Below are 57,671 nucleotides of genomic sequence, written 5' to 3' on the forward strand. Positions count from 1 at the left end.
AAAAGATTAACCGAAAACAATTTAATTTTTGCAACAAGCATCAGTTTTTCTAAAACTACCAAAAAAGATTTATATGATAATTCTTTTCATGCTTACAAAACAAAGTTTGAATCAGCAGGCAATTTTCTGTCTATCATAGCTAGAGCTTCCAAACAATTAGACAATCAAGGCGGTGCAAACACCTTTTTTGAAGTAGAATATTCCCAATACTTAAAAGGCGAATTTGAATACATAAAGCATTGGTCTTTTACCGGAAAAAAAGTAATTGCAATTAGAGGCTTTGCAGGATTGGCCGTACCTTATGGAAATTCAAAAAGTATTCCGTTTTCTCGTAGTTACTTTTCTGGAGGTTCCAACGACATTAGAGCATGGCAACCGTATAGCTTAGGTCCCGGCAGAAGTGGCAGTCTGAATGACTTTAATGAAGCCAATTTGAAAATTACCGTGAGTGCCGAATTACGATTTAACATTCTAGGAAAATTTAATGGTGCCCTTTTTGCAGATGCTGGTAATATTTGGAATGTTTTAGACAATGTAACCGATGAAGCTTATACTTTCAACGGATTTCAATCTATAGAAACCATCGCATTAGCCACTGGGACTGGCATTCGATACGACCAAGGACTATTTGTAGTTCGATTTGATATTGGTTTTAAAACCTACAATCCAGCCAAATTAGAGAACGAAAAATGGATGAAAGAGATAAATTTATCCAAATCAGTAGTAAATATTGGGATAAATTATCCTTTCTAATTTTAGAAATTATTACTTTTGTAAACTTAATTAAAAAAAACTACACGATGTCACATAACATTAAACCTGGAGTTGCCACTGGAGATGAAGTTCAAGCTATTTTTGCTTATGCAAAAGAAAAAGGATTTGCAATTCCTGCAGTAAACGTAACTGGTTCAAGTACTATTAATGGTGTTTTAGAAACAGCAGCAAAATTAAACGCCCCAGTTATCATTCAGTTTTCTAATGGTGGTGCCCAATTTAATGCTGGAAAAGGACTTTCGAATGCTGGCGAAAAAGCAGCTATTGCTGGTGGAATTGCTGGTGCAAAACATATTCACACTTTGGCAGAAGCGTATGGCGCAACCGTAATTCTTCATACCGACCACTGTGCAAAAAAACTTTTACCTTGGATTGATGGTTTACTAGATGCTTCTGAAAAACATTTTGCAGAAACTGGGAAACCATTATTTTCTTCTCATATGATTGATTTATCCGAAGAGCCAATTGAAGAAAACATCGAAATTTGCAAAACCTATTTGGCTCGAATGAGTAAAATGGGTATGACATTAGAAATCGAACTAGGAATTACTGGTGGTGAAGAAGATGGAGTTGACAATTCAGACGTTGATAGTTCCAAATTATACACACAACCATCGGAAGTTTCTTATGCTTATGAAGAACTTTTAAAAGTTAGCCCAAGATTTACAATTGCAGCTTCTTTTGGAAACGTTCATGGTGTTTACAAACCAGGAAACGTAAAATTAACTCCGAAAATCTTGAAAAATTCGCAAGATTATGTTCAAAATAAATTCAACACAGGTCCAAATCCAGTAGATTTTGTTTTCCACGGAGGTTCAGGTTCTACATTAGAGGAAATAAGAGAAGCCATTTCTTATGGTGTAATCAAAATGAATATTGATACTGACTTACAATTTGCTTTCACCGAAGGAATTCGCGATTATATGGTGAATCATATTGAATACTTAAGAACTCAAATTGGAAATCCGGATGGAGCTGATGTTCCTAATAAAAAATACTACGATCCAAGAAAATGGGTACGTGAAGGTGAAGTTACTTTCAACACAAGATTAGAACAAGCTTTTGCTGACTTGAATAATGTAAACACTTTATAGGTTTATAGTTTATGGTTTGTTGTTTATTGTTAACTTCAAACCATGAACCATTAACAATAAACAATAAACAAAACTATGGCTTGGTTTAAAAGAACAGAAAAAGGAATTACTACTGCAACCGAAGATAAGAAAGATGTACCTAAAGGACTTTGGTACAAATCTCCTACAGGAAAAATTATTGATGCGGATGAGTTGGAACGCAACCTTTGGGTAAGTCCTGAGGATGGTTTTCATGTTAGAATAGGCAGTAAAGAATATTTTGAAATTTTGTTCGACAACAACGAATTCAAAGAATTGGATGCTAAAATGACGTCTAAAGATCCACTTGGATTTGTAGATACAAAAAAATATTCTGACCGGTTGAAAGACGTTATGGACAAAACCAAATTGAAAGATGCGGTTCGAACTGGCGTTGGAAAATCAAAAGGAAACGACTTAGTAGTTTGTTGTATGGACTTTGCCTTTATTGGAGGTTCTATGGGTGCTGTAGTAGGAGAAAAAATTGCACGTGGTATTGATTATTCTATAAAAAATAAGGTGCCGTTTGTAATGATTTCAAAATCGGGTGGTGCTCGTATGATGGAAGCGGCGTATTCGCTTATGCAATTAGCAAAAACTTCTGTAAAATTAGCGCAACTTGCCGAAGCCAAAATTCCTTACATCTCTTTATGTACCGATCCAACAACTGGTGGGACAACTGCTTCTTATGCAATGTTGGGTGATATTAATATTGCAGAACCTGGTGCTTTAATTGCTTTTGCAGGACCTCGCGTGGTTCGGGATACTACAGGTAAAGATTTACCAGAAGGATTCCAAACTTCGGAATTTTTATTGGAACATGGATTTTTAGATTTTATTGCTCAAAGAAAAGAGTTAAAAGATAAAATCAATCTATATATTGATTTGATTTTGAATCAAAATATTAGATAGTTTTTTTTTTACCACAAAAGACACAAAAAAACACAAAGTAATTGCTTTGTGTTTTTTTATATCTTTAATTAAAATTTTAGAAGATGAAAAAAATCCTAATTGTATTGATTATCGGAATTTTTATAGGGTGTAACAAAAAGAAGTCAAATGACAATGCATATTTAAAGAAGCCATTTATTATTTCTGAATTTTGGAAACCAATCCTTAAATATAGAAAAGCAAATAGAGACACTAATTCTGTATACCCGTCTCCCCCTCCTCTTCCTATAGCAGGCTTTTCTTATGGAAATAATATTTTCATTATTGACAAAAAGACAAATATATACTACTACCAACAAGAAAAAATAAATGGTTTTATTTGTGGCACTGGTAGAATAAATGACACAATTCCAGAATTTATAAATTTAAAACCCGAAAACATAATTGAAATACCTAAGGGTTGTATTGATGACTTTATAAAATTAAATATTCGAAAAGGAGAACGAAATAGAATAAATATTGCTTCTCAATTGGACACACTAACTTTTGATAGTTATTATATAATGATGAAAGCGATAAATAATACATGTAATGAAAATGATCGAGATGTCTATATTGTTCGACGTACGACCCAAGAAGAGGATACCGTATTGAAATTTGTTGGCAATGACAAATATTATTTTCCTAAAGAAATAAATTGGGATAAAAAACGAATAAAATTTAAACCTTAATATTTTATACCTCGTACCTCGAACTTCCAACCTCGTACCTCTCTATTACATTCCGCTTCTAATAGCCTCCACAGGATCTAATTTGGATGCGGAAATTGCAGGCAAGATTCCTGCGATTAAACCAATTAATATGGCTAAGCCAGAGCCAAGCATAATATTGCTAAAACTTAGTACAAACTCAAAATCGAGTAATTTAGTTAAGCCCATAGCGATTAACCATACAAAAAGAATTCCGATTACACCACCAATCAAACACAAGATTACGGCTTCAAACAAGAATTGAAACAAGATGAATCTATTTTTGGCGCCGAGAGATTTTTGTATTCCTATTAAGTTGGTGCGTTCTTTTACCGAAACAAACATAATATTAGCTACACCAAAACCTCCTACAAGAAGTGAAAATCCAGCAATAATCCAACCACCAATATTCATGTTGGCAATAATTCCGTCTAATAAATCGGTGAAACCCGAAAGAACATTGATAAAGAAATTATCAATTTCTCCCGTTTTAACTCCCCGTAAAGCACGTAACTTTTGAGATATTTCGGCTTTAAAAGCGTCCATGTCAATTCCTTTTTCTGGTTTGATAACAATAACAGGAGTCATCGAATCATTATTATCCCCAAACATTCTTCTCATGAAATTAACGGGAATAAAAACAGAGGTGTCGTTGCTATCTCCAAACATTCCGGCGCCTTGTTTTTTTAACACACCGATTACAACAAATCGCTGACCATACAAGCGGACTTGTTTACCAATTGGATCTACATTTTCAAAAAGACTGTTTGCTAATTCATCCCCTATGACCAAAACTGCGGCACCCGAATTGGATTCGGCTTCGTTGTAGAAACGACCTTCGGCAAATTCCAAACCTTGTATATCAATAAATTCGTGCGAAACTGGAACCACATTTACACTACTCACCGATTTGGTATCGTATTTCATGATTTCACTTTTCACAAAAAGTTGGTATGCCATTTCTTGCGCTTCGGGCAAAGCATTTTTTAAATATTCGTATTCGGTATATTTTACTTGAGGAAATTGGTCTCTTTTCCATCTTGGAATTGAGGAGGGGCCAAAGGAACCTTTGAACAAATAAATAGTGTTTTTATCTAAACTGCTTAAATCTTTTTTGATTTTTCTATCTAAAGAATCTACTGCAGCAAGTACCGCAATAATTGAAAATATACCAATTGTCACTCCAAGCAATGAAAGCAAAGTACGCAACTTATTGTTTCGCAAGGCATTCATAGCAAAACCGAAACTTTCTTTTAGTAAACGAAGGTAAACAAGCATAGTGGATTTTTTTCTAGGTCAAATTTAAGATATTAGTAAATAGAATGTTGGATTTGTTACAAAAAATAGTGTGTAAAATTAAATTTTCCGAATTTATGAAAGTGGTATTGAAATGAAAAACTATACAAAAGACAAAAACCGTGTAGCCCCGACAGAAGTGAAAATCCTGACATTGCGATAAGGATATGGTGGCATTGGAATGGAGGAGAACCTCGCAATGGCAGATTGCAACGAATGGCGGGAATGACGTATACAAAAATGCCTAAAGTTTCGCTTCAAATTATTTCGAAAATAATTTAAAATTGCGATTGCTTAGTACCTCGCAATGAACTACTTTTGCGTGCTTAACAACACAACACGATGAGCACTACAAAAACGATTCAATCTGCTCTTATTTCGGTTTTTGACAAAACTGGTTTAGAGCCAATTGTGAGACAACTTCACAAACAAAATGCAACTATTTATTCTACCGGAGGAACCGAAGATTTTATTAAAAACCTAGGAATTCCTGTGGTTCCTGTAGAGGACGTTACCTCCTACCCTTCTATTTTGGGCGGTCGTGTTAAAACGTTACATCCAAAAGTTTTTGGTGGTATTTTGAACCGTCAAGATAACCCTACGGATGTGGAACAAATGAAGGAATTTAATATTCCGCAAATTGATTTGGTGATTGTAGATTTGTATCCGTTTGAAAAAACGGTGGCTTCGGGAGCAAGTGAAGCCGATGCAATTGAAAAAATTGACATTGGTGGTATTTCGTTAATTCGTGCTGCGGCTAAGAATTTTAAAGACACCGTAATCGTGCCATCGGTTGAAGAATATGAATTATTTTTAGGAATGATTACCGAAGGAAACGGCGCTACGACTTTGGAACAACGAAAATATTTGGCAACAAGAGCATTTCATGTTTCGTCTAATTACGATACTGCAATTTTTAATTATTTCAATACCGAAGATACGTATTACAAAGAAAGTATGTCGCACGGGCAGGTTCTTCGTTATGGGGAAAATCCACACCAAAAAGGATTTTTCTTTGGCGATTTTGATGCGATGTTTACCAAATTACACGGAAAAGAATTGTCGTATAACAATTTATTAGATGTGGATGCTGCGGTGAATTTGACAGCAGAATTTAAAGATAGCGAGCCTACTTTTGCTATTTTGAAACACAATAATGCATGCGGATTGGCAACTAGAAAAACCATGAAAGAGGCATATGTTGCGGCTTTAGCTTGCGACCCAACTTCGGCTTTTGGAGGGGTGTTAATGGCCAACGGAAAAATTGATGCTGCTACAGCAACCGAAATTAATTCACTGTTTTGTGAAGTAGTTATTGCACCTAGTTATGATGCCGAGGCGTTAAATATTCTACAAGAAAAAAAGAACCGAATCATTTTGACTATAAATGATGTACCTTTACCTCAACGTCAAGTGAGAACTTGCCTAAATGGAGTTTTGGTTCAAGATAAAAACAACATTACAGATGCTGCAAAGGATTTGAAAACGGTTACGCTTACTGCGCCAACTAGTCAAGAAGTAGAGGATTTATTGTTTGCATCCAAAATTTGTAAAAACACCAAATCAAATACTATTGTTTTTGCAAAAAACAATACCTTGATTGCTTCTGGAACGGGACAAACTTCTAGAGTAGATGCTTTGAAACAAGCCATTGAAAAAGCAGAAACTTTTGGGTTTGATTTGCACGGAGCAGTTATGGCAAGCGATGCTTTCTTTCCGTTTCCAGATTGTGTAGAGATTGCGCATAATGCAGGAATTACCGCTGTTATTCAGCCAGGTGGCTCTATTAAAGATGAATTGAGCATTAATTATTGCAATGAAAATAAAGTGGCAATGGTATTTACAGGAACACGTCATTTTAAACATTAATTTTATTATTTTTGTAAGCTGATAAAAAATATAACGAACTAAACACCATTTATATAATATGGGATTTTTTGATTTCATGACCGAGGATATAGCAATTGACCTTGGTACCGCTAACACACTAATCATTCACAACGACAAAGTTGTAATTGATAGCCCCTCTATTGTTGCAAGAGATAGAGTATCTGGGAAAATCATTGCTGTTGGTAAAGAAGCCAACATGATGCAAGGTAAAACCCATGAAAACATTAAAACCATACGACCATTAAAAGATGGTGTTATTGCCGATTTCGATGCTTCGGAAAAGATGATTAGCATGTTTATTAAAAGTATTCCTGCCTTAAAGAAACGAATGTTTACTCCTGCTTTGCGTATGGTAGTTTGTATTCCTTCTGGAATTACTGAAGTGGAAATGCGTGCAGTAAAAGAATCTTGTGAGCGTGTAAACGGTAAAGAAGTTTACTTAATTCATGAGCCAATGGCTGCTGCTATTGGAATTGGAATTGATATTATGCAACCTAAAGGAAACATGATTGTAGATATTGGTGGTGGTACTACCGAAATTGCAGTTATCGCTCTTGGCGGAATTGTATGTGATAAATCGGTTAAAATTGCTGGGGATGTTTTTACCAACGATATTATTTATTATATGCGTACCCAACACAATTTATTTGTTGGAGAAACTACTGCTGAAAAAATTAAAATTCAAGTAGGTGCTGCTACCGATACTTTAGATTCTCCTCCAGACGATATGTCGGTTCAAGGTAGAGATTTACTTACCGGTAAACCAAAACAAGTAGAAGTTTCTTTTAGAGAAATTGCAAAAGCACTAGACAAATCTATCCAACGTATTGAAGATGCAGTGATGGAAACCTTATCACAAACTCCTCCAGAATTAGCTGCTGATATTTACAACACGGGTATTTATTTAGCCGGTGGTGGATCTATGTTACGCGGATTAGACAAGCGTATTTCATTAAAAACAGACCTACCGGTTTATATTGCTGAAGATCCGTTGAAAGCAGTTGTAAGAGGGACAGGAATGGCATTGAAAAACATACCAAAATTTAGAAGCATCCTTATAAAATAAATTCCAAATTTAGAAAATCCAAATTCCAAAACTAGAACGATACTGTTTGTTTGGGATTTGGAATTTGAGATTTTAAATTTTTAAAAACTATGCAGCAAATATTTAATTTTGTATTTAAAAACAGCTATCGTATGCTGTTTTTGCTGCTTATGGTAATAGCCTTATTACTAACTGTTCAATCCCATTCGTATCATAGAAGTAAAATTATTAGTTCTGCAAATTTTTTCACTGGAGGAGCCTACAAAATGACTAGTAATATTGAAGGATATTTCAATTTAAAAATCCAAAACGAAGAATTAGCTAAAGAAAATGCACGTTTAAAAAGCTTGCTTTTCAACATCAAAGACAGCACTAAAATCCCAAATTTAGATTCGATAAAAGGGGTTAAGAAAATTGATATTGTTATTGCTAAGGTTATCAAAAACTCTTATAGCTCTCAAGTAAATTTCCTAACATTGGATTCTGGTTCTAAACAAGGAGTTCAACCTGAAATGGGTGTTATCAACAGCCTAGGAATTGTGGGAGTAATTGAAAATGTATCTCCTAATTACAGCACGGTATTGAGTATTTTAAATACAGAATCTCCAATTAATGCCAAAATTAAAAAATCCAATCATATTGGTTCTTTAATTTGGAATGGTAAAAATACAGGATTTGTTCAATTAACCGATGTTCCTAGATTAGCTTCCGTTAAAAAGGGAGACACTATTGTAACTGGCGCTCAATCTACCATATTTCCAGAAAACATAAATATTGGAACTATTGATAAAATTTACATTGATAACTTAACCAATTTTTATACTATCGACGTTAAATTATTTAATGATATGACTAGTTTAGGCCATGTTTATATCATAAAAAATAAAGATAGAGACCAAATTATTAAACTCGAAAAAAAGACAGAAAAAAATGAATAGTGCCGTATTATTTAATATTGCTCGTTTTATTTTGCTACTTGTGGCACAAGTTCTTATATTCAATAATTTCAACTTTTTGGGATATATTAATCCGTATCCCTATATATTATTCATCCTTTTATACCCAGTAAATGGGAATAAATTTGGGCTACTAGCAGCTAGTTTTCTATTAGGGATTACTATGGATTTATTTTGTAATTCAGGTGGAGTTCACGCTACTGCTTGTGTATTATTAGCATACCTAAGGCCTTCTTTATTTCGATTTTCCTTCGGATTAAGTTATGAATACCAAACGGTTCGAATAAACGATGTACTTACCCCAGAACGTTTTTCATTTATTTTTTTAGGCGTAGTAATTCATCACCTAACCTTATTTATTTTAGAAATTTTTACGTTTGATTATTTTTGGAACATTATTGTAAGAACACTAGTCAGCACACTATTTACAACAATCATTTGCATCTTAATAATTTACTTAATCAAGCCAAGTAAACGATGAGAAAAGCATTACTTCCATTATTAGTAATTATCACCGCTTGTTTGTTGATGGTGCGCCTTTTCTATTTACAAATTATTGACGATACCTTTAAATTAAAATCAGAAAATAACGCTATAAAAATACAATACGATTATCCCGAAAGAGGCTATGTTTATGATAGATATGGGAAACTATTGATTGCAAACCAACCATCTTATGACATTATGGTGGTTCCGAAGGATGTAAAAGAATTAGACACTCTTGAATTTTGTTCTTTGCTAGACATCAGCAAAGAATATTTCATTACAAAAATGAAAAAAGCTAGGGTATTTAGCCCTATGTTACCATCGGTTTTCCTGGCCCAATTAAACAAATTAGAATTTGCTGCATTTCAAGAAAAGATTCGAAAATTTGGAGGGTTTTATATTCAAAAACGTTCTCTAAGAGATTATCAAGTAGATTATGGCGCCAATGTATTTGGCTTTATTACCCAAGTAAATGAAAACATTGTAAAGAAAAATCCTTACTATGTGGGTGGTGATTTAATTGGAAAACAAGGTATAGAAGAAAGTTATGAAACGTTCTTAAGAGGCCAAAAAGGAGTAAAATACTTACTTAAAGATAAATTCAACCGGGAGATTGGCTCCTACAAAGAAGGTGAATTTGACACTGTTGCCAAACAAGGAAAAGACATTACGCTAACTCTTGATGGGGAACTCCAAAAATATGGAGAGGAGTTAATGGTAAATAAATGGGGCGGAATTGTTGCTATCGAACCAAAAACTGGGGAGATATTAGCTTTGGTTAGTGCTCCAAATTTTGATCCTGCGCTACTTGTAGGGAGACAACGGTCTAAAAATTACACTTTATTACATAACGATTCTATTGCAAAACCATTGTACGACAGAGGGCTATTGGCCGAATACCCTCCTGGGTCACCATTCAAAATTCTAACTGCTTTAGTGGCACTTCAAGAAGGAGTTATTGATGAACAAACAACTTTTTTCTGTCATCACGGATTTAGTTATGCTAGAGGACGTTTCATGAAATGCCACTGCCATGGCGGAGGGATGCAGCTGCACAATGGTATTTATGAATCTTGTAATACTTATTTTTCAAATATATACATGAAGACTATAAATAAGTACAATAGTCCTTCCTATGCGGTTGATGTTTGGAGTAATCACTTAAAGAGTTTTGGACTTGGTGATTTTATGGGTTGTGACTTACCTATTGGAAAACGAGGAAAAATACCTACCTCTAAAACCTACAAAAGATTATATCCAGGATGGCACTGGGATAGTAAAACTATTGTTTCCAATGCTATTGGGCAGGGAGAGGTTTTAATGACGCCCATTCAATTAGCTAATATGATGGCAACCGTTGCCAACCGAGGTTATTATTACACCCCTCATATTGCAAAAAAAATCAAGGGGGAACTATTAGATAAAAAATTCAGAACCAAACACGTTACCTCAATTGCTAGAAAACATTTTGAGCCAGTTATTAATGGAATGTTTGATGTATATAATAAAGGAACTGCTTTTGGATTAGGGGTTGCAGGAATTGATATATGTGGTAAAACTGGTACCGCTGAAAATTATTTAAAAGTAAATGGAAAGCGGGTTAAACTTCAAGATCACTCTATTTTCGTAGCATTTGCACCTAAAGACAATCCAAAAATTGCCATAGCAGTATTTGTAGAAAATGGGTATTGGGGAAAACGTTGGGCTGGGCCAATTACTACTTTAATGATTGAAAAATATTTGAGAAGAAAAATCACCAAAGTGGATTTTGAAAAACGAATGTTAGAAGGAAGTTTGAAAGACCAATACAGCAAACTGTATCCTAGAAAACACCAAGATAGTATTGCAATACTTAATACTAAAGTGAAAGATAGTATTGCCAAATCGAAACGTGAAAACGATTCTATTTTGGGCAAACCTAAAAGTGTAAAAATATTAGACACGATTAAGAAAAAAGTATAATGAGAAATCAGAGTATAACGAACCACATTGACTGGATAAGTGTAGTCCTCTTTATTACCTTAGTAATAATGGGTTGGCTTAACATATACTCCTCCTCGTTATCATCGGTAACTGGCGATGGTTCTATTTTTGATTTATCGCAATTTTATGGAAAACAAATGCTATACATAGCATTAACCTTTCCATTAATATTAGTGATACTATTTGTAGAAGGAAAATTTTACGAAAAATATGCCTCGGTAATTTACACTATTTCGGTATTATCAATTGCTGGATTATTTATTTTTGGAAAATCCGTTAAAGGGCAAGCCAATTGGTATTCGTTTGGTTCTTTCGGAATTCAACCTTCCGAATTCGCAAAAGCAGCCACAGCATTAGCCTTAGCAAAATACCTGTCGGATGTTCAAGTCAACCTTAAAATAGTAAAAGATCAAATTATTGCCTTAGCTATTGTCTTTTTCCCGGTATTATTAATAGGAATTCACGATCCTGGTAGTGCCTTAATTTATTCTATTTTCTTAGTAGTATTATATCGCGAAGGCCTACCAGGATGGTACTTATTTACTGGATTTTCGGCTATAATTTTATTTATATTAATGCTTGTTACCAACAATCCTTATATAGTTATAGGAATTGCAGCATTGGTATTAGTAATTAATTATTTCAGAAGCCGTTTAATTGACCGAAATGTTATTGCAAGTGGTATAATATTGGTACTTGTTGCCATATTTTCCTTTTCGGTAAGTTTTGTTTTTAATAATGTTTTTAAACAACACCATAGAGACCGTTTCAATATCCTTTTAGGAAAGCAAGTCGACATGAAAGGAATTGGATATAACATCCACCAATCGGAAATTGCTATTGGCTCTGGAGGATGGATAGGCAAAGGATACTTAGAAGGCACCCAAACTAAAGGTGGTTTCGTACCCGAACAACATACTGACTACATCTTTACCACAGTTGGAGAAGAATGGGGTTTTCTAGGTTCGTTAATTGTTATTGGAATGTTCGTTGCCCTAGTACTTCGAATTATTTATTTAGCCGAAAGGCAAAAAACTAAATTCAGTAGGGTTTATGGCTACTGTGTTGCCGGAATATTATTTATTCACTTCTTTGTGAACATTGCCATGGTATTGGGTATCTTTCCTACAGTAGGGATTCCGTTGCCCTTCTTTTCTTATGGGGGCTCCGGACTTTGGGGTTTCACTATATTACTGTTTATTTTCTTAAAAATGGATGCCAATAAGGTTAATGAGTGGTAGATTTTTGAACCAAAAAATTCCTTTCCTTTATTTATGTACTATATCCTATAACTCCCTAAAAAAGAACTGAAAAACCAAAAAGGATTAATGATAATCAATGAATTATGTAATTTTTTCAAAAAATTATGTAACACAAAATAATTTATTTAGAAATAACTTTACCAAACTAAATAACATTATTGTGTAACAATTAAAATTAATCATTATGACACTACTTAAATCAAATTCTGGAATCATGCCTTTTGGTTTCAATGATGTTTTTGACATCGAACGTTTTTTTAACAACAATCTACCTGAAAATGGGTTTAACCAGACCCTTCCTGCGGTAAATATTAAAGAAAACAAAAAAGAATTCAATATTGAATTTGCTGCACCAGGTTTTACCAAAAAAGATTTTAAAATTGATGTCGATCAAGACGTTTTAACCATCAGTGCCGAAAAAGAACACGAAGAAAATGAGGAAACGGAATCGTATAGCCGCAAAGAATTTTCATACAATTCCTTTTCAAGATCTTTTTCACTTCCAAATACTGTTTCGGGAGAAAAAATTGATGCGCGCTATGATGATGGCATTCTAAAATTGAGTGTGCCTAAAAAAGCAGCTTCTAAAGCACTTCCTAAAAAAGAAATTAAAATTGCTTAATCGCAGTTTTATACTTAGTTGCAATTCGGAATTAGACAGTCAAGTTATCACTATATCATCAATGTTATATATTATTATTGAATAGAAATCCTAAAAATATTTTTAATCAACAATGAAATAAACAGCTGTATTAAAAAATAATTTTTACTTAAGCTATATCTCTATTTGTAATTAAGATTTAAGAGGATGTGTTTGCACATCCTCTTTTATTTTAAACTTACTAAAACAAAAATCATGAAAAATATATTATTGAAAATATTATTGTTACTTCCTTTCTTACTTATTTCTTGCTCTTCAACAACAATTATAAATAGTTGGAGAGATCCAAATACCCAAATTCATAGCAATCAATGGAATAAAGTACTGGTAGTTGCCCTTTTAAAAAATGAAACCAACCGACGAAAAGCAGAAGATGAAATGGTAGACTATCTGCATGGAAAAGGGGTAACCTCTTACACCTATTTAGATGGAACTAGTGCCAATATGGATGATGTTGAATTAAGAAAAAGAATGAAAACCGATGGGTTTAACGCCGCCATAACCATGAGACTCATTGATGTTGATAAAGAAAACGTTTATGTACCCGGTCAAAATTATATGTATCCTAACTATTATGCGAATTTCGGAAGATACTACCACAGAAATTGGATTTATTATAGTACTCCGGGATACTATGTTGTAACTAAAAAATTTGTAATTGAGACTTTGCTTTATTCTATCGATGAAGATAAATTAATATGGTCTGGAATTACGGAAACGTATAATCCAGAAGGGGTTTCAAAATTAACCGATGAAATAGCTTGCACTATTCATAAAAAGATGATTGCCGAAGGATTTATTGAGAAAGAATAAAGCTCCATTTCATTTCTTTACCTACCACTTAATGCTTTTTTAAATAATATAAAAGAAAGTGAATTATGTTAACCGTTAAAAAGGAGGGAGTTATCCTGGAGAAAACAACTCAAGGTTTTGAAGACGAAGGAGTTTTAAATCCTGCAGTTATAGAGATAGACAACACTGTTCATGCTTTTTATAGAGCTATAAAAGATGGCAATTATTCCAGTATTGGACATTGTACTTTAAAAGATGGGTTGATTGCCGAAAATCGTTCCGAAATTCCTGTTATTTATCCACAGTTTGAGTACGAAAAACAGGGAGTTGAAGATCCAAGGATTGTTAAAATTGATGATTTATATTATCTTACCTATACGGCAAATGACGGGATAAATGCCATGGGAGCCTTAGCAACTTCGAAAGATTTAGTGCATTGGGAAAAACGCGGATTAATTACTCCTCAATATTCTTATGAAGAATTTAAACACTTAGCAGAATCAAGAGGAGAGCTAAATGAAAAATATTATCGCTTCAACGGAAAATATATTGTTCCTGAAATTGAGGGTAAAAAAATATTGGTTTGGGATAAAAATGTAATTCTTTTTCCTAGAAAAATAAATGGTAAATTCTACTTTCTTCATCGCATAAAGCCCGATATTCAAATCATTTCTGTTCAAGATTTAAGTGAACTTACCCATAATTTTTGGGAAACTATTTTTTTGCAGTTTACAGACCATATTTTAATATCTCCTATCTACGAACATGAAATAAGTTATTTAGGTGGTGGCTGCCCTCCCATTGAAACCGAATATGGATGGCTGCTTATATACCATGGAGTTCATGACTCTGTAAACGGATATGTTTATTGCGCCTGTGCTGCACTACTAGAATTGAACCATCCCGAAAAAGAAATTGCTCGATTACCGTATGCTTTATTTAAGCCCGAACTTGATTGGGAATTACACGGAACAGTGAATAATATATGCTTTCCAACAGGAGCAATTGTTCGAGGGGATATCCTCTACATATATTATGGTGCTGCCGATGAAAAAATAGGATGTGCCTCCGTATCCTTATCCGAACTTTTAAAAGAATTACTATTTAATGCTATTACCAATGATAAATAAATTAAAAATAAGTAAACACAATTTTAATTGGGCAGACACAAAAATAAAACCTAGTAACACAAATCAAAAAAAGGTGCTATTTAAAGATAAGAAAGTGCCTAAAATTTTGATTATAACCACTTATCCTCCCAGAGAATGTGGTATTGCAACCTATTCTCAAGATTTGATAAAATCATTAAATAATAAGTTTAAGAAATCGTTTGATATCAAAATTTGCGCCTTAGAAAATGGAAATCACACCTACGGGAATGAAGTAAATTATGTACTAGAAACTGGGTGTAAAGATTCCTATAAAAAACTAAGAAAAGAAATTAATAAAGATAAAAGCATAGCAATAGTAATCCTTCAGCATGAATTTGGATTGTTTAGAGGTAATGAAAAAGATTTGCTTCAACTTCTGAAAAAAATAAAAAAATCAATCTTAATCGCGTTTCACACGGTGTTACCAGAGCCAAAGGAAGAAATTCAAAATTATGTTCAAAAAATGGCACAATATAGCACAGGAGTTATTGTGATGACACAAACTTCCAAAACCATTTTAGAAGATCATTATTTAATTGCACATGAAAAAATTACTGTAATTCCGCACGGAACTCATTTAGTAGAACATTTAGACAAAGAAATACTAAAAAATAAATACCATTTAAACGGAAGAAAAGTACTCTCTACATTTGGATTATTAAGTTCTGGTAAAAGTATTGAAACAACCCTCAATGCAATGCCTTCCATAATTAAAGAAAACCCTGAAGTATTGTTTCTTATTATTGGAAAAACACATCCAACGGTAGTAAAAGAAGAAGGCGAAAAATACAGAGATGGTTTGGAAGAAATAATTACAAATTTGCAAATAGTAGATCATGTACAGTTTGTAAATGAATACGTATCCCTTTCGGAATTGTTAAATTATTTACAACTTACCGATATTTATTTATTTACCTCCAAAGATCCAAATCAAGCAGTAAGTGGCACGTTTTCTTATGCCATTAGTTGTGGATGCCCAATTATCTCCACTCCTATTCCACATGCCCGCGAAGTATTAAAAAATGGCACCGGAATAATTATCGACTTTGAAAATTCCGTTCAGTTATCCGAAAATGTCAATCTTTTATTTAAGGATGATCCATTACGGCATAGCATTAGTTTAAACGGTTTGCATGTTATGGCTCCAACGGTTTGGGAAAATTCTGCTATTGCGCATGCCAAATTATTTGAAAATTCGAATAAAGAAAAAATCTCCTTAAAATTTAAAACCCCTGAAATAAATCTAAATCATTTAAAAAGAATGACTACTGATTTTGGAATCATACAATTTTCAGTAATTAATAAACCCGATATAAATTCTGGCTATACTCTGGATGACAATGCGAGAGCCTTAATTGCAATGTGCCAACATTACAAATTAACCAATGATAAAAATGATTTAGAGTTCATTGCCCTCTACTTTAATTTTATAGAGCATTGCCTTCAAGAGGAAAGCTATTTTTTAAATTATGTAGATGGAAATAAAAAATTTACAGAACAAAATCTGGATGAAAACCTTGAAGATTCTAACGGAAGAGCAATTTGGGCATTAGGATACCTAATTTCAATTGGAGAATTATTACCATTTAAAATGGTTAATAATGCCGAAGAATTAATGCAAAAAACACTAATTAATGCTCCTCAAATTCATTCTACAAGAGCTATGGGATTTATTATAAAAGGAATTTATTATTCCAATTTAAATCGAAATTCTTCAAATAACATTCTCCTAATAAAACAATTGGCCGATAGATTGGTTAAAATGTACAAACACGAAGCCAATGATGAATGGCAATGGTTTGAAAGTTATCTTACTTATGGAAACAGCATATTGCCCGAAGCTATACTATGTGCTTTTCTAACCACAAAAGAAACAAGGTATAAAGAAATTGCACTAAGATCGTTTAACTTTTTAATTTCTAAAATTTATAGAAACGGTACAATCAAAGTTATTTCTAATCAGGGTTGGCTAAATAATGGTGAGGAAATTAATTTCAAAAAAAATGGTGGCGAACAACCCATTGATGTGGCCTATACCATAATTGCATTAAGCAAGTTTTATGAAGTTACTAAGGAGGCCGATTACAAACAAAAAATGAAAACTGCTTTCAGTTGGTTTCTTGGTAATAATCATTTAAATAAAATCATCTACAATCCTTGCACCGGCGGTTGTTATGATGGCTTAGAAGACCATTACATTAATCTCAATCAAGGTTCTGAATCAACAATAAGTTATTTAATAGCGCGACTCGTTATGGAAAATCATTTTGGCAAAAACAAAAAAGAAATTACGAATAAACCACTTGAAATAAAAAAATCAATCAGTAACCATTTTAAAAATTAAAATCATGACAATCGCAAAAAGAAAAAAAGGAGTTCCATTTAAAAAAAGAGAACTAAAGACGTCAAATTCTATTAAAAAAAGTATGATTGACAACTCCAAAAGAAATAAGAACATAGAAGATTCTATGGAGATAATTCTTCCTGAATTAGAAGATCAATTTATTAATACAACTTCTATGTTAAATAATATTTTAGAGTAAAAAAAAATAGCGCATTGCAAATTGAAAAAAGAACTAAATGTTTAACACATTTCATATTTCAAAATAAAGAAAATAAATAAATACTTTTTTGTAACTTTTTTATAACTCACAACGTATAACTACCCGAACACTTTAATGTAAAGGATAAAAACAATGAGACAGCTCAAAATCACCAAGCAGGTTACCAACCGTGAAACTGCTTCCTTAGACAAATACCTACAAGAAATTGGAAAAGTAGATTTGATTACTGCCGACGAAGAGGTAGAATTGGCTCAAAAGATTAAAGCCGGAGATCAAAAAGCTTTAGAAAAACTAACTAAAGCCAATTTGCGTTTTGTGGTTTCTGTAGCAAAACAATATCAAAATCAAGGACTTACACTTCCCGATTTAATTAACGAAGGAAACTTAGGTTTAATCAAAGCAGCACAACGTTTTGATGAAACTCGTGGATTCAAATTTATATCCTATGCCGTTTGGTGGATTCGTCAATCGATTCTTCAAGCACTTGCCGAACAATCTCGTATCGTTCGTTTGCCATTAAACAAAATTGGTTCTATCAATAAAATCAACAAAATGTACGCTTTATTAGAGCAATCTAACGAAAGACCACCTTCTGCTGAAGAAATTGCCAAAGAACTAGACATGACCGTAAATGATGTAAAAGAGTCTATGAAAAACTCTGGTCGTCACTTATCTATGGATGCGCCTCTTGTAGAAGGAGAAGATTCAAACCTATACGACGTTTTACGTTCTGGTGAATCTCCAAATCCTGACCGTGAATTAATTCATGAATCGTTACGTACAGAAATCGAACGTTCACTTGAAACCCTAACTCCAAGAGAAGCCGACGTAGTTCGTTTGTACTTTGGTCTAGGCGATCAACACCCAATGACATTAGAAGAAATCGGAGAAACTTTCGACCTAACTCGCGAACGTGTTCGTCAAATTAAAGAAAAAGCAATCCGCAGATTAAAACATACTTCAAGAAGTAAAATCTTGAAAACTTATTTAGGATAAATTCCAATACATAAATTCCAAATTCCAACCATTGGAATTTGGAATTTTTACTTTTGGAATTTAATAAAAGTAACAACAGCTTCAAAACTGTTCGTTTTTTGATTGATGATTGAAACTCCGGCTGATTACCGGAGTTTTATTTTTTGCGGGGCAAATAAAACTCCAGTCTGTTCGCTGCGCTCGAGTGTCCGGAGTTTTATTTTTTGCGGGGCAAATAAAACTCCAGTCTGTTCGCTGCGCTCGAGTGTCCGGAGTTTTATTTTTTGCATGGCAAATAAAACTCCAGTCTGTTCGCTGCGCTCGGGTGTCCGGAGTTTTATTTTTTGCGTGGCAAATAAAACTCCAGTATGTTCGTTGCGCTCGGGTGTCCAGAGTTTTATTTTTTGGGCGTGCCCCTTCGGGTCAGGCTATCCGCTTTATCTTTTGTTCCACTACGTTCCACAAAAGGATATCGCTCCTATCCTTCACGCAACACGTTTACAATTCTCCAGAACTTGAAAAAGACAAATCATTTCAAATCTGCCAAAGGCTGTTAAAAATTTGTGTAATCCATTTCAATCCAAAATAATTAGTGAAAATTAGTGCAATTCGTGTTTCCTTTTTATTCATTCAATTGAACTAAATATTTTACCTTTGCCAAAACAACTACACAATGAGTAAAAATACCCTGATTGCACCATCTGTACTAGCGGCAGATTTTGCCAATTTACAACGCGACATCGAGATGATCAATTCCAGTGAAGCCGATTGGTTTCACATTGACATTATGGATGGCGTTTTTGTTCCGAATATCTCTTTTGGAATGCCAGTTTTAGAAGCCATTTCCAAACACGCCAAGAAAACTATCGATGTGCATTTAATGATTGTTGATCCCGATAGATACATCAAGACCTTTGCTGCCTTGGGATCTAACATCCTTACCGTGCATTACGAAGCGTGCACCCATCTTCATAGAACACTGCAAGCCATCAAAGCCGAAGGCATGAAAGCAGGAGTTGCATTAAATCCGCATACCAATATTAGTCTATTAGAAGATGTAATCAAAGACATCGACATGGTTTGTATCATGAGTGTAAACCCAGGTTTTGGAGGTCAATCTTTTATAGAAAATACGTACAAAAAAATAAAAGACTTAAAAGAAATGATTGTTCGCCATAACGCTTCTACAATTATTGAAATTGACGGCGGAGTTACCAACAAAAATGCGGTTGCTTTAGTTCAGGCTGGTGCCGATGTATTGGTAGCAGGAAATTATGTCTTTAAAGCCGAAGATCCAATTGCCACTATAAGCGATTTAAAGAAAATCACTTCCCTATAAAAAATGCTCCTGATGGAGCATTTCTTTTTTAGTATTGTTCTAATAAATATTTTATTAAATCGGTGGTGGTGACAATTCCTACAAGCAAATCGCCTTCTACAATTGGCAAAGCATGAAATTCACTTTTAGACAAGATTTGAGCAACTTCTTTAATACTCGTTTCAGGAGCTACTTTAACAATATTTTTTGCCATAACTTGCTCTACTGAAAACATATTATAAACGGTAACGTCAATTTCTTGTTCTTCTTCATCTATAGCATCGGCAAACGAAATTCGAAGCAAATCGGTATAACTCAACATCCCAACAATAAGATTTCCATTTACTACCGGGATATGCCGGATGTGGTGTTTTTTAAACAAACTTTCTGCTTTAGTTAAATCATCACTCAAATGCAACTTAACTACATTTTTGGTCATTATGGTTGACACGGGAACTATCTGTTTCATATCTTTTAATTTTTATACTCTAAAATTACAAAGAATCTACCGCAAAAAATATGATATAAATCAGTAAGTTGAAAAGTATTTATTCTAAAATAAATCCATCAAAAACCCATAACTTAGTAAAAGAGTATTAAGTTTGCATTACATCCAATTTCATGAGCTACACACTACTATCTTCACCTTTACAAGGATTTACCGACTTCCGATTTAGAAATGCCTTAAACAAGTATTTTGGCGGAATTGACACCTACTATTCGCCTTACATCCGCTTGAATGGAAAGTTGATAATAAAATCCTCTTATGAACGAGATTTACTTCCGGAAAACAATTCCTCTTTAGAGGTTATTCCTCAAATAATAACCAATGATGCTGAGGAGTTTTTATTTGTGGCAAAATATGTTCAGGAACTTGGCTACAAAGAATTGAATTGGAATTTGGGCTGTCCCTATCCTATGGTTACCAAATGCGGAATGGGGTCTGGATTGATTAGTGATTCTGAAAAAATTAATGCTATTTTAGATAAAGTACATTCCGAATCGGATATCATAGTATCCATGAAGATGCGTTTGGGATATGATACTACCGATGAAATTCTTAATGTTCTACCAATTTTAGATACCTATCCAATAAAAAATATTGCTATTCATGCCCGTATAGGGAAACAACTGTATAAAGGAGGTGTTCATTTAGACGCCTTTCAACAATGCATTGACAACACCAAACACAAGTTGTATTACAATGGCGATATTACTACGGTATCTAAATTTAGAGAAATGCAAGAGCGATTTCCTACCATAGATCATTGGATGATTGGTAGAGGGTTAATTTCGGATCCTTTTTTACCAAGTAGGATTAAAAGCGATACTTTAGAATACCCGAAAAACAAAATGGAATTATTCAGCGAATTTCATGAAACACTTTATCAAGGATATAGTGAGTCTTTATCAGGTGCCACGCACATCTTATTAAAGATGCACCATTTGTGGGAATATTTTTCAACTACTTTTTCCAATCCACATAAAGTTGCTAAAAATATCAAAAAAGCAAAGAGCATCCGAAATTATGAAGAAACCGTAAAAGAGATTTTTAAACATGGATAATGCATTTTTGTTTTGATAGCAATGTATTGTTATCCTCGTTTATTACTTTTACAACACTATAATTTCAATGTGTATTTTATATATTTGCAATCAAGATAAAAGTATGATGAACAAAGCAGTATCAGGATTTTCCAAATTATCCAAAGAAGAAAAAATCAATTGGATTGCCACTACCTATTTCTCTAATCCGGAAGAAGCTATTATTACAATAAAACAATATTGGAATGCAGATATTAAATTACAGCAACTTCATGATGAATTTATTGAAAACACCATAAGCAATTTTTACCTTCCGATGGGTATTGCTCCCAATTTTTTGGTAAACGGAAAATACTATTCTATTCCGATGGTAATTGAGGAAAGTTCGGTAGTAGCTGCTGCGGCTAAATCGGCTAAATATTGGAGTACCCGTGGTGGATTTAAAACTTCCGTATTGAGTTCTGAAAAAATTGGGCAAGTACATTTTATTTATACTGGGGATGTTGCAAAATTAGAAGCTTTTTTTATTCAAATAAAACCCAAATTCTTTACTGCCACCGAGAGCATTACCAAAAACATGCAAAAAAGAGGTGGTGGAATTTTAGATATAGAACTCCGTAATAAAACCGAAGAATTAGAAAACTATTTCCAACTGCATGTTACTTTTGAAACCAAAGACAGCATGGGTGCCAATTTTATCAATTCGTGTTTGGAACAATTGGCTACAACCTTAAAAGAAGAAGCCCAAGAAATGGAATCGTTTACCAAGGAAGAAAAAAATCTTCAGGTAGTAATGAGCATTCTTTCTAATTATGTTCCAAATTGTATTGTTCGCGCTGAAGTTTCTTGTAAAGTAGAAGATTTAACAGAAAAAAAAATAGAATATCCGCAAGAATTTGCCGAGAAATTTGTGCAAGCAGTTTCCATTGCCGAAATAGAACCATTTAGAGCGGTTACCCATAATAAAGGAATTATGAATGGTGTAGATTCTGTAGTGTTGGCAACTGGAAATGATTTCCGTGCTGTAGAAGCAGGTGTTCATGCCTATGCCTCTAGAAACGGTAAATATTCTAGCCTTTCGCACGCCAAAATAGAAAATGGTATTTTCACGTTTTGGATGGAAATTCCGTTAGCATTAGGAACCGTTGGCGGCCTAACTTCTTTACATCCTTTAGTAAAAATGGCTTTAGAAATATTAGGAAAACCATCGGCTCATGAATTAATGCAATTAGTAGCAGTAACAGGATTAGCTCAAAACTTTGCCGCATTACGTTCTTTAACCACTACTGGAATTCAAGAAGGCCACATGAAAATGCACTTAAATAATATTCTAAACCAATACCAAGCCACTACTGAAGAACGAAAAGCAATTGCAAAATATTTTGAGCAAAACACAGTATCCCATTCTTCTGTGGTTGATTTAATTGAAAATTTAAGAAAGTAAATTAGAAACATTTTTAAATCGTCAGAGTTGAAAATTCTGATGGAGTTGGAAAACAATTGATACGATTGCTTCGATACTCACAAGGACTATGAAAAAAACATTCTACAGCAACGGAAAATTATTAATTACAGGTGAATATGTAGTATTGGATGGCGCCAAGGCTTTAGCATTGCCAACAAAATTTGGGCAAAACCTAATCGTTGAAGAATCTAATAATAATCTAATTCACTGGAAAAGCTACGACCATGATGGTAGTGTTTGGTTTGAAGAAACTATTTCATTTACTTCAATTATTGAAAAGGAAAAATTTGCTGAAATACACAATATCAAAAATACCTTGATAGAAATTTTACACGAAGCTTATAAATTAAATTCGAATTTTCTTACCGATGCCAATGGATATAGAATTACAACCGAATTGACTTTTCCTAAATTTTGGGGCCTAGGCACTTCTTCTACTCTAATTAACAATATTGCACAATGGCTAGAAATAGATGCTTATATACTGCTTAAAAACAGTTTTGGAGGCAGTGGCTATGACCTTGCCTGTGCTCAAAATGATTCGGCGATTCTATACCAACTTATAGAGGATAGACCAGTGGTGGAAACGATAGATTTTCATCCAGATTTTACGAATAAAATATATTTTGTTTATCTGAATAAAAAACAAAGTAGCAAAGAAGCGATTGCTTCGTATCTTGAAAAACAAGGTATTATTGCAAACACAATTATCAAAATCAATGCAATCACCACAACAGTTGCACATTCTAAAGAAGCAAAAGAATTTGCTTTAGCATTGCAAAAACATGAAATTGAAATGAGCAAGATATTAGAGTTACTTACCGTGCAAGAAGCACTGTTTGAAGATTTCGATGGGGTGGTAAAAAGTCTAGGAGCTTGGGGTGGCGATTTTGTATTGGCTATATCTAAAGAAAATCCAACCAACTATTTTAAAGAAAGAGGTTATACCATTGTAATTCCATATAGTGAAATGATATTATAATGCGTCTAGATTTATAAGCAAAAAATCCCGTTCTCTAAAGAACGGGATTTTTTTATTTATCGATTAACCTTTAATCTACTAATAAAATTCTAATCTATTATCGTCAATTTTAGCATCATTTTTCAATGCTGGAAAAACTCTTCCTGCCGACTGTGCATTAGCAGCTTTTAACTTAGCAACGTAATCATCGTATTTAGGAAGTTTAGGCGCTTTAGTAACAGCTTTAGCTTTTACAATATACACTCCTGAATTACCTTCTATTGGAGCAGATATTTTATTTGCTGGAGTTCCAAATGCAGCACCAACAACTTTAGGCTCTGCACCAACATTTGCTAAAACAGAATTTTCAACAGCTGCAGCGGGTGCATTTTGAACCGTTGTAGCATTTGCAGCAGCAATAGCTTCCAATGAAGTACCTTTCATTTTAGCAATTATTTTTTCTGCTTTCTTTTTATTTTTAAGGATTCCTTCTACAGATGGCTTAGCATCTTCAACAGTCATTAATCCTTTTTCATTGATTTTTTTCAAACGAGCAATTATATTACCTACGTTTACAACTTCAAATCTTTTTACATCACCAACATTAGTGTCGCTTGTGTAAGCCCATTTGATAATTTGTCTTTGATTACCTGCAGCTCCGAATGCTTCTTCCATTGCTTTAGCTTTTACAGCTGGATTAACAGTTAATTTAGCAGCTTTTGCTACAGCAGCAAAATCTTTATTGCTATTAGCATCCATTTCAAACTTGGTTGCTTTAGTGTAGATTTCGTTATTTGTAACTTCCGATGGCTCAATTTTTTGAGCAACAGTAGCTAATCGAATAGCATCTTGTTTATCGGTTACATTTATAATATGGTATCCAAATTCTGTCTCTGCTATACCAATTTTTCCAACTGGATTATTGAAAACGAAATCTTTAAATCCTTTGGCAAAATTAGTTTCTCTTGAAATATATCCCATATCTCCTCCATTTTGTTGTACTGAAGGATCTTCAGAATTTGTAAAAGCTAACATTTGAAACATAGCTGGATTTGCTACTGCTTGAGCTAATAAAGCGTCTGCTTTTACCTTAGCCTGTTCTTTTGTTCTTTTTTCTTTCGGAGCTGCTCTTTCAGCACCTACCCAGCTAATTAATATGTGGCTAGATTTTACTTTATCACCTGCTTTTTTACCCATAGCTTTAGATAAACAATAGTAGTTTCCGTTGATATATGGCCCGTAAATTTCACCTGCTGGTAAAGCAAATAATTTATCTGCATGTTCTGCAGGTAAATCTTGTTTAGCTATATACGTAGAATCGTAAGGCTTATCGGAGTTTTCAGCAATAAATTCAGAAACATTTGTAGCAGATTTAAAACTTGGTAAAGTATCGTTTATACCTGTACCTTTATTGTAAACTACACTTCCTGATAATAAACCGTTTATTTTAGCTTTCATTTCAGCCTCATCTTTCACAGATGGTTTATTTTCAATTAAAACGTATTCTATTTCACGAGTTTCTTCTGATTTGAATTTTTTCTCGTTTTTCTTCATGTAATCTAAAATGTCTGCGTCAGAAATTTTAACATCGCTATCTTTTATAGTAGAATATAACACAGAAACGTAATCAAAATTAATTTTGTCTGCTTCTAATTTATATTTGAATTTCCCGTCTGCATTTGTAGCATACAAACCAGCTTTAACCATAGTGCTATAAACTTGGTATTTAGCATTAATTTCTGCATCCTTTTGACGGTCTTCAAAAGCTTTAGCTTGTTCTGGGTTGTTTTTGAAAAATTCTTTGAATTTAGCCAAATCAAATTTACCTAATTGGTTTAAAAACGCTGGGTTTTGTCCAATATTTGGATCTTTTTTGAAGATTTCAATAATATTGTTTTCGCTTGTGCGGATTCCTGCTTTTTCAAATTGATCTGAAATCAAAGCAATTGCAACCTCTTGATCCCACATTTGGTTAGCTGCTTGAATTTGAGTTACTGGTTGCCCATTTTGCCCATTTTTTTCAGCATTGGCTACTTTGATTCTAAATTCATCAAAAGATATATCTTTTCCGTTGATACTTCCTACATCTTTAGATTGACTTTTAAATCCTTTGGTGAACAAATCTTGAACCACAAAAGCTAATAGAGCAAACCCAATAGCAAGTAAAAGTAATCCGGAACGTTTTCTAATTGTTTGTAAAACTGCCATTTTTATATATGTTAATTTTTAATTCAGTTTGCGAAAATACAATTATCTGTGAAATAATAATAATTGTATGACTATAATTTGTAATAAATAGTTAATTTTTTTTATTCTTGACTAAAAATGGTCATTTTAACTACCTCAATTTTGGTATTTGTAGCTTCTTCAATAACAAAATGAAAGTGATTTACCCTTATTTCATTTCCTTTTTGAGGGATTTCTTTAGATGTATTAACAATAAAACCTCCTAAAGTTTCATAAGAATCATTTTCGGGGATATCCAATTTATATTCTTGATTTAAATATTCCACATCCAATCGTGCAGAGAAAATATAGGTATTTTCGTTTAACTGCTTTTCTACTAATTTCTCATCGCCATCGTGCTCGTCTTCGATCTCTCCAAAAAGCTCTTCAATAATATCTTCTATAGTAATAATACCCGAAGTGCCTCCATATTCATCTAACACCACAGCAATACTTTTTCTTTTTTTAGTAAGTACATTTAATGCATCTTTAATAAATATTGTTTCCGGAATAAATTCTACAGGAATCATAACCAATTTAATACTTTTTGGTTTTTTGAACAATTCAAATGAATGAACATACCCAATAATGTCATCTAAAGAATTTTGGTAAACTACAATTTTGGAATAGCCTGTTTTGATAAACAATTCTTTCAATTCATTGATAGAATCATAAATGTCAACAGCAACAAGTTCTGTTCGTGGCGTCATGATTTCTCGAGCTTTTACTCCTGAAAATTCAAGTGCATTTTGAAATATCTGAATTTCGGAATCCATTTTTTCATGATCTTCAACAGAGCTCATTTGTTCATTAATATAATTTCCCAATTCCACTTTGCTGAAATAGGAAGGCACGTAATCGCCTTCGGTATGGAAAAACTTCTTCAAGATATAATCGGAAATCCAAATGATAAAAGTGGATATGTAGTTGAAAATGACATAAAAAACATAGCTTGGAACTGCAAAATATTTAATCAACTTATTGGCATATACCTGAAAAAAAACTTTTGGCAAAAACTCTGAAGTTATTAAAACAATTAAGGTTGAAATAACGGTTTGCAAAAGCAGGCTAGGTAACTCTAATAAATGAAAGGGTAATTTCTGAATCCAATGCATTACTAAATCTCCCATAAAGAAACCATAAACTACCATAGAAATATTGTTTCCAACCAACATGGTTGCAATAAATTTGGATGGTTTTTCGGTAAGTTTAGTAAGAATGTTGGAAAGGAAATTATCTTGTTTTTTTTCTATTTCAAGATAAATTTTATTAGAAGATACAAAAGCAATCTCCATTCCAGAAAAGAATGCGCAGAGGAGTAAGCATAAAATGATTACTACTATTTCCATTAGGATTGTTTAGAATTGTTCTGTTTGTCTCTATCTTCAAATTTTTTTGCGAACTTAGTTCTAAAAAAATACGTAAAAAATGCTAAACCAGCTAGCATAACACTTAACCAAGGTTTGGTTTCGTCGTTCCATTTTGAAATGGCGTCGTAAACCATTACAAATCCAATTATCAAGTAAATATATTTGGTTATTTTAAGGTAATTCATATTGTTATTGTTTTTCTACTTCTCCGGAAACTCCTTGAGAATTTATTATTTTAAAATCTTTACTAAAATCTACTCCTTCGCCATAAGAAACGCCTTTTGGATCCGAAAATTTAAAGGACTTTTCGGTGTAAAACCATTCGTTTTTTTGATCAAAATACAGTTGTTCAGTTTCAAAAATTTGTCCTGTTTCATTAGTGATTTTTACAGCACCTCGCAAATCGATAAGATCGGTATTTTTAAAAGAAACAGCATATTTAGAATTCACAAAAGTCTTTTTTCCGTTTTCATCATACAAAGTTACATGAATTCCGTTTGGAAATTCGGTAAACGGAAATTCAATCGTTGCATAATCCAACATTTTTGGGCTAATTAAAATGGATTTAATTCTACCCGAATCGGTGTATTTTATATTGATAGAATCTGCTTCGCCACTAGGCATAAATTCTGCAAAATTAGACTTCTGTACTTCTTTAAAATTGCTTTCACATGAAAACAACACCAACATTGCAAATGCAGTAGTAAATACAATTAAACTATTTTTAGGAGAGAAGGTCATGTTTTAGAACTGGATAGTTTGCTGAATCCAACAGCCAATTTTAGCCGATTTTACTTTGGATTCAGAATCAAAAACTGCTGCTTTTTTTAAATATTCTGCTGACATTGCATCGGCAGTAGGCTTCAATCTTGGCTCTACACTAGTTGCTTTTAATACCGTATTAGATGCTAATTTATAAATAGCTTTTCTCTCGTTGGAATTAGTACCACATTCGTTTACACTATTAGCATATAAATTCCCCAAGAAAATATAATATCTTCCATTAGAAGGATTATTTTCAAGTGCATTAAGCACCATTTTTTCGGCTGTAGCCTTATCGGAATCAGATAAAATAGTAGCAATAGAATAATACGTGGTTGCTTTCTCCATTAGATCGGTTGCTAATTCAGCTGATTTTTTATAAAATTCAATTGCTTTATCTTGACTTCCGGTATTTAAATAATATGTAGCTAAATAATATGCTGAAATAGAAGTAGGATTTACATTGTTTAATTTAGTGGCAACACTTTCAAAAACAGGGCTATTTTTACATTGAACCGAAAGGACTTTGGCAGTGGCTTCCAACCAAGAAGTATCCGTAGTATTGGATTCTAATTTTTTTTGAGCGTAAGGAACAATATTTTCTTTGTTCAAAATATTCTGCATCAGCAAATCTAATCCTAAACTAACACGCTGGTATTCCTCTTTTTTAAATGGAAATTTTCTACTGTTAGAAGTAACTAAAGAACTTACTGCACAATATTTATCTAAAAGAGTTTCTAAAGAAGTAGTAGATTGGTTCTCTTTATATTTTGCAAAATACATTTCGAAATAAGCATACAATGCTTGGGAATTAGAAAAGGTCTCTTTTTCTTTTTCAAAAGCTTGGTTCAAATAAGAATAAAGAACTTCTGGGGTGCCAACTTTATAGGTAAAAAGTGCTATTGCTCTTTTCTCGAAATTCCCGTTTTTGTTATTCGGAAAGTATTTATCATATTGGTTGTACAATTGCAACAACGCATTTACCTTACTTTCCTTGTCTTTAGAATCTGCAATCTCAATTTGGTATTGCAATACTCTATTTCCTAGTATATATATATTTTCACTGTAAGATGGACAGGAAAGCTTTACTTGGTCCCAAAGGTCTAGTGCTTTTTTATTTTCATTATCGGTTAGAAATTGGATCAATTGTTTTTCTTTTTCTTCACAGTTCATCTCTTGTGCTTTAGCAAAAGAATTAAAAACAATAACAAACAGAATTAACAATTTCGTTTTCATACCAAAGTGAATTATATTAATCGTATTTTCTTTTTACAAACCATCTATCATTTAATGACAAACCAACTTTAAAGTTCATGTAATGTTCTCTAACTAATCCAGCACTTTTAGTTCCTCTATTACCTAATTCAAAACCAATATTTACATTAGAGAACGCTCCTTTTAATGGCATTCCTAATCCTAAAGTTAGAGCGCCATCCATAATTTTTGTGCCATTAATAATCAATCCTGTATTTTCATATCTAAATCCACCTCTGTATACAACTCTACTAAAGTAATTAGAAAAAGACTTATAATTAGGAATGTAATAACCACCAAAAGTAAATCTAGTAGAATTTTCATAACTAACATTTGAAATGTCACTAAATCTATTGCCAAAATTACTAGTGTTTTGAAAAGTTACCTCAGAGCCAACTGACCATTTTTTTACATCTCCAATACCAAATCCTAAAGTAAATTTGGTTGGAAGTTTTAATTTAGTACTTGGTACAGTTATGTCAACAGGATCTCCAATTGTTCCTGCATCTAATCCTCCTATTGTTTGCACTAAGGATACAGTTCTAGTGTTTCCTAAATTTAATTTTGCCTCTGGCGAATAGGTTGCACTAGAAAAGAAGTTTAATTTATTGTTAATTTTTGTTTTATAGGAAAGGCCCATATTAAAATTAACTCCATTTGCAATAGAGGTATTAACCTCTTTAGAAGCATATTGAATTGGCACTCCATTAGCATTATTTCGTATAGTTATGTTTTGAGTGTTAATTTCTCCAAAATTGTATTGCACATCTGCTCCAATACTTAAATCTTTAGTCAATTGGTAACCAAAACCAAGAAACACTTTATTTACTCCTCCATTTCCATTATCGTAGCTATCTGTTCGAATAGAATTTACATCGGTAGAACTGCTTTTAATATTATATCCAACAGAAGAATAAGGAATCAATCCAAAACCAATACCCATTTTATTCAACGGAACACCAATAGCTAAATAGTCTAATGCTGTACGTTGTGCTTTTTCATTTTGAGAATTAGTTTTTAAATTATTAACTGAAAAGGTACCTCCAATTGCATAAGTAGTCAATTTCAAGCTAGAATACATGGCAGGGTTAACAATATTCATGTGGATACTATCTGGAATAACCGACATACCACCCATTGAAACATTTTCGATGGTTCCTTTAAAACGAACATCTCCAATGCCATAAAAAGAATAAGGCGAAGAAGTACCTTCTTGCGCGAAGGATACCAGAGAAAAAAGTAAACAAATACTTACTATAATTTTTTTAATCATTGTTGATTGTATTGAAATGTTTGATTCAAACTTTCTAAAAGAAAATTTGAATTGGCAAATATGGTATTTTTTAATCGTTCAGCCAAAAATTCTGCGTCTCCTCCCGTTAAAATTATGATAAAGTTATCATTTTTATTTAAAATAGAGGAAATAAAGCCATCAATTTCAAAAGTAATGCCATTTATCACTCCCGAATGAATTGATTGCTCTGTGGAATTCCCTATGCTATTTTTTGGTTGATCTATGGTTAATAACGGAAGATTTACTGTAAAATTGTTTAAAGATTCGTATCGCAAGCGAATACCCGGGGATATAGCACCACCATGATATACATTATTTTCATCTACAAAATCATAAGTAATGCAAGTTCCAGCGTCAATTACCAATCGATTTTGGTTTGGAAACTGTAATACCGCTCCAGAAGTTAATACCATTCTATCAATTCCGAGAGTATTTGGCGTTTCATAGTGATTTTGAAACGGAAATTTACTTTCATGAGAGATAAAACTCACTTCAATACCCTCTTTTAGTCCTAAAAAATCGCTTTTTTGAAGCTTTCCTACAGATGCAACGGCAATATTTTTAATTTCTGAGAAAAAAATCAAAGTATTTTCTACCTCCTTTTTCCATTCAAAAAAGGAGATTATTTTCTTATTAACAAGCGTATTCTCTTCAAATACAGCTAATTTGATTTGGGTATTACCTACATCAATGGCTAGAAGCATAATTGGATATTTAGAAATGCAAAGTTACAAATAGATTTTTTTTAAAAATTGTTTTGGATAAATTAAAAATCGTTCTATATTTGCACCCGCATTAGCAAGGTACCTTAGCTCAGATGGTAGAGCAATGGACTGAAAATCCATGTGTCCCTGGTTCGATCCCTGGAGGTACCACGAAACCCGAATAGAAATATTCGGGTTTTTTGTTTTTATTCACTTTACAAAATAAAAAAACCTCTCACATGGAGAGGTTTAATTAATAAAAATAAAGAAAATTATTCTTTAATTAATTTTATAGTTTTTTCGTTTAGGTTTGAATCTGTAACTTTTACGAAATAAATACCTTGATTTAATTCTAAAATTGATAATCTTTCGTTTGCAACTGCATTATTGAAAGTTTTAACTAATTGACCTGTTATGTTAAAAATTTGAACTTTAGCAACATCATTATTGAATGAAAAAACATCTTTAGTTGGATTTGGAGCTAAATTAAATGAATTATGATCGAATTGATTTACGGATAAAGCATCTGTAAATGAATAAGCTTTTGTTAGGTTGTTAAAGGTAACATTGTAAGTTCCTGCCACTGCTGGAATATCTCCACCACCAGGATTACCAATTGGAAATCCATCGCCACCCCATGATGTTGCCCAAGCATGATCACGTCTGAATTTACAATTTGCGGTTGTCATAACTACATTAGTTCGTGAATAATTTACACCATCTGTTGAAGTTAAATCAAAATCAAAACCGTCACCCCATCCACCTACGGCGTCACCTGTTAGACTAATTTGAGGAAAAGTAAAACTATATGCACCAGTTACAATATTTAATTTGGCATCATAAGTACCAGCAGTTGTTACTGCAATATCATTACCTGTTGATACTCCAGATGGAAAAGCAGCGTTACCCCATGTAGTAGCCCAATCATGATCTTTACGAAATTTACAATTAGCTGCCAATAAAGCAATGTCATTTAAACGATAATTATCTGTATCAATTGGAGTTAAATCAAAATCAAAACCAGTTCCCCAACCACCTACAGCATCACCTGTTAAACTAATTAATTGAAACAACGGTGCAGCCGTAAAGACGTAATCTCCCGATGTAATATTTAAACTAATAGTGGTATAAGACCCAGCGGTAGCTGGTATTAAATCTGTATTACTCAATGCACTACCTATTGGAAAACTTGTTCCACCAAATAGTACACCATCAATTTCAAACTGAGCATTACCTGCAACTAAAGTAGCATTTGACACAGTAAATGTAGCTAAATCTAAAGTACTCAAAACTAATCCCCCAGGATTAGTTACCGCTGTACCAACTAACTTAACCACTGGAATCGGTGCACCTCCTGCAAAATGATACTCTCCAGTTGTACTATTGAAAGTAACATCATAGGTTCCTGAAATACATTGAATATTAGGCCCACTTAGAGTAGCAACTCCAGATGGAAATGCAACATCACCCCAGCTAATTGTCCAAGCATGGTCTGCTCTGAACTTTATACCCCCAGCATTAGGTGTTGGAGAATTAGCAGATGCAACAGTAATTGTTGATGTCCAGTTGACACCATCAGTTGAAACCATGTCAAAATCATGTCCATCACCCCAGCCTCCAACAGCTTCACCAGTAATTGAAACTACAGTGGGATTCTGAGCGTTAACACTGAACGCTGACAAGATAATGACAAATAATAATAGTAATTTTGTTTTCATAAGAAAGATTTTTTTTAAGTTTGAAATTTATCTAGCAAATTTAAAATTTATTTGCAATGTTTTAATTAAAGTCAAGAAATAAAGATGACGAAAACGTTATAGTGTTAATAAATATATACTTTATTATCTTAAAAATAAACATTTAATATAAAATCGAATACTTTTTGCTCCAATTATTGTTTAATTAATTTTAAAGTTTTTTCATTATTATTATTGTCAAATACTTTTACTAAATATAAACCACTATTCAAATCTGAAATTTCATAAAGATCCGTTTTTGATTTATTTTGAAATGATTTCACTAATTGTCCAGTTATGGAATAAATGAACACTTTTGACAAATCAAAATTAATTGAAAAAAAGTAATTTGATGGATTAGGAGATAAGCTAATATAACTTAGAGCACTTAAATCATCTATACTTAAATTTGAAGGTTGGTTGCCATATACTCTAAATCCGCCAGCTTCGATACTGATTGGATCTGTGACATTGTTTACGGTTAGCTGGGTATTATCTATCAAATTGTACCAAGTTCCTGTATAAGGAAAATTTGGCGTAACATTAATTGTACTGACATTGAAATTGGATAAAACTACCACATTTTTTAAAGTTGAAGTTGAGGCAGCATCATCATAAATATAGATTTTTGGTTCCAATGTAGTTCCTGAATTTATAGTAAAATCTTTACTAAAAACAGCATTGTTTTTCTTCAAATCTATGATTTTTGCATAATTGTTATAGATGGTATTTCTATTTGTATCGCCTAACCAATTATTTACCCATTGTCGCTGTGGTTTTGTGTCAAGTTTACAGTCCCCCGAAATAGCATCCGTATTGGTATTTACTGATCCATTATTACAAGTAAAGATAGAATCATCATATCCTAAATCTGCAAAATGCCATAGCATCTTTGGTCCAGGAATTAGCAACGAAACAGCAGCAATGGCCGACATTCTTGATAATGCTATATTTAATGTTCTAACATTGTGCGTAGCGTTTGTGTTATTTCCAAATGTTACATTTTTGTACATCAATCGTTCTTCATCATGACTTTCAGGATATCCGATAACTCGTTTTGCTGAAAAACCATGCGCAACATTTCCCATCCTAGTTATATTATTATTAGAATTATAACCCATAGATAATTGATTGTATTGGTCGGTCATCTTACCCCACAACATTACTCCTTTACTAGGTGATTCATTTATTTTGTAATTAGCCCATTGTTGCTCTTCTGAATCAATACCTAAATGTTCAAAAATAATATAATGGGAAGGATCTAGACTCCAAGAATAATCAGCATATTCCTTAAGCACATCCACTCTATCTTGATGGTAGCCATTGGTACAAGCATCTTGTCCTCCAGCAACATTAGTTGGGCAGTCTTGGGTAAAACCTTTTGTTAAATCCCAACGAAAACCGTCAATTTTATATTCTTGAATCCATTGTTTTATTACTCTTTTTACATATGTCTTAGTCCTTGCTTGTTGGTGATTAAAATCATTCCCTACACTATAACTATGTGTTGCCGAAGTATTAAAATAGGGATTATCCGAAGATGGTGATCCCCATCCGTCTCCATCAGAATCATTCATCCACATTCTAACCATTGGATTTCTACCAAAAGCATGATTTAATGCAACATCTAAAATTACTGCAATACCATTTAGATGACATATCTCAATAAATTCTCTTAATTTGTCTGCTGTACCATAAAATTTATCATTGGCAAGATGAAATGCAGTATTGTACCCCCAACTTTCATTTCCTTCATACTCCATGATAGGCATTAATTCTATAGCATTTATTTTTAAATTTTTAAAATAATCTATTTTATCAATCAAGTTTTGATAACTTTTTTTCGCATCAAAATCTCGAACTAATAGTTCGTATACTACCAACTTTTCTTTTTCTGGTTTAACAAAATTAAGCGTTGCATTACTCCAAACATAAGGGGTTTGACCAGTTTTTAAAACTGTAACTTCTCTGTCTTGACCAGAAGCAGTTGGAAAAGGAGGTAAATTAGGATAAACCTCAGAAGAAATCCAAGGGTCATCAAAAGAAGACAATACTAAAGTTGAATACGGATCGGCTGTCTTTACCATTACAGGAGAATTGGCTACGGGAGTTTGATCTACAATCCAATATTGATAGGTATAATCTACTCCGGGAGTTAAACCTGTTAATTCAATCCAAAACTTGGATGTTGAAACATCCTTTTTCATTGCGTAGCTATTGTCTGGCTGCCAATTGTTAAAACTTCCTGCTACATATACAAAGTCTTTTCCAGGTGCATCTAAAACTAATGTGGCTTTGGTTGGATCAGTAGCATCGTAGTTTATTCCTTCCAAATTACCTGAAGGAATAGCTTGCGAAACTATTATAGGTGTTACAATAACCGAGAACTTTTTAGTTTGAATTGACGTTCCTTGCGAAATCACTAACTCATAATTTTGATTGGAAGTAATATTAGTGTGATTAAAACTATAACTAGATTGATTAGAAACTGCATCAATACTGACACCATTAGCTTTTAAATTGTAATTAGCATTGCCATTGGTATTGGATGCTGAAATACTTCTACTTCCACCTGAAGCAATAATGGTAGTGCTATTTTCAGTTGGAATTGTCAAAGTAGTTTGAAAATAACCAACATTAAAAAAGAAATCACCACAACTTGGTGCAAATTTTAAGGTTTGCGAACCCGATGCATTTCTAAAAACCATTCCCATTCTAGCGACACTAGATTGTTGAGGAGTAGTTAGATTAAAATATATACTAGGCGTCAAGGTAATGCTCCAAGTACCGTTGCCGTTGTTTGTCATCAAGCCTATGCCATCGTCCAACCCCCAATTTCCAATGACTGTCGTCCATGGATTTGAGTTAGTCCCTACACCAGAGTGAATATATACTTTGGCTGGGTTAGAACCCATTGTATTACAAGTTGTACTTGCGAATGAAACAGTAATTGTAATTTGATCCGTTACATTGAATGTAGCAGGAGAAATGGTTACTTGTTGCGCAAATACAATAGAGGAAATAAAACAAAATATTAAAGCAATTCTTTTCATAGTAAGGTTTTTATATATCAAGAGCAACTAAAATTAGTTGCTCTTGAAATAAATATTTAATTATTTAACATCTAAATTTTTGTCATTTTATAAGTATAACTTCTTGGTTTACTTAAATCAAGTACAATTTTATACTTATCTCTAGTTCCATCATCTGTGCCAGGAACCGTTATGTCGCCCTGACCCGTAGTACTATTCTCTTCCAAAATAAATGGTGTAGCAGTTTTGCCTAAAATAGAAACTGATGTTGTTGCAGTTCCTGGAGCATAAGGTGGGTTTGGTAATGCCGGCACAACCAAAGTTCCTGTCCAAAGATTCGATTTAAATTTAAACTTTCTTCCTTTTATTAAATCAACTTCTTTAGACCATGTTTTGGTAGCAGGATCATAGTCAAACGGAACTTGAAATCCAGTACCAAGTCCTGATCTTGTGGCTACGCCAAATACTCCAAAGGTTGTAAACGGGGATAAAGTATAAGTGTTATTTGATAAATTAGCTTTAACTAAATAATGTCCTGCTGTTATTACTGCAATACTTGGTGCACTGGCACCTGAAGTCAAAGTACCTGCTGTCGCGCCTGCACCATAAACCGTAGCTGAAGTAAAATCCTGACAAGCATCTGCTTGGTAAAATTTATAATTGCCAGCCTCTAAATACATATACCCAACGTAATCTGAATTAGAAGTTGTTGCAGATGCAGCTACTCTTGGCTCTAAAGTTGGTGTATTTCCAGCTTTTACAAATGCCATTATAGGCAATTTTAAAGAATAGCCCGTAACTTTCACATTAACTAGATTGGAATATTGACTAAACGCATTAGCAGCATTACCTCCTAAAAGCGATTTAATACGTATATCAATATCCATTTCACTACATTTATAGTTAGGTAAACCATTTATTAATTTATTAAATTCTTCTACTGTTAGCGAAGCTTTTCTGGAAGTTGGAGTTATTACCAAACCGTTACCTGTGTACTCAACTGGATTAGATAAGGATGTATCATTATGATCAAAAACTTGTAAAGTATAAGTTGAAACTGTGGCCGGACCATTATTGGCTGTATCCCATTCAAACTTCGCAAAAACATCAGCAGAAGTAGCTACTGTTAAAACAGCAGGAGAAGTAACAGTAACGTCTTTTCTAAGTTCAAATCCGTTTGCCGATACAACCAAATCTTTATTGTCTTCACAAGATAAAATTGCTAAAAAAGGTAGCGTCAAGAGTATTATTTTAAATATATTTTTCATTTTAGCTTTTATTAAAATTAATAACCAGAATTTTGTTGTAATGTTGGGTTAGAACCTATTGCCTGAGAAGGGATTGGGAATAATTTGAATTTATCATCAATTCCTGTTCCTGCTTGAGCATTACCTTTCCACTGCCATACATAAGAACTACCAGTATATTTTCCAAAACGAATTAAATCTTGTCTTCTATGTCCTTCCCAGTATAACTCACGAGCTCTTTCATCTAGAACGAAATCTAAAGTAATAGCTGAAGAAACAACAGAAGAAGAACCAGCTCTAGTTCTTAATGTATTTACATAAGTAGCCGCTTGAGTTGTACTTCCTTGCCCTCTTGCTGCTAACTCAGCATACATTAAATAGGCATCTGCCAATCTAAACATCGGAAAATCAATATCCGCAAATGTTCCAGAAGCATCCGAACCTTGACCTCCTGTTGACTTAATGTTTTTGTATTTCTGAACCGCATAACCGTCTGTGAAATTCCCAACATTACCAATAGATAAGTTTTGTCCATTAGTATAGAATATACCTCTAGCATCTCCAGCAAATTTAGCAACAAGTTCTGGTCTAGTTCTTAAACCAGCCCAACCACTATTGATTCCTGATGTAGCAGGATCCATTGATCCTCCTACCGAAGCATGTGTAAGAAATGTTGTACCCCCCCATGTTTGAGTAGCTAAACCATCAAAACGAATTGGAAAAATAAATTCCGTTTGAGAACCATTCACATCGTTATCTGCCATAAAAACTTTATCATAACTTGAACTAGTATTGATAGAGTAAGTAGAACTTAACACTGGAGCTAAAGCAGTAGCTGCTTCTGCAAATTTATCTTGATTGATATAAACTTGAGCGTTCAAGTACATTTTTGCTAATAACATTTTACCAGCAACTTTATCAATTCTTCCATATTCATTAGTTCCCGAAGCTTTTAAGTCGCCATCAATAGTATTTAATTCACTAACAATGTAATCAAACATAAAAGTTCTGTCTTTTTGTGGAGGCAAGAAATATCCAACAGCATCATTTTCTGTAACGAAAGGAATACTTCCATACATATCCATCAAATTCCAATAAGAAAAAGCTCTTAAAAAACGAGCTTCTGCTCTAAAATTAACAATTTCTGCACGAGTTGCAGCAGTTACATTTCTACCATCTAATTTATCATCCGAAGTTTGACGGATAAATTCATTGCATAAAGATACTTGGTACATACCGCGAGAAAACATTGCATATATGAATTCATTATTAGAACCCCAAGTATGGTTGTTTAGTGATGGTAAGTTTCCATCTGCCCAACCGATAATAGCTTCATCCGTTGTTATCTCATTTAATTGCCAATAAGCTCTTAAATATTGACCAAATCCACCATCAATTCCAGCAATATCTGGAGCACCGTTAGGACCACCTTGACCAGATGTAGCTAAACCCAAATACAATTTTGCTAAAAATTGTTTGTAGGAAGATTCATTTTGAAAGAAAATCTCAGAAGTTAAATAATCTGAATCTTCTTCTGATTTTGCAATATCTTTTGAACAAGACACGGTAAACATTGATGTTACTGCAACTAGAAACAATAGACTTAATATTTTATTTTTCATAACGTTTTTTAATTAAAAGTTAACATTACATCCTACTACATACATTCTTGCTCTTGGGTAGATCATATTATCAATACCTCCAAACACCTCAGGATCTAATCCTTTGTATTTAGTAATAGTTAATGCATTTTGGACACCTAAAGATAATTTAGCAGATGTAGTTTTACCAAATGGCTCACTAAAGTTATATCCTATAGAAACGTTATCTAACTTAATGAAAGAGGCGTTTTGAACATAATAATCAGATGAATATCTAAAATTTCCTTCGTTTACAAATCCAGTTGAAAAGAAACTTGGACTGATATTATTTAATGGAGTAATTTGACTAATTGATTGTGCTAAATATCCTCTTGAAGAGTCTGTATTATTGTAGTTATAGTTTCCTAAACTAGCTCTCCAAGACATATTGAAATCCCATTTTTTGTAAGTCATATTAGACATTAATCCAAAGATGAAATCTGCATATGGTTTTTTGAAGTGGAACGCATCTTTAGAGTTGATTACACCATCTCCATTTCTATCTACAAATACACCTTCAAGTGGTTTTCCATCTGTTCCATATACTTGTTCCATTACCCAGAAAGAACTAGGAGCATATCCAGTAGATTGCATTTGTATTGTATTTCCAATACCACCTGCAATATCCCCCCATGGAATACCCGGAGAATCTGTCCCATCAACTGCAGTTGCAGTGATTTCTCTTTTTTGATAATTCGTATTGAAATTAACATTCCAATTAAAATTGTTTGTTTTAACAACGTCAGCATTTAAATTCAACTCTATACCTTGAATTTTAAGGTTACCAAAGTTTCTTGGACCATTGTTAGAAAGGTTAGCTCCATCAGGATAAGGAACCCCTTTAGCTAACAATTCTTTAGTTTCTTTTTGATAGAAATCTAAACTACCTTTAACTTTTTTGAATAATTCAAAATCAGCTCCAAAATTAGTTGAAGTAACCGTTTCCCATTTCAATAACGTAGTATAAAATAATGGGCTAACTGGACTATACGTAGTATTTCCAAAATTATAGAAAGACCCCGTATTTGAACCTAAGTAAGTTGGCAAGTATGGAAAATAATTATAACCCATATCTTGTTGCCCTGTTTGCCCCCATCCAGCTCTTAATTTAAGACTTGTAATAGATTTGCTATCTTTCAGGAAGCCTTCATTAGAAGCAACCCAAGCAAAAGCAGCTCCAGGGAAGATTGCGGTTTGGTTAGATGGATCAAATCTGTTAGAAGTATCTCTTCTTAAATTAAGAGTTAACAAATATTTACTATCAAAACCAAGATTAGCTCTACCAAAATAAGATTCTAATTTAATAATTGGATTTAAGTAATAATTATTTGAACTAATAACATTTTGAGGATCATTTATGTTATTAGTATTAAATGAATCTTGTTTGGTGTTTTGGTAACTATGACCAGCGGTAATATCTAGATTTAGTTTGCCAATTTTTTTTGTATAGTTAAAATATACTTCTAATGATTTTTGAGTACTTGTCCACCATCCGTTAGAAATATTACCTAAACCTACATTATTGTTGTATAATCCACTAATACTTTGATTACTTAATACGTATGCTTTTTCTCCTGTTGTTCGATCAATTGCAGCAACAGCAGTAAATTTCAAATCAGGCATAAAGTGGAATTTATAATCCGCTTGGATATTTGCTAAATAACGATAAGATTTATCCGTATTGTTTGTTTGTCTTAAGGTAGCAACTGGATTATCTGTTGCTAAAAATATTGGGCTATTTGAATCATTATACCATTCAAAATATCCGCCATTTAAACCAGTTGTATTATATACCGATTGAGTTGGATCAAATGTAATAGCATTTCTAATTGCTCCTTCATCTGCGTATCGGTTTTTTGTTACAGTAAAGTTACCATTTACAGCAATTTTTAAATGCTCTTTAAAGAAAGATGGATTTAAACGAATTGCAGTAGTTGTTCTATCGTATTTAGAAGTTTCTAAAATACCAGGAATATAAGAATGTCCATAAGAGAAAGAAGTAGGAAGTGCTCCGAACAAAGAACCTCTCATAGAAACATAATTATCTAGAGTAACCGAGTTAGAAAAAATTTCTTTTTGCCAATCTGTAGATGCAGTACCCATTTTAGCTAATCTATTTGTGTCAATACCATAAAATGATATATTTGCTGGATTATTCATAAAAGCTCTAAAATCGTCTGCAGAAGTTACATCTAATTTTTTAGCTAAGGTATTTACTGTAATAGTATTGTTTACACTAACTTTCACATCTCCCTTTGCCCCTTTTTTAGTTGTAATCATAATAACTCCAGCTGAAGCTCTGTTACCATAAATTGCAGTAGAAGAAGCATCTTTTAAAACCGATATTGTTTCAATATCATTAGGATTGATAGAGTTTAAACCATTTTCAATTGCAACTCCATCTACAACTACTAATGGATCGTTTTTTCCATATAAAGAGGACTCTCCACGAATTCTAATTGCAGCTCCATCACCAGGACGGCCACCTTGTGTTACTACAACACCAGCAGCTCTTCCGTTTAAAAGCCCTTCAACCGAAGAAACATACCCTTTGTTCATTTCTTTAGTTGTTAAAACTTCTACAGATCCTGTAGCATATTTTTTCTTAACAGATCCATAACCTACTTGTACTACAACATCTTGTAATACATTAGCTTCTTCAACTAAAGAAACCATAATCGTTTTTTGATTTTCAAAAGAGATAGTTTCAATTTTATATCCAATGAAAGAAAACGAAATTTTGTCTCCTTTTTTTACTTTGGATAACTTAAACGTACCATCCAAATCAGTTGAAGTACTTTGATTTGCGCCTTGTACCGTTACATTTACTCCTGGAATTGGTTGATTTGTTTTTTTATCAACAACTACTCCATTAACCACATTCTGCGCAAGAATGCTAAATGGTAGAAAAAGGAATAAAAACAACAATTTTTTATAAATTGTTTTCATAAATTATTTTTAAATTAATTAATTATTTTGCTTATACTTTTACTTCGAAAAGTTAAAATTATGCAAATTTTGGAGATAAAAAAAATTGACAATCATTATAGCGTAGCGCAAACGTTTTCGTGTTGAAAACTTTCCTGATTTTATAGCTTTTACGCTTAAAAATTGAGAGATTAAAAAAATAAATGTATCTTTATTTTTTATTAAATATTTATCATAATCGCAACATGAGAAGAAAGGTAACTTTAAAGCAAATTGCAAAAGAATTAGACGTTTCTATTTCCACAGTTTCTAAATCATTAAAAGACAGCTCCGAAATAAGTGAGGACACCCGACAAAAGGTAAAGGCATTTGCAAAATTATACAACTACACGCCAAACAATATTGCATTAAGTCTAAAAAATAGAAAGTCCAAAACTATTTGTATTATTATACCTGAAATCATTCATCATTTTTTTGCAACAGTTATTAGTGGTGTAGAGCATGTTGCCAATAAAAAAGGGTATAATGTAATTGTTTGTCTGTCAGACGAATCCTTTGATAAAGAAGTTATTAATATGGAAATGCTAGCTAACGGAAGTATTGATGGCTTCATTATGTCCCTATCTAAAGAAACCCAACAAAAAAGAGATTTCCACCACATTACCGAAGTTATCAATCAAGGAATGCCGGTAGTAATGTTTGACAGAGTTACTAATGATATTCTTTGCGACAAAGTAATTATAGACGATAATTTAGCAGCATTTAATGCCACCCAATTTTTAATTGATAGAGGATTTAAAAAAATTGCTCTTATTACTACCGTTGATTACGTTAGTGTAGGAAAATTAAGAACCGAAGGTTATACCAAAGCATTAAAAAATAACGACATTCCATTTGATGAAAATCTAATTTTAAGAATTGAAGATACCGATAATTTCGAATCCCAAATCGAATCGTTAATTGCAAACAATGAAATAGATGCCATTTTTGCTGTAAACGAAATTTTTGCAGTTACAGCTATTAAAATTGCTAACCGTTTAGGTAAAAAAGTACCCGAAGAACTCTCTATTATTGGATTTACAGATGGAATTATCTCCAAATATTCTTCCCCATCTATCACTACCGTTAGTCAAAACGGAGTGAAAATGGGTGAAAAAGCAGCAATTATGCTAATTGAAAAACTAGAAATTGAGGAAGAGTATGATGAACTTTACAAAACCGAAGTTATTGAAACGGAACTAATAGAAAGAGAATCTACCACTTAAATCCCTATAATCATCAACAAAAAGTAGTATTAGCAAACTAATTTTTTTAAATTTTTAATTCTTATTTTTTTTAATATCTTTGCCCCATCAAAACTTATACTTTACTTCGAAAATAAAATAAGTTTTGATAAGCATCGCGCTTATCGTTTTATTAACCAATAAATTACGATAATGGAAAAGCGTAAGTTAAGTTTCTGGCAAATTTGGAACATGAGTTTTGGATTTCTAGGAATACAATTTGGATTTGCCCTTCAAGGTGGATTCATGTCTAGAATATTTCAAACTCTTGGCGCAGAAGTAGACAGCATACCTGGTTTATGGATTGCGGCGCCTTTAACAGGGCTTCTAGTTCAACCAATTATTGGATATTTATCAGACAATACTTGGAGTCCTAAATTTGGCAGAAGAAAACCTTTTTTCCTTATTGGAGCTGTTTTAGCATCTATTACTTTATTTTTCATGCCGCATTCTCCAGTTTTATGGGTTGCTGCTGGACTATTATGGGTACTTGACTCTTCAATTAACATAAGTATGGAGCCATTTCGTGCTTTAGTTGCAGACAAACTCCCAGAATCACAACGATCCAATGGTTTTGTAATTCAAACACTTATTATCGGTATTGGAACTTGGATTGCTAGTAATTTACCTTGGCTAGTAAACAAATTAGGCGTTACAAATGAAGCTGCAGCAGGAGTAATTCCACCATCAGTAGTTGTAGCATTTTCTATAGGAGCTTTTGTTTTTATAACAAGTATTCTATTTACTATCTTCACTACCAAAGAAGATCCTCCTGTAGATTTAGAAAAATTTAAATCCGAAAAAAATGAATCTCGTTTTATTCCAGATTTATTTGCAAGTTTAAAAGAAATGCCATCAACAATGAAAAAATTGGGTTTAATTCAATTTTTTAGTTGGTTTGCATTTTTTACCATGTGGAGCTTGTCTACACCTGCACTAACAGAACATGTTTATAATTCACCATCACCTAATGTGAAAGAATTTAATATGAATGATGTATCTCAAAAAGCAACTTATGATGCGGCTAATTTGAAATATCAAGACGCAGCTAATTTAGTCGGTTCTACATCCGGAATTTACGGATTGTCGTCCATGGCATTTGCATTATTACTAACTTTTTACACAATGAAAAATAAAATAAATAGAAAATATATCCATATGGTTTCATTGATTCTTGGTGGTTTAGGTTTTATTTATATGTTTTATGCAACTCCATCTACATTAATGTATTCCTTTATATTAATTGGTTTTTCTTGGGGAAGTATCCTGTCGATGCCCTATGCTATGTTATCTAGCTCAGTAAATCCAAAAAAAATGGGTATGATGATGGGATTATTCAATATGTTTATTGTAATTCCACAAATTATTGCTGCACTTGGAGGAATTAACTTCTTATATAAATTAATCGGAGAGGCACACATTAATGCTATGCTTTTAGCAGGCATTTCATTAATTATTGCAGGCTTATGTAATTTCTTTATTACAGATAAAAACGCAATTTCAGGTTAAAAAAAACAAAATGACAAATAAAAAAGCATTCCTATTCGACCTTGACGGAGTTATTGTAGATACTGCCAAATACCATTTCTTGGCTTGGCAGAAATTATCTCAAGAACTCGGAATCGAATTTACACCAGAACACAACGAACAATTAAAAGGAGTTAGCCGCGTTCGATCGTTAGATATCATTCTAGAACTTGGAAATATTCAAGCATCCCAAGAAGATAAAAACAAATGGCTTATCCAAAAAAATGAAGACTATCTTTCCTATTTAGTGGATATTGATGAAAGCGAAATTCTACCGGGAGTTCTTCCGGTTCTGCATTATTTAAAAGACAAAAACCAACTAATAGCTCTAGGTTCTGCAAGTAAAAATGCGAGACCCATTTTAGAAAAAACTGGCATTATTTCTCTTTTTGACGCGATTGTTGACGGAAACGATGTTACTAACGCAAAACCAGATCCAGAAGTTTTCTTGCAAGCAGCAAAAAAATTAAATGCAACCAACGAAAATTCAATCGTTTTTGAAGATTCTGTTGCGGGAATTCAAGCAGCAAACACAGCCAATATGATTAGTATTGGTATTGGTGATGCGGCAACCCTACACGAAGCCAAATACATATTTAAAGATTTTACTTTTATTGATGTTTCTTTTATAGAATCGTTAATAAATTAAAAAGAGAATATAGAAAAAAGAGAATAGAAATACCCCTGAGTGTTAAGTATTGGAACTAAACTTCTAAACCTTTATACCTCTAAACTTTTATAAAAATGAATCAAGATTATATAAAACCAGACAATTGGTCTATTATTGAAGAAGGATTTGATGCCGAAAGCGTAAAATCATCCGAGAGTTTGTTCAGTATCGGAAACGGTGCCATGGGACAAAGAGCCAATTTTGAAGAAACCTATTCTGGCGAAACTTTTCAAGGAAGTTACATTGCCGGAATTTACTATCCCGACAAAACTAAAGTGGGCTGGTGGAAAAATGGCTATCCAGAATATTTTGCAAAAGTATTAAATGCACCCAATTGGATTGGAATTAACATCGAAATCAATGGCGAAAGTTTAGATTTAGCCAAATGCAAATCGGTTGTTAATTTCCGTCGGGAATTGAATATGAAAGAAGGTATTTACTACCGTTCTTTTGAAGCAACTTTGCAAAACGGAACTGAAATATCCGCCAAAATCACTCGTTTTCTTTCTTTAGATTTAGATGAATTGGGCGTTATTAATTTTGAGATCACACCATTAAATGGAGATGCCAAAATTACGTACCAACCTTATCTAGATGCTGGAGTTCATAACGAAGATGCTAACTGGGAAGAAAAATTCTGGGAACCATTAGAAGTTACTAATACTAACAATGAAGCTTTTGTAACTGCAAGAACTTTCAAAACGCATTTTACAGCAACTACTTTCATGCAAAATACCATTTTGCTAGAAAGCAATAATCTTAATTGTGCTCCATCAGAAGTGGTAAAAACTTCCGACAGAATTCAATTCACTTATGAAGTTACGGTTGCCAAAGGACAAACTAGTGCTATTCAAAAACTTGGTGGCTACACAGTTTCCTTAAACCACGAAAACACAGAAGTTGCTGCTCAAAAAGTAATTGCAAAAGGACTTGAAATTGGTTATTCTCAATTAGCTGAAAATCAAAAGCAGGCTTGGGCCAAAATCTGGGAAATGAGTGACATCACTATTGATGGCGATGTAAAGGCCCAACAAGGAATTCGTTTCAATATATTCCAATTGAATCAAACCTATTTAGGTAAAGATTCTCGTTTGAATATTGGTCCGAAAGGATTCACTGGCGAAAAATATGGCGGTTCTACGTATTGGGATACCGAAGCCTATTGCATTCCGTTTTATATGGCGACCAAAGACCAACAAGTTGCAAGAAACTTATTGACCTATCGTTACAATCAATTGGACAAAGCCATTGAAAATGCAGCCAAATTAGGTTTCAAAAATGGTGCTGCTTTATATCCAATGGTTACCATGAATGGCGAAGAATGCCATAACGAATGGGAAATCACATTTGAAGAAATTCACAGAAACGGAGCGATTGCTTTTGCTATATTCAATTATTACCGTTACACCGGAGATTATTCCTATATCCCAGAAAAAGGATTGGAAGTTCTTATCGCCATTGCTCGTTTTTGGCACCAAAGAGCCACCTACTCTACGTACAGAAATCAATATGTTATTCTAGGAGTAACAGGTCCTAACGAATATGAAAACAATGTAAACAATAATTTCTATACTAATTATTTAGCGAAATGGTGTATAGATTATGCCATCGAGCAAATTACTAAAGTTGAACTAGAATATACTTCCGATTTTACTCGAATAATGAGTAAAGTGCATTTAGATAAAGCCGAAATAGCCCATTGGAAAGCAGTTGCCGACAATATGTATTTCCCTTATTCAGAAGAACATGAAGTATATTTACAACAAGACGGCTTCTTAGATAAAGAATTAATAAAAGTACATGATTTAGATAAATCGCAACGTCCAATCAACCAAAAATGGTCTTGGGATAGAATTTTGCGTTCTCCCTACATCAAACAAGCAGATACTTTACAAGGTTTTTACTTCTTTGAAGATCATTTTACCAAAGAACAATTAGAGAAACATTTTAACTTTTACGAACCCTTTACGGTGCATGAAAGTTCACTTTCGCCTTGTGTTCACTCCATCCAAGCTGCTCTTTTAGACAAAATGGATATGGCCTACACCTTCTATTTAAGAACTTCTCGTTTGGATTTAGACGATTATAACAAAGAGGTAGAAGAAGGTTGTCACATTACTTCTATGGCAGGTACTTGGATGAGTATCGTAGAAGGATTTGGCGGAATGCGTGTCAAAGGAAACACCCTACATTTTGAACCAAAAATCCCAAAAGAATGGGAAGGATATTCTTTTAAAATCAACTTCAGAAATCAAATTTTGAAAGTAGCGGTTAACCAAATAGAAACCTCATTCTCTCTTGAAGGAGATAAACAAATTACTGTATTTGTTAAAGGGAAAGAAATTTTAGTGGAGCCGAATAGTTTTGTAACGGTTTAATTTCTCGCAAAGACACAAAGTCGCAAAGAAAGTACTTTGCGACTTTGTTTGTTAAAAATACCAAAAACAAAAAACTTTATGCCTTATTGTCTTTATAATCAAAGCAGAAAACTAAATGAAATTATAATTTTTAGCTAAGTCAGAAAGAAACAAAGAAATAACTTTACAGATTGTCTTTAATTATTAAAAAATAAAACTTTGCGCCTTTGTGCTTTTGCAAGATTATATACGAAATTAAAAACATACAATTATGACAGAAAATGAACTTTCAAAAATAATAGTAGACGTAAGTTATAAAATTCACACAAAACTTGGACCTGGCTTATTAGAAAGTGTCTATGAAGCAGTATTATGTTACGAGTTAACAAAAAAAGGATTGAGCGTAGAAAGACAAAAACCAATTCCCGTAATTTGGGAGGATGTATATTTGGATATAGGATTTCGATCTGATTTAATAGTTGAAAATAAAGTTATTATTGAAATAAAATCAGTCGCAGAAATTTCAAATGTTCATCCAAAACAACTACTAACCTATTTAAAAATAACAGATTTAAAATTAGGTTTGCTAATAAATTTCAATGAATCACTTATTAAGAATGGCATAAAAAGAATTGTAAACAATCTTTATTAAAAATTTGCTTTGCGCCTTCGCGCCTTTGCGAGAAAAAAAAACAACATGAAAAAAACCCTCTTCTTTTTACTAATCACGACAATCTCTTTCGCTCAAATTGACAAAATTGAACCCCCTTTTTGGTATAGCGACATGAATCTTTCTGAAGTTCAAATTATGTTCTATGGAAAAAACATTGCGCAAAACGAAGTATCCGTTTCCAATGGACTTGTCATCAAAGGTGTTCAGAAAACTGAAAATCCAAACTATGTTTTTGTAACCCTCGATACTAAAAATGTTGCGGCTCAAGAACTTGTTTTCACTTTCAAAAACAAAAACAAATCGTTTACCCAAAACTATTCGCTTAAAGCAAGAAGAGAAAATTCTCGCTTCCGCAAAGGTTATGACAGTTCCGATTTGATTTATCTTATCATGCCCGATCGATTTGCAAACGGAAATCCGAACAACGACAGCACTAAAGAAACCAGCGAAAAAGCAGATAGAACTAAAATAGATGGTCGTCACGGTGGCGATATTGAAGGAATTATCAAGAATTTAGACTACATCAAAGACCTTGGAGCAACTGCAGTTTGGCCAACGCCACTTTGCGAAGACAACGACGATAAAGGTTCGTATCATGGTTATGGACAATCCGATGTTTACAAAATAGATTCCCGTTTTGGAAGTAACGAAGATTACCTTCGATTGAGTTCGGAATTGCACCAACGAGGCATGAAAAACATCATGGATTATGTAACCAACCATTGGGGTTACAAACATTGGATGATGAACGATTTGCCAACCTACGATTGGATCCATCAATTTCCAGGATACGGTCAAACCAATTATAGAATGACCACACAATTTGACACGAATGCATCTGCAGTAGATACAAAATTATGTATGGATGGCTGGTTTGTAAAATCGATGCCCGATTTGAACCAATCCAATCCTTTAGTGTTGAAATACCTGACACAAAACGCAATTTGGTGGATTGAATATGCAGATTTAGATGGTTTTCGCGTGGATACTTATTCGTATTGCGATAAAGAAGGAATTTCAAAATGGACCAAAGCCATTACCGATGAATATCCTTATTTTAATATTGCTGGAGAAGTTTGGTTTAACAGCCAAGCACATATTGCCTATTGGCAAAAGGACAGCAAAATTGCAGCAATCCAAAATTACAACACCAATCTACCTACTGTAATGGATTTCACGCTTCAAGGAGCGATAAATGGAGGCGTTTTCAATGAAGATAAGCCCAACTGGAATACTGGAATGATAAAAATTTATGAAAATTTTACCAACGATTTCTTATATCCAAACATAAATAATATTTTGGTTTTTGCCGAAAACCACGATACCGATCGTTTCAATAATATTTACAAAAACGATTTCCAAAAATACCAAATAGCAATGACTTTAATTGCAACGGTTCGTGGAATTCCACAAATATATTACGGGTCCGAAATTGGAATGGCAGGAAGTAAAAGTCTAGGCGATGGCGATATTCGACATGATTTCCCTGGTGGATGGAAGGACGACACTAACAATGCTTTCACTAATGCAGGGCGTAATGACGACCAACAAAAATTTCACGATTTTAGTTCGAAATTATTCAATTGGAGAAAAACTAAAACCGTTATTCATACTGGTAAAACAACACATTATACTCCCGAAAATAATGTTTATGTGTATTTTAGATACAATGATTCGGAAAGTGTGATGGTGGTAATTAATAACAATTCGGAAAAGCAAACTCTCAAAACCAACCGATTTAAAGAAAACACTTCCAACTATACAACAGGTACCGATGCACTTACAGGAAAATCAATTGACTTGAAAAAGGATATTGAAATAGAAGGTAAATCTGTTTTAATATTAGAATTGAAATAAAAAAATTAAACAATTAAATAGTGAGCAAAATCTTAATTATCTTAATATCTTAATGGTTCAAAAAAGAATAAAAAATGAAAAAACTAATTGTTTTCCTTTTAATCACCACCTTTTCCTTTGCGCAAAATGCAAATAGAAAATACATTTCCCATACTTGGAAAAAAAACATATTAGAAATCAAAACCAACGATGGTTCCTATCAAATAAAACCCTTATCGGATAACATTGTAGAAACTTCTTTTATTCCTAATGGAGAAACCTTCAATCCAATTTCACATGCCGTTGTAGCATCTGAAATAAAAAAATTACATAAAAGTAAATGTGCCAATTCACCCAATTGGATTGTTTTATCAAGCGAAAACATCAACGTAAGAATAACCAAATCTCCTTTTAAAATCACCTATTTATATACCGATAGTGAAATCCTTTCGGAGAAAAATGGTTATGTGAAAAAAGACGGATTAGAAACTATCGATTTCAACATCACTCCCGATGAAAAATTGTATGGTGGTGGCGCAAGAGCATTCGAAACAATGAACCGCCGTGGCAACAGATTGCAATTGTACAATCGTGCTAGTTATGGCTACGAAACCCATGCCGAATTGATGAATTTTTGTATTCCAGTAGTAATTTCGTCCAATAAATATGCTATTCATTTTGATAATCCTTCTATTGGTTATTTGGATTTAGATTCAAAAAAAGACAATACCTTGACTTACGAAACTATTTCGGGCAGAAAAACTTACCAAGTAATTGTAGGCGATTTGGCAACTAATTATACCGAACTAACCGGAAGACAACCATTGCCTCCAAGATGGGCATTCGGAAATTTTTCTTCTCGATTTGGCTACCATTCGCAAGAAGAAGTAGAAAAAACGATTCGAAAATTTGAAGAAAATAAAATCCCAGTAGATGCTATAATTTTAGATTTATATTGGTTTGGAAAAGGCATCAAAGGCACCATGGGAAATTTGGATTGGGATAAAGACAACTTCCCAAATCCAGATAAAATGATAGCCGATTTGAATAAAAAAAATATCAAAACTATTCTAATAACCGAACCTTTTATTTTAACGTCTTCTTCCAAATGGCAAGAAACCGTGAATAAAAAAGTAGTAGCAACTAATGCCGATGGAACTCCTGCAACTTGGGATTTCTATTTTGGAAATACCGGAATTGTAGACGTCTTCAAACCCGAAGGAAAACAATGGTTTTGGAATGTTTACAAACGATTAATAAACCAAGGTGTTGGTGGCCTTTGGGGCGATTTAGGGGAGCCAGAAGTTTTTCCTACCACAGCAATTACCGCTGGTGGAAAAGCCGATGAAGTGCACAATATTTACGGACACAATTGGGCAAAATTAATTGCCGATGGCTATAAAAAAGATTTCCCTACTACTCGCCCATTCATCTTAATGCGTGCAGGATATTCCGGAAGCCAACGCTTTGGAATGATTCCGTGGAGTGGCGATGTAAGCAGAAGTTGGGGCGGATTGCAAAGTCAGGTAGGAATTGCGGTTCAAATGGGAATGCAAGGAATGGCCTATATGCACTCCGATTTAGGTGGATTTGCTGGCGATTATTTTGATAACGAATTGTATTTGCGTTGGCTACAATATGGTGTATTTACGCCAATATTTCGTCCACATGCGCAAGAGGATGTTGCTTCGGAGGTGGCATATAAAGACATTGTTACCAAAGAAAAAGCCAAGAAACTAGTAGAATTGCGTTACCAATTATTGCCATACAATTATACTTTAGCTTTTGAAAACAACCAAACAGGAAAGGCATTAATGCGACCATTTTATATAAAAAACGAATCCAATACGTTGCAAAACGATATTAAATCAGATCAATATTATTGGGGAAATAGTTTTTTAGTAAAACCAATAACTAGTGCTAACGTAACAGAAACCGAAGTGCAATTTCCTAACACAAGTGGTAATTGGTTCGATTTTTATTCCGATAAAGAATACAAATCCAATACCACAGAAAAAGTTGCGGTTACGGAAGACCATATTCCAGTTTTTGTGAACGGTGGAAGTTTTATCCCTAAGATTAAAACCATTCTAAATACTAGTGAATATTCTTTAGATGCTTTCGATTTGCATTATTATTTTGATGCAACAATGTCTTCTTCGTCTGGTGAATTATACAACGATGATGGGACCACTCCAAATGCTTATGAAAAAGGAGAATACGAATTACTTACTTTCAACAGCCACATTGCAAACAACGTCTTAAAAATTAATTTTTATACTGAAGTTGGAAAGAAATATACTTCAAAAGCAAAAAATGTAAACTTAGTAATCCATAATATCCATGCCAAAAGAATTTTTGTAAATGGGCAAGAACGGGTTTACAAAACATTTACTAATCCCTTGGAAATTTCAGTTCCATGGGAAAACGGAACCAATCCAGAAATAAAAATAGAATATTAAATCATGATTAAAAAAATAACAACCTTCGCTTTATTGGCTTTGCTAATTTGTGGAAATTCTTTTGCACAAAAAAAGAAAACCATCACTACTAAAACTCCTTTTTTGTGGGAGAATGCTAACGTATATTTTCTATTAACGGATCGTTTTAATAATGGCGATAAAACCAACGACCATACCTATAACAGAACTAAAGAAACCGGAAAACTTCGCGGTTTTGAAGGTGGCGATATTCGTGGGGTGATTCAAAAATTAGACGAAGGTTATTTTGATAAATTAGGAACTACTGTAATTTGGATGACTCCAATAGTAGAACAAATTCACGATGGCGTAGACGAAGGAACCGGATTTTCTTATGGCTTTCATGGCTATTGGACTAGAGACTGGAGTTCGTTAGACCCAAGTTATGGCACTAAAAAAGATTTAGCAGAATTGGTTGAAAAAGCACACGCCAAAGGAATCCGAATTATGTTGGATGCCGTAATCAATCATACCGGTCCAGTTACTGCAGAAGATTCAGTTTATCCAAGTGACTGGGTTCGGACTTCCCCAAAATGCACCTACCAATCGTATGACACGTATATCAATTGTACTTTGGTGGAAAATCTTCCTGATGTTAAAACCGAAAGTAATGACAACGTTGCCCTGCCTCCATTCTTGGTTGAAAAATGGAGAAAAGAAGGTCGTTACGATAAGGAAGTTGCCGAATTAGATGCGTTTTTCAAGCAAACGGGTTATCCTCGTGCGCCGAAATATTATATCATGAAATGGCTATCCGATTATATCACTAACTATGGTATAGATGGCTATCGCGTAGATACTGCAAAGCATACTAAAGAAGATGTTTGGGCCGATTTCCGTAAAGTATGTGATCTGGCTTTCGCCGAATTTAAAACTAAGAACCCTAAAAAAGTTTTAGATACCAATCCGTTTTTTATGGTAGGCGAAGTTTATGGTTATAACATTGGAGGAAAAAAATTATATGATTTCGGAGATAAAAAAGTCAACTATTTTGAAAATGGATTCACAAGTTTAATCAATTTTGCTTTTCCATACGAAGCCAAAATGGGGTATGAAGAATTGTTTTCTAAATATTCTACTATTTTGAATTCCGATTTAAAAGGTACTGCCGTAATGAATTATGTTTCCTCTCACGATGACAGCAATCCGTTTGATAAAAAACGGGAAAAAACATTAGAAAGTGCTACCAAATTATTATTGGCTCCAGGAATTTCACAAACCTACTACGGAGATGAAAGTGCTCGTTCCTTAGATATTTCAGGAACTCAAGGCGATGCAACCTTACGTTCGTTTATGAATTGGGAAGACATTAAAACCAATCCTAAAACTGCCGAAATAGAATTGCATTGGCAAAAACTAAGCAACTTTAGAAAAAACCACCTTGCAATTGGTGCTGGAGTTCACTCACAAATTTCAAGCACTCCTTATGTGTTCAGTAGAACATTTGTTAAAGAGAAGCTTAACGATGCAGTGGTTATTGGTTTGGATTTACCTAACGGTCAAAAAGAAATTTCGGTTGGGACTATTTTCAAAAACGGAACCAAAGTTAAAGAGGCGTATTCTGGAAAAACTTCAGTAGTCAAAGACGGAAAAGTTTCTTTAAACACTAACTTTTCTATTCTACTTCTTGAAAAATTATAAATCTAAATATTTTTTTCAATTGTAATATTTATAAATTTTATATCGCAAAAGCACGAAGGCGCAGTTTATAATTAAATCCTTTGCGACTCTGCGTCTTTGCGAGAATTAAGTTGCTTCACTATTTATATGGCTTAAAAAAGTGAACCATTAGTTTTCGGACAACAATGAAATCTTAAACAAATACCTATCTAAATTGCCTCACAAGGGCAATTTTTTGGTTATAATAATGTTAAATAATTTCATTAAATCCAATTTTAAATTGTATCTTTAGTTGAATATGTAATAGCAATAATCTAATTCAACATTCATTTATGCCATTCAATTACATTGAAATAGAAAGAGTTGAAAAACTCACCAAGGAAGAGTTTATAAAGAATTATTACAAACTACAAAAACCCGTGGTTATAACCAATCAAATTGAAGATTGGCCTGCTTTTACTAAATGGGATTTTAACTTTTTAAGAGAAGTGGCCGGGGACAAAATGGTTCCGTTATACGATAGCCGAAAAACCGATTATACCAAAAAAGTAAACGAACCCGATTTCACAATGACTATGTCCGAATACATTGATATTCTTGAAAAAGGACCAACCGACTTACGCATTTTTCTTTACAATTTAATGAAAGACGTGCCAACAATGAAAGCCGATATGAAATGGCCAAATTTGGGAATTCATCTTTTAAAAAGTTTACCCTTATTGTTCTTTGGAGGCCAAGATGCCAAAGTATTTATGCACTACGATATTGATTTTCCAAATATATTTCACATTCATTTTGACGGCAAAAAACAATGTGTGTTGGTAGATCCAAAAGAAACCAAATACATGTACCGCCTCCCCTATTCTTGGCTTTGTAATGAAGATATTGACTTTGACCATCCCGATTTCGAGAAATTTCCTGCTTTAAAACAGATTAATCCCTACATCACCCATCTCAACCATGGCGAAATGCTGTACATGCCCGAAGGTTGGTGGCACTATATGAAATATTTAACTCCAGGATTTTCGTTAAGTTTGCGCTCTTTAGCAGGAAGACCAAGCAATTTAATGAAAGGATTTGCCAATGTTGCCATCATCCGTCATTACGACAATTGGATGCGCAAACGCAGAGGGCAAGCATGGCTAGACTATAAAGACCAAGAATCTATTCGTAGAACCAATGCCTTATTAAAAAAATGTTGAAAATTGGACATCGCGGAGCCAAAGGCTATAAACCAGAAAACACTTTAGCCTCTTTTGCTAAAGCAATAGAACTAAAAGTAGATGCTATAGAATTGGATGTACACAACAGTTCCGATGGAGAAATTATGGTTATTCATGATACAACCATTAACCGAACTACTACTAAAACTGGTTTTGTATCCGATTATTCGGCATCCGAATTAAAACAATTAGGAATTCCAACTTTAGAAGAAGTAATTCAATTTGTGGATAAAAGAGCTATAATCAATATTGAAATAAAAGAGTTAAGTGCCACTCCAAAAGTCCTCCAACTAATTGAAAAATCGGTAAAAGAGCAGGATTGGAAATACAATCGATTTCAGATTTCGAGTTTTATTTGGGAAGCCTTAGAAGAAGTTTCGCAGTATTGTCATTCCAATAAAATAGAAATATCCACCGGAGTATTAACCGAAGCAGCTATTGAAAAAGCCCTTGCTTTTGCTATCCAAATAAAAGCACATTCCATAAATCCGTATTTTAAATTATTGAATGCCGAAAATGTAACCCTCTTACATTCCAACGGATTTAAAATCTACACTTGGACGGTAAATACTCCAGAAGACCTTATATTTGTAAAATCATTAAACGTTGATGGGATAATTTCTGATTTTCCTGATCGGATTTAACCGCAAAGACGCAAAGTTTTTCGCAAAGTCCGCAAGGTAATACATTGCTTATTTTCCTAATTTCTTTAATGATTTAAAAATAAAAAATGAATTCAAAATACGATATAATTATTGTTGGAGGTGGTGCAGCAGGATTTTTTACAGCAATTAACCTTGTAGAAAAAAATCCAAAACTAAAAGTTGCCATTTTAGAACGTGGGAAAGAAGTTTTGACTAAAGTTAAAATTTCAGGCGGTGGCCGATGCAACGTTACCCATGCCTGTTTTGTGCCCAACGATTTAGTAAAATTTTATCCTCGTGGCGAAAAAGAACTTCGGGGTCCGTTCCACCAATTTTGCTCCGGAGACACCATCGAATGGTTTGAAAAACATGGCATAGAACTAAAGATTGAAGACGACGGCAGAATGTTTCCCGTTTCCAATTCCTCCCAAACCATAGTAGATTGCTTCTTAACAGCAACCCAAAAACTCGGCATCGACATCCTAACTGGGCAAAGCGTACAATCTATCTTTAAAGCGCCCGAATATTGGAAAGTACAAACCACAACCGAAAACTATTCCTGTCAAAATTTAATCCTAACCACCGGAAGCAACCCAAAAATTTGGGAAATGCTTGCCAATATTGGGCATACCATCATCCCTCCTGTTCCTTCTTTATTCACTTTTAACATCGGAGACAAGAGAACGAAAGATTTAATGGGCGTTTCGGCAATGGCATCCGTAAAGGTAAAAAACTCCAAACTTGAAGCCTCCGGACCGCTATTAATAACCCATTGGGGAATGTCGGGACCCGGAATATTGCGTCTATCCGCATGGGGAGCACGAGAATTAGCCGATAAAAACTACCAATTCGCCATTCAAGTCAATTGGCTGAATGAGGTTACCCTTGAAGAAGCCGAAGAAAAACTAAAAGAACTCAAACTAGAACATTCTAAAAAAGTGGTTTCCAAAAAATCCCCCTTTGAGTTTCCAAACCGTCTTTGGGAAAATTTAGTTCTTGCCGCTACAATTTCAGAAGATACCAAATGGGCCGATTTAACTAAAAAACAACTGCAAAATCTTGCCTTGCAATTAACCCAAGGCGAATTTCAAGTAAATGGCAAAAGCACCTTTAAAGAAGAATTTGTAACCGCGGGCGGTATCGACCTAAAAGAAATCAACTTCAAAACTATGGAAAGCAAACTCCATCCAAACCTTTATTTTGCTGGCGAAATTGTAAACATTGATGCCATCACTGGCGGATTCAATTTCCAAAATGCTTGGACCAGCGGGTTTATTGTAGCAGAAGCA

Annotated in this window: 45 protein-coding genes and 1 tRNA gene (1 of these 46 running past the window's edge); 32 read left to right on the forward strand and 14 right to left on the reverse strand. The window is 33.5% G+C overall.

Annotation, left to right across the window (positions count from 1 at the left end):
• The 4 genes from ACIQ2J_RS10885 to ACIQ2J_RS10900 form a co-directional block, all read left to right on the forward strand.
• Positions 1 to 753, forward strand: a 753-nt coding sequence (locus ACIQ2J_RS10885; protein ID WP_396169629.1) for a BamA/TamA family outer membrane protein, incomplete at its 5' end; no start/stop codon positions are given.
• 47 nt (positions 754 to 800) lie between these two features.
• On the forward strand, positions 801 to 1,868 hold the full coding sequence (gene fbaA / locus ACIQ2J_RS10890; RefSeq protein WP_396169631.1) for a class II fructose-bisphosphate aldolase: 1,068 nt from the start codon (positions 801 to 803) through the stop codon (positions 1,866 to 1,868).
• A 75-nt stretch (positions 1,869 to 1,943) separates the two neighbouring features.
• A complete protein-coding gene (accD, locus tag ACIQ2J_RS10895; RefSeq protein WP_396169633.1) occupies positions 1,944 to 2,798 on the forward strand; it encodes an acetyl-CoA carboxylase, carboxyltransferase subunit beta in 855 nt (284 codons plus the stop codon).
• An 83-nt stretch (positions 2,799 to 2,881) separates the two neighbouring features.
• On the forward strand, positions 2,882 to 3,508 hold the full coding sequence (locus tag ACIQ2J_RS10900) for a hypothetical protein (RefSeq protein WP_396169635.1): 627 nt from the start codon (positions 2,882 to 2,884) through the stop codon (positions 3,506 to 3,508).
• A 45-nt stretch (positions 3,509 to 3,553) separates the two neighbouring features.
• Here the strand turns inward: ACIQ2J_RS10900 and ACIQ2J_RS10905 are convergent, their stop codons facing one another.
• The gene (locus ACIQ2J_RS10905) at positions 3,554 to 4,804 is read right to left on the reverse strand and encodes an ABC transporter permease (protein ID WP_396169637.1); all 1,251 of its coding nucleotides are present in this window, start codon (positions 4,802 to 4,804) and stop codon (positions 3,554 to 3,556) included.
• Between the two features lie 360 nt (positions 4,805 to 5,164).
• Here ACIQ2J_RS10905 and purH point away from each other — a divergent pair, with 360 nt between their 5' ends.
• The 13 genes from purH (at position 5,165) to rpe (ending at position 19,926) form a co-directional block, all read left to right on the forward strand.
• Positions 5,165 to 6,691, forward strand: a complete 1,527-nt coding sequence (gene purH / locus ACIQ2J_RS10910) for a bifunctional phosphoribosylaminoimidazolecarboxamide formyltransferase/IMP cyclohydrolase (RefSeq protein WP_396169639.1) — start codon at positions 5,165 to 5,167, stop codon at positions 6,689 to 6,691.
• Between the two features lie 58 nt (positions 6,692 to 6,749).
• The gene (locus ACIQ2J_RS10915) at positions 6,750 to 7,778 is read left to right on the forward strand and encodes a rod shape-determining protein (RefSeq protein WP_396169641.1); all 1,029 of its coding nucleotides are present in this window, start codon (positions 6,750 to 6,752) and stop codon (positions 7,776 to 7,778) included.
• Positions 7,779 to 7,867: 89 nt separating this feature from the next.
• The gene (mreC, locus tag ACIQ2J_RS10920) at positions 7,868 to 8,695 is read left to right on the forward strand and encodes a rod shape-determining protein MreC (protein WP_396169643.1); all 828 of its coding nucleotides are present in this window, start codon (positions 7,868 to 7,870) and stop codon (positions 8,693 to 8,695) included.
• The gene (locus ACIQ2J_RS10925; protein ID WP_396169645.1) at positions 8,688 to 9,194 is read left to right on the forward strand and encodes a rod shape-determining protein MreD; all 507 of its coding nucleotides are present in this window, start codon (positions 8,688 to 8,690) and stop codon (positions 9,192 to 9,194) included. Before mreC ends, ACIQ2J_RS10925 begins: the two co-directional genes overlap by 8 nt.
• Entirely contained in the window at positions 9,191 to 11,161 is a 1,971-nt protein-coding gene (mrdA, locus tag ACIQ2J_RS10930) for a penicillin-binding protein 2 (protein ID WP_396169648.1), read from the forward strand. Before ACIQ2J_RS10925 ends, mrdA begins: the two co-directional genes overlap by 4 nt.
• Complete coding sequence (rodA, locus tag ACIQ2J_RS10935; protein ID WP_396169650.1) at positions 11,161 to 12,423, forward strand: rod shape-determining protein RodA; 1,263 nt, start codon at positions 11,161 to 11,163, stop codon at positions 12,421 to 12,423. Before mrdA ends, rodA begins: the two co-directional genes overlap by 1 nt.
• A gap of 205 nt (positions 12,424 to 12,628) precedes the next feature.
• Positions 12,629 to 13,066, forward strand: coding sequence for an Hsp20/alpha crystallin family protein (locus ACIQ2J_RS10940; protein WP_396169652.1), 438 nt, complete (start codon positions 12,629 to 12,631; stop codon positions 13,064 to 13,066).
• A 234-nt stretch (positions 13,067 to 13,300) separates the two neighbouring features.
• Positions 13,301 to 13,918 carry a hypothetical protein gene (locus ACIQ2J_RS10945; protein ID WP_396169654.1) on the forward strand — a complete coding sequence of 206 codons (618 nt, stop codon included), beginning with the start codon at positions 13,301 to 13,303 and terminating at the stop codon, positions 13,916 to 13,918.
• A gap of 65 nt (positions 13,919 to 13,983) precedes the next feature.
• Positions 13,984 to 15,027, forward strand: a complete 1,044-nt coding sequence (locus tag ACIQ2J_RS10950; protein ID WP_396169656.1) for a pesticidal protein Cry7Aa — start codon at positions 13,984 to 13,986, stop codon at positions 15,025 to 15,027.
• Positions 15,017 to 17,392, forward strand: coding sequence for a glycosyltransferase (locus ACIQ2J_RS10955; protein WP_396169659.1), 2,376 nt, complete (start codon positions 15,017 to 15,019; stop codon positions 17,390 to 17,392). Before ACIQ2J_RS10950 ends, ACIQ2J_RS10955 begins: the two co-directional genes overlap by 11 nt.
• 4 nt (positions 17,393 to 17,396) lie before the next feature.
• Positions 17,397 to 17,591, forward strand: coding sequence for a hypothetical protein (locus tag ACIQ2J_RS10960; protein WP_396169661.1), 195 nt, complete (start codon positions 17,397 to 17,399; stop codon positions 17,589 to 17,591).
• Positions 17,592 to 17,744: 153 nt separating this feature from the next.
• Positions 17,745 to 18,608 (forward strand): RNA polymerase sigma factor RpoD/SigA, encoded by an 864-nt coding sequence (locus ACIQ2J_RS10965; protein ID WP_007137700.1) that lies wholly within the window; start codon positions 17,745 to 17,747, stop codon positions 18,606 to 18,608.
• A gap of 652 nt (positions 18,609 to 19,260) precedes the next feature.
• Complete coding sequence (gene rpe, locus ACIQ2J_RS10970; RefSeq protein WP_396169664.1) at positions 19,261 to 19,926, forward strand: ribulose-phosphate 3-epimerase; 666 nt, start codon at positions 19,261 to 19,263, stop codon at positions 19,924 to 19,926.
• A gap of 28 nt (positions 19,927 to 19,954) precedes the next feature.
• Here the strand turns inward: rpe and ACIQ2J_RS10975 are convergent, their stop codons facing one another.
• Positions 19,955 to 20,374: a CBS domain-containing protein gene (locus ACIQ2J_RS10975; protein WP_396169667.1), complete on the reverse strand. Its 420-nt coding sequence runs from the start codon at positions 20,372 to 20,374 to the stop codon at positions 19,955 to 19,957.
• Between the two features lie 152 nt (positions 20,375 to 20,526).
• Between ACIQ2J_RS10975 and ACIQ2J_RS10980 the strand changes: the two genes are divergently transcribed.
• The 3 genes from ACIQ2J_RS10980 to ACIQ2J_RS10990 all read left to right on the forward strand — a co-directional run bounded on the left by ACIQ2J_RS10980 (position 20,527) and on the right by ACIQ2J_RS10990 (position 23,897).
• A complete protein-coding gene (locus ACIQ2J_RS10980; RefSeq protein WP_396169669.1) occupies positions 20,527 to 21,471 on the forward strand; it encodes a tRNA dihydrouridine synthase in 945 nt (314 codons plus the stop codon).
• A 106-nt stretch (positions 21,472 to 21,577) separates the two neighbouring features.
• On the forward strand, positions 21,578 to 22,894 hold the full coding sequence (locus tag ACIQ2J_RS10985; protein WP_396169725.1) for a hydroxymethylglutaryl-CoA reductase, degradative: 1,317 nt from the start codon (positions 21,578 to 21,580) through the stop codon (positions 22,892 to 22,894).
• 88 nt (positions 22,895 to 22,982) lie between these two features.
• Entirely contained in the window at positions 22,983 to 23,897 is a 915-nt protein-coding gene (locus ACIQ2J_RS10990; protein ID WP_396169671.1) for a GYDIA family GHMP kinase, read from the forward strand.
• 78 nt (positions 23,898 to 23,975) lie between these two features.
• On the opposite strand, the gene ACIQ2J_RS10995 is transcribed toward ACIQ2J_RS10990, so the two are convergent.
• From ACIQ2J_RS10995 to ACIQ2J_RS11025, 7 genes are all read right to left on the reverse strand, one after another.
• Positions 23,976 to 26,084: a peptidylprolyl isomerase gene (locus ACIQ2J_RS10995; protein WP_396169674.1), complete on the reverse strand. Its 2,109-nt coding sequence runs from the start codon at positions 26,082 to 26,084 to the stop codon at positions 23,976 to 23,978.
• 101 nt (positions 26,085 to 26,185) lie between these two features.
• A complete protein-coding gene (locus tag ACIQ2J_RS11000; protein WP_396169676.1) occupies positions 26,186 to 27,451 on the reverse strand; it encodes a hemolysin family protein in 1,266 nt (421 codons plus the stop codon).
• Positions 27,451 to 27,657 carry a hypothetical protein gene (locus ACIQ2J_RS11005; protein ID WP_396169678.1) on the reverse strand — a complete coding sequence of 69 codons (207 nt, stop codon included), beginning with the start codon at positions 27,655 to 27,657 and terminating at the stop codon, positions 27,451 to 27,453. The genes ACIQ2J_RS11000 and ACIQ2J_RS11005 overlap by 1 nt, the downstream gene beginning before the upstream one ends.
• A gap of 4 nt (positions 27,658 to 27,661) precedes the next feature.
• Positions 27,662 to 28,213, reverse strand: coding sequence for an LPS export ABC transporter periplasmic protein LptC (gene lptC, locus ACIQ2J_RS11010; protein WP_396169680.1), 552 nt, complete (start codon positions 28,211 to 28,213; stop codon positions 27,662 to 27,664).
• Positions 28,214 to 28,216: 3 nt separating this feature from the next.
• Complete coding sequence (locus ACIQ2J_RS11015; protein WP_396169681.1) at positions 28,217 to 29,470, reverse strand: tetratricopeptide repeat protein; 1,254 nt, start codon at positions 29,468 to 29,470, stop codon at positions 28,217 to 28,219.
• A 16-nt stretch (positions 29,471 to 29,486) separates the two neighbouring features.
• Positions 29,487 to 30,761, reverse strand: coding sequence for a hypothetical protein (locus ACIQ2J_RS11020; protein WP_396169683.1), 1,275 nt, complete (start codon positions 30,759 to 30,761; stop codon positions 29,487 to 29,489).
• Complete coding sequence (locus tag ACIQ2J_RS11025; RefSeq protein WP_396169685.1) at positions 30,758 to 31,486, reverse strand: type III pantothenate kinase; 729 nt, start codon at positions 31,484 to 31,486, stop codon at positions 30,758 to 30,760. The genes ACIQ2J_RS11020 and ACIQ2J_RS11025 overlap by 4 nt, the downstream gene beginning before the upstream one ends.
• 98 nt (positions 31,487 to 31,584) lie before the next feature.
• Here ACIQ2J_RS11025 and ACIQ2J_RS11030 point away from each other — a divergent pair.
• A tRNA-Phe gene (locus ACIQ2J_RS11030) sits at positions 31,585 to 31,657 on the forward strand.
• A gap of 101 nt (positions 31,658 to 31,758) precedes the next feature.
• On the opposite strand, the gene ACIQ2J_RS11035 is transcribed toward ACIQ2J_RS11030, so the two are convergent.
• The 5 genes from ACIQ2J_RS11035 to ACIQ2J_RS11055 form a co-directional block, all read right to left on the reverse strand.
• On the reverse strand, positions 31,759 to 33,204 hold the full coding sequence (locus ACIQ2J_RS11035; protein ID WP_396169687.1) for a T9SS type A sorting domain-containing protein: 1,446 nt from the start codon (positions 33,202 to 33,204) through the stop codon (positions 31,759 to 31,761).
• Between the two features lie 173 nt (positions 33,205 to 33,377).
• Entirely contained in the window at positions 33,378 to 36,275 is a 2,898-nt protein-coding gene (locus tag ACIQ2J_RS11040; RefSeq protein ID WP_396169689.1) for an alpha-amylase family glycosyl hydrolase, read from the reverse strand.
• Between the two features lie 71 nt (positions 36,276 to 36,346).
• Positions 36,347 to 37,522 (reverse strand): SusE domain-containing protein, encoded by a 1,176-nt coding sequence (locus ACIQ2J_RS11045; protein ID WP_396169691.1) that lies wholly within the window; start codon positions 37,520 to 37,522, stop codon positions 36,347 to 36,349.
• A gap of 17 nt (positions 37,523 to 37,539) precedes the next feature.
• Positions 37,540 to 39,123, reverse strand: a complete 1,584-nt coding sequence (locus tag ACIQ2J_RS11050) for a RagB/SusD family nutrient uptake outer membrane protein (RefSeq protein WP_396169693.1) — start codon at positions 39,121 to 39,123, stop codon at positions 37,540 to 37,542.
• 12 nt (positions 39,124 to 39,135) lie between these two features.
• Positions 39,136 to 42,090, reverse strand: a complete 2,955-nt coding sequence (locus ACIQ2J_RS11055) for a SusC/RagA family TonB-linked outer membrane protein (RefSeq protein WP_396169696.1) — start codon at positions 42,088 to 42,090, stop codon at positions 39,136 to 39,138.
• A gap of 224 nt (positions 42,091 to 42,314) precedes the next feature.
• Here ACIQ2J_RS11055 and ACIQ2J_RS11060 point away from each other — a divergent pair, with 224 nt between their 5' ends.
• The 11 genes from ACIQ2J_RS11060 to ACIQ2J_RS11110 all read left to right on the forward strand — a co-directional run.
• Entirely contained in the window at positions 42,315 to 43,334 is a 1,020-nt protein-coding gene (locus ACIQ2J_RS11060) for a LacI family DNA-binding transcriptional regulator (RefSeq protein ID WP_396169698.1), read from the forward strand.
• 171 nt (positions 43,335 to 43,505) lie between these two features.
• The gene (locus ACIQ2J_RS11065) at positions 43,506 to 44,861 is read left to right on the forward strand and encodes an MFS transporter (RefSeq protein WP_396169700.1); all 1,356 of its coding nucleotides are present in this window, start codon (positions 43,506 to 43,508) and stop codon (positions 44,859 to 44,861) included.
• 10 nt (positions 44,862 to 44,871) lie between these two features.
• Positions 44,872 to 45,528: a beta-phosphoglucomutase gene (pgmB, locus tag ACIQ2J_RS11070; protein ID WP_396169702.1), complete on the forward strand. Its 657-nt coding sequence runs from the start codon at positions 44,872 to 44,874 to the stop codon at positions 45,526 to 45,528.
• A gap of 95 nt (positions 45,529 to 45,623) precedes the next feature.
• On the forward strand, positions 45,624 to 47,927 hold the full coding sequence (locus ACIQ2J_RS11075) for a glycoside hydrolase family 65 protein (protein WP_396169704.1): 2,304 nt from the start codon (positions 45,624 to 45,626) through the stop codon (positions 47,925 to 47,927).
• A 250-nt stretch (positions 47,928 to 48,177) separates the two neighbouring features.
• Positions 48,178 to 48,558, forward strand: a complete 381-nt coding sequence (locus ACIQ2J_RS11080) for a GxxExxY protein (RefSeq protein WP_396169706.1) — start codon at positions 48,178 to 48,180, stop codon at positions 48,556 to 48,558.
• Between the two features lie 45 nt (positions 48,559 to 48,603).
• Entirely contained in the window at positions 48,604 to 50,436 is a 1,833-nt protein-coding gene (locus tag ACIQ2J_RS11085; protein ID WP_396169707.1) for a glycoside hydrolase family 13 protein, read from the forward strand.
• Between the two features lie 74 nt (positions 50,437 to 50,510).
• Positions 50,511 to 52,877, forward strand: a complete 2,367-nt coding sequence (locus ACIQ2J_RS11090; RefSeq protein WP_396169709.1) for a TIM-barrel domain-containing protein — start codon at positions 50,511 to 50,513, stop codon at positions 52,875 to 52,877.
• 3 nt (positions 52,878 to 52,880) lie between these two features.
• A complete protein-coding gene (locus ACIQ2J_RS11095) occupies positions 52,881 to 54,536 on the forward strand; it encodes an alpha-amylase family glycosyl hydrolase (RefSeq protein WP_396169711.1) in 1,656 nt (551 codons plus the stop codon).
• 311 nt (positions 54,537 to 54,847) lie between these two features.
• The gene (locus ACIQ2J_RS11100; protein WP_396169713.1) at positions 54,848 to 55,717 is read left to right on the forward strand and encodes a cupin-like domain-containing protein; all 870 of its coding nucleotides are present in this window, start codon (positions 54,848 to 54,850) and stop codon (positions 55,715 to 55,717) included.
• Positions 55,711 to 56,382, forward strand: a complete 672-nt coding sequence (locus ACIQ2J_RS11105) for a glycerophosphodiester phosphodiesterase (RefSeq protein ID WP_396169715.1) — start codon at positions 55,711 to 55,713, stop codon at positions 56,380 to 56,382. The genes ACIQ2J_RS11100 and ACIQ2J_RS11105 overlap by 7 nt, the downstream gene beginning before the upstream one ends.
• Positions 56,383 to 56,468: 86 nt before the next feature.
• Positions 56,469 to 57,671, forward strand: the 5' portion of a protein-coding gene (locus tag ACIQ2J_RS11110; RefSeq protein ID WP_396169717.1) for an NAD(P)/FAD-dependent oxidoreductase. Its footprint extends 9 nt past the window's final position; only the first 1,203 of its 1,212 coding nucleotides appear in the window; the start codon lies at positions 56,469 to 56,471; the stop codon falls past the right edge of the window.

The organism is Flavobacterium sp., from assembly GCF_044357305.1.
Lineage (GTDB): Bacteria > Bacteroidota > Bacteroidia > Flavobacteriales > Flavobacteriaceae > Flavobacterium.

Bases quoted from the DNA above. Each gene is read 5' to 3' on its own strand.
- fbaA (WP_396169631.1), top strand. From the start codon at position 801: ATGTCACATAACATTAAACCTGGAGTTGCCACTGGAGATGAAGTTCAA.
- accD (WP_396169633.1), top strand. From the start codon at position 1,944: ATGGCTTGGTTTAAAAGAACAGAAAAAGGAATTACTACTGCAACCGAA.
- ACIQ2J_RS10900 (WP_396169635.1), top strand. From the start codon at position 2,882: ATGAAAAAAATCCTAATTGTATTGATTATCGGAATTTTTATAGGGTGT.
- ACIQ2J_RS10905 (WP_396169637.1), bottom strand. From the start codon at position 4,804: ATGCTTGTTTACCTTCGTTTACTAAAAGAAAGTTTCGGTTTTGCTATG.
- purH (WP_396169639.1), top strand. From the start codon at position 5,165: ATGAGCACTACAAAAACGATTCAATCTGCTCTTATTTCGGTTTTTGAC.
- ACIQ2J_RS10915 (WP_396169641.1), top strand. From the start codon at position 6,750: ATGGGATTTTTTGATTTCATGACCGAGGATATAGCAATTGACCTTGGT.
- mreC (WP_396169643.1), top strand. From the start codon at position 7,868: ATGCAGCAAATATTTAATTTTGTATTTAAAAACAGCTATCGTATGCTG.
- ACIQ2J_RS10925 (WP_396169645.1), top strand. From the start codon at position 8,688: ATGAATAGTGCCGTATTATTTAATATTGCTCGTTTTATTTTGCTACTT.
- mrdA (WP_396169648.1), top strand. From the start codon at position 9,191: ATGAGAAAAGCATTACTTCCATTATTAGTAATTATCACCGCTTGTTTG.
- rodA (WP_396169650.1), top strand. From the start codon at position 11,161: ATGAGAAATCAGAGTATAACGAACCACATTGACTGGATAAGTGTAGTC.
- ACIQ2J_RS10940 (WP_396169652.1), top strand. From the start codon at position 12,629: ATGACACTACTTAAATCAAATTCTGGAATCATGCCTTTTGGTTTCAAT.
- ACIQ2J_RS10945 (WP_396169654.1), top strand. From the start codon at position 13,301: ATGAAAAATATATTATTGAAAATATTATTGTTACTTCCTTTCTTACTT.
- ACIQ2J_RS10950 (WP_396169656.1), top strand. From the start codon at position 13,984: ATGTTAACCGTTAAAAAGGAGGGAGTTATCCTGGAGAAAACAACTCAA.
- ACIQ2J_RS10955 (WP_396169659.1), top strand. From the start codon at position 15,017: ATGATAAATAAATTAAAAATAAGTAAACACAATTTTAATTGGGCAGAC.
- ACIQ2J_RS10960 (WP_396169661.1), top strand. From the start codon at position 17,397: ATGACAATCGCAAAAAGAAAAAAAGGAGTTCCATTTAAAAAAAGAGAA.
- ACIQ2J_RS10965 (WP_007137700.1), top strand. From the start codon at position 17,745: ATGAGACAGCTCAAAATCACCAAGCAGGTTACCAACCGTGAAACTGCT.
- rpe (WP_396169664.1), top strand. From the start codon at position 19,261: ATGAGTAAAAATACCCTGATTGCACCATCTGTACTAGCGGCAGATTTT.
- ACIQ2J_RS10975 (WP_396169667.1), bottom strand. From the start codon at position 20,374: ATGAAACAGATAGTTCCCGTGTCAACCATAATGACCAAAAATGTAGTT.
- ACIQ2J_RS10980 (WP_396169669.1), top strand. From the start codon at position 20,527: ATGAGCTACACACTACTATCTTCACCTTTACAAGGATTTACCGACTTC.
- ACIQ2J_RS10985 (WP_396169725.1), top strand. From the start codon at position 21,578: ATGAACAAAGCAGTATCAGGATTTTCCAAATTATCCAAAGAAGAAAAA.
- ACIQ2J_RS10990 (WP_396169671.1), top strand. From the start codon at position 22,983: ATGAAAAAAACATTCTACAGCAACGGAAAATTATTAATTACAGGTGAA.
- ACIQ2J_RS10995 (WP_396169674.1), bottom strand. From the start codon at position 26,084: ATGGCAGTTTTACAAACAATTAGAAAACGTTCCGGATTACTTTTACTT.
- ACIQ2J_RS11000 (WP_396169676.1), bottom strand. From the start codon at position 27,451: ATGGAAATAGTAGTAATCATTTTATGCTTACTCCTCTGCGCATTCTTT.
- ACIQ2J_RS11005 (WP_396169678.1), bottom strand. From the start codon at position 27,657: ATGAATTACCTTAAAATAACCAAATATATTTACTTGATAATTGGATTT.
- lptC (WP_396169680.1), bottom strand. From the start codon at position 28,213: ATGACCTTCTCTCCTAAAAATAGTTTAATTGTATTTACTACTGCATTT.
- ACIQ2J_RS11015 (WP_396169681.1), bottom strand. From the start codon at position 29,470: ATGAAAACGAAATTGTTAATTCTGTTTGTTATTGTTTTTAATTCTTTT.
- ACIQ2J_RS11020 (WP_396169683.1), bottom strand. From the start codon at position 30,761: ATGATTAAAAAAATTATAGTAAGTATTTGTTTACTTTTTTCTCTGGTA.
- ACIQ2J_RS11025 (WP_396169685.1), bottom strand. From the start codon at position 31,486: ATGCTTCTAGCCATTGATGTAGGTAATACCCAAATCAAATTAGCTGTA.
- ACIQ2J_RS11035 (WP_396169687.1), bottom strand. From the start codon at position 33,204: ATGAAAACAAAATTACTATTATTATTTGTCATTATCTTGTCAGCGTTC.
- ACIQ2J_RS11040 (WP_396169689.1), bottom strand. From the start codon at position 36,275: ATGAAAAGAATTGCTTTAATATTTTGTTTTATTTCCTCTATTGTATTT.
- ACIQ2J_RS11045 (WP_396169691.1), bottom strand. From the start codon at position 37,522: ATGAAAAATATATTTAAAATAATACTCTTGACGCTACCTTTTTTAGCA.
- ACIQ2J_RS11050 (WP_396169693.1), bottom strand. From the start codon at position 39,123: ATGAAAAATAAAATATTAAGTCTATTGTTTCTAGTTGCAGTAACATCA.
- ACIQ2J_RS11055 (WP_396169696.1), bottom strand. From the start codon at position 42,090: ATGAAAACAATTTATAAAAAATTGTTGTTTTTATTCCTTTTTCTACCA.
- ACIQ2J_RS11060 (WP_396169698.1), top strand. From the start codon at position 42,315: ATGAGAAGAAAGGTAACTTTAAAGCAAATTGCAAAAGAATTAGACGTT.
- ACIQ2J_RS11065 (WP_396169700.1), top strand. From the start codon at position 43,506: ATGGAAAAGCGTAAGTTAAGTTTCTGGCAAATTTGGAACATGAGTTTT.
- pgmB (WP_396169702.1), top strand. From the start codon at position 44,872: ATGACAAATAAAAAAGCATTCCTATTCGACCTTGACGGAGTTATTGTA.
- ACIQ2J_RS11075 (WP_396169704.1), top strand. From the start codon at position 45,624: ATGAATCAAGATTATATAAAACCAGACAATTGGTCTATTATTGAAGAA.
- ACIQ2J_RS11080 (WP_396169706.1), top strand. From the start codon at position 48,178: ATGACAGAAAATGAACTTTCAAAAATAATAGTAGACGTAAGTTATAAA.
- ACIQ2J_RS11085 (WP_396169707.1), top strand. From the start codon at position 48,604: ATGAAAAAAACCCTCTTCTTTTTACTAATCACGACAATCTCTTTCGCT.
- ACIQ2J_RS11090 (WP_396169709.1), top strand. From the start codon at position 50,511: ATGAAAAAACTAATTGTTTTCCTTTTAATCACCACCTTTTCCTTTGCG.
- ACIQ2J_RS11095 (WP_396169711.1), top strand. From the start codon at position 52,881: ATGATTAAAAAAATAACAACCTTCGCTTTATTGGCTTTGCTAATTTGT.
- ACIQ2J_RS11100 (WP_396169713.1), top strand. From the start codon at position 54,848: ATGCCATTCAATTACATTGAAATAGAAAGAGTTGAAAAACTCACCAAG.
- ACIQ2J_RS11105 (WP_396169715.1), top strand. From the start codon at position 55,711: ATGTTGAAAATTGGACATCGCGGAGCCAAAGGCTATAAACCAGAAAAC.